A 50,236-nucleotide genomic window follows, 5' to 3' on the forward strand; every position below is an offset into this window, starting at 1 on the left:
TAACTTTTTTTATTCTTTCTTTGGGAGTTTTTTCATCAAGTATGGTGTAGAAATTTCCACTTAAAGCCACTCCAAAAAAAGAAATCAAACAATCAATACTTTTAGGTAAAATAATTAAAATAGGAAGTTGTGTGGTATGTTCGCAAGCTAATTGCCTTAAGATTTCGCTGGCAAGTTTTTCACTCATAGAATGGAATTTTTTATAGCTAATATATTTTCCATTAAATTCAACAAATAATTTTTTATTTGGATATTTATCCACGCTTTTTTGTAAAAAATCATAAATGTGGGTTATCATTTTTATCCTTTAATAAAGCATATGGATTATTTTTAAGATATTTCAAGGTATCTAAAAAATATCTTTTACTTTCAATATTGACTATATGCGATCTTGCAAAATTGATGATATTAAAATTATTATTTTCTTTTAATAAATTAATTTGCTTTTGTTCACATACTAAAGAATTTTCTTCTAAATTTCTTACATAAAAGTCTATATTTTTTTCATATTTGATTTTATCTTCATTTATTAAGATTCCACTGAAATTTTTAAAATACCTATAAGGCACTTTTACTATTTCTTCTATAAAATGAGTAAAAGTATATCCTACTAGATGAGTTCCAAAAAGAACAATTTTTCCATCATGTTTCCATAAGGTATCATATACACAATTTTCTCCAAAGCAACTTTTTGTATCTTGTAAAAATAAATCTTGTTTAGCACCTTTTATAGCAAAGGAAAATATAGGATCATTGGTGCGTTTTACTCCTTTATATTTGCGAAAATATTCTGTTAAAATTCCAACTTCACTTTTTGAATTTAATTTATCATAAATACCATTTTTACAAAATGTATAAGTGAAAGTAGGCATGATGAGTGTTCCTTCTTCTCCTATGCTTTGTAAAAAACACTCAATGATTGTTTGTAAGAATTCATTTTTTTTAAGCAAAGGGGTTCCAAATTTAAAAAGTTCACTATGAACACATATGATATCGCCTTTTTGTATGCCTAGTTTTTTTAAGGTGTTTATTAGATCAGTATTTGAGTATTTTTGATTGTCATGTTGTAAAAATTGTGTCATGTTGATTCCCAATATATATTTTAAAAATTTAAGTATAATTTAGTATAAATTTAAAAAGGCTTAATGATGTTTATAAATCAACACAGTTTATATTTCCTTATCTAGTTAAAAAACAGTATTTATTTTTAAGAAAGATAAAAATTAGTTTAAACTTGAAATTATATGATTTTGATAGAATTTAATTATAAAATATTTAAGTAAGGGAATGAAATGATAGCTTATATTAGTATAGGAACAACAAATAGCGGTAATCAGGAAAGACAGGGCTTTTTGATGCAAAATGAAGATTTACTTTTGCAAAAAGGCTATATATATCCTAAATCTCTTAGAGTAGCAAATAGGCATTGGGTTTTAGTGGATATAGTTTTAGAACTTGTTAATAAAAAAATATTAAGTTTAAATCCATTAGAAGATCTAACCAATGAACGTTTGATTAAAGCCATTGAAAATTTCAAAATAGAAGCTTCATTGCATAAAGATAAAAAATTTATTTTTTCCGCTGAAGGGATAGTTTGGGATTTCTCTACTAAAAAACATATAGAAATTTTAAAAAGTGTTTTAAATGCTTTAGGTTTTGATGAAATTTATGAAATAGTCTATTTTAGAGATACGCTTGGGTATTTAAATTCTCATTGTTCTCAAGATATAAAAAATAATATGGGTTTTTATAGTGCTGATTTTAAGCCTGATGAACACCCTAGAAAGTATATTTTTGATTATAAATGGATTTGCCAAAGCCATGTTGAAGTATTTGGTGAATCAAGTTTAATAGTAAGACTTTTAAAAGAAGAATATGTTGGTGGAACTTTGCTTAAAGATTTTGTTTATCATTTGGGTTTGGAATGGGATGATAATTTTTCTTTAAAGCAAAATAAAAATGAAAGCTTTAATCTTTTAGGTATGGAGCTTCAAGGGAGATTGATTAAAAAAGATTTGCATGGACAAAATATGAATTCTTTACTTTACATTGCAAGGAAAATTTTTGAAGGAGCTGATGAAGATAGACTTAAATTTAGAGTACAAAAAGATATAGCAAAAGCTTATGTGGATTATTATGCTTCTTCTCTTGACTGGGTAAGAAAAAAGTATTTTCCCCATAGAAAATATTTATTTGAGCCCATAGATTGGGACAATTATAAGGAAAACCCGACCTTAATTCATACCAAAGAAAGCGACTGGGATAAGGTAGCTGATTTTATAGCACAAATTATTATATCTAAAAATAAAATCATTCAATCTTTACAAGATTGAAACTAATACAATGTTAAAAGCATTGTATTATTGATAAGCTTTTGTTATCATATTTTTGATGCTTTGAAAATTTTCAAAATTTTCAGGAGTAATAAATTCTGCATTTAAAGATTTGCCATAATGTTTTTCAATTTGTGCTACTAATGCCATTATATCAATGCTATCTATAATATCTTCACTGATTAAATTTTGCATAGTTTCATCAATATCTGCTCTTTCGATATTAATAAAGAATTTTTTGATCACTTCCATATACTTTCCTTTTATAAATAAAATATTGAAATTATATCTTAATTTTATTATTATGGTAAAATTATGTATTTTTAATTAAGGAAAGTTGATGAAATATCCTGTTTTTTGGTTTACTGGGCTTGCTGGTAGTGGAAAGAGTACTATAGGAAAAGCTTTATATGAAAAATTAAAACAAAAATATAAAAATATCATTTATCTTGATGGAGACGAATTAAGAGATATAATAGGTCATTATGGATATGATAAGAAAAGTCGTATAGATATGGCTTTGAAAAGATCTAAATTTGCTAAGTTCTTAAACGATCAAGGTATGATAGTTATTGTAACTACAATTTCAATGTTTAATGAAATTTATATTTATAATAGAAAAGAATTAAAAAATTATTATGAAATTTATATAGAATGTGATATGCAAGAATTGATTAAAAGAGATCAAAAAGGACTTTATACAAAAGCTTTAAATAAAGAAATTGATAATGTTGTTGGTATAGATATAGCATTTGATCAGCCAAAGCCTCATTTAATCATTAATAATTCTTATCAAAATGATTTAGAAAAAAAAGTTGAAACTATAGTGAAGAAATTGACATTATGAAATATTATTCCACATCAAAAAAACTTATTATCAATGTCAGAAATTTTTATCAAGTAATTCTCTTTAGTGTTTTTAAAAAAATCAAAAAAGATGATATTTTTCTAGGCTGGGGAAGAAAAAAATCAGGTTTTAAGGCTATGGCTTTAGCTCAAAAATATAATGCTAAATTCATGCTTTTAGAAGATGGCTTTATCCGTTCTTTGAATTTGGGAGTAGAAAATTCTCCCAGTTTTAGTTTAATTTGTGATGATGTGGGTATTTATTATGATGGAACTTTGCCTTCAAAACTTGAAAATCTTTTAAATACTCATCAATTTAAAGATGAAGAAATTTTCCAAGCTAGAAAAGCTATAAAACTTATAAAAAAACACAAGATTACTAAATACAATAATAATTTAGATGTTCCAAGCAATTATTTTCCAAAAAACGAACAACGCATTTTAATTATCACTCAAACAGCTGAAGATGCATCACTTGAATTTGGGCTTGCTAAAGAATTTTCCACCCTTGATATGATAAAAGATGCTATAAAAGAAAATCCTAATTCTAAAATTTATGTAAAAATCCATCCTGATGTTTTAAGCGGTAAAAAACAAAGTGATTTTGATTTTTTGCCTAAAGAATGCATAATAATCAGTGAGAATTTTAATCCTTTGAATTTGCTTGAATATTTTTATAAAGTTTATACTAAAACTTCTGGAATGGGTTTTGAGGCTTTATTAATGGGATGTGAATGCGTGTGTTATGGAATGCCTTTTTATGCGGGTTGGGGTTTAACAAAGGATAAGTTAGAGTGCAAAAGAAGAAATCAAAAAAGAACTCTTGAAGAAATTTTTTGTGCTGCTTATATACTCTATACTAAATATTTTAATCCTTATTTAAACCAAAAAAGTGATATTTTTGATACGATTAATACTTTAATTAAATATAAAACTATAGAATGTGAAAATTCTCATAGGCTTTTTTTCTTTGGATTTTCAAAATGGAAAAGACAGTTTGTAAAGCCTTTTTTTAAAGCTAAAAATAATGAAATAATATTTTTAGATTCTATAGATGGTTTAAGCAATATAATATTGCAAAAAAATGACAAATTTTTTATCTGGGGAAAAAAGGTTGCTTTTGATAAACTTCAAAATACTCTTATTAAAAAAGCCCAAAATGAAAATTTAAAGCATTTTATCCCAAAAATTTCTTTAGTAGAGGATGGTTTTATCCGATCCATTGCTTTAGGATCTGATCTTACGCGTCCTTTTTCGCTTATTGTGGATGATAAAGGACTTTATGTTGATCCTAGCCAAGCTACAAAGTTAGAAGAGCTTTTACAAGATGGAGTTTTTGATGAAAAACTTTTAAGTAGGGCAAGAAATATTATAAAAATTTTGCTTGAAAATAAATTGTCAAAATACAATACTATGTCTCATAAAAATCTTAAAATCAATGCTAAAAAGGATCAAAAAGTCATTTTAATTCCTGCTCAAGTTGAAGATGATATTTCTATGATTTTAGGAGGTTTTGGTCTATCAACTTTGGATTTAATTAAAGAAGTACGCAATAAAAATCAAAATGCTTATATTATTTTTAAACCTCATCCTGATGTTTTAAGTGGAAATCGTAAGGGTTTAAAAGATAAAAAGCTTATTTTACAATACTGTGATGAAATCATTCAAGATTGTAGTATTGATAGTGCGATTAAAATTGCTGATGAAGTTCATACTATAACATCTACAAGTGGCTTTGATGCGCTTTTAAGATCTAAAGAAGTTTTTACTTATGGAATGCCTTTTTATGCGGGTTGGGGTTTAACAAAAGATAAATACAAATGTGAAAGAAGAACAAGAAAGTTAAATCTTGAAGAGCTTGTAGCTGGGGCTTTAATACTGTATCCAAGATATATTAATCCCCAAACAAAAACTTTATGCGAAATTGAAGTTTGTTTAGATATAATGTTAAATTTTCAAAAAGATTATTTTTCAAAAAAACATGTGAAATTAATAATAAATTTTAAAACTTTTGTGCTTAGAAAAATAAGAAGAATTTATGAATTTTTGGCAAAGAAATGAGATTTGGCGATAAGATTAAAAAAGAATTTAGCGGTAAGAATGTTTTGCTTTTGCAAGGGCCTGTAGGAAATTTCTTTCATATTCTTGCTATGAAAATGAAGGAAAATCAAACTAAGGTTTTTAAGCTAAATTTTAATGGGGGAGATTTTTTTTTCTATCCAAGTGGAGTAAGATGTAAATGTAATGAAAAAGAACTTGAAAATTTTTATGAAAGCTTTCTAGAAGAGAAAAAAATTAATGCTATTGTGATGTATAATGATTGTCGTATTGTGCATGCAAAGGCTATTGAAGTGGCTAAGCGTTTAGGTATTGAAATTTGGATTTTTGAAGAGGGTTATTTAAGGCCTTATTGTATTACTTTTGAAAAAGATGGGGTGAATGCGAATTCTTCTTTGCCTCGTGATAAAAATTTCTATCTTTGTCAATACATTTATAATAAAGACAGCATAAAAGAAATTCCTGGTAGTTTTAAATTTATGGCTTTTGATGCATTTTTGTATTGGTTATTTGCTTTTGTTTTAGCTCCTTTTTTTAATAATAAGCTTCATCATCGCACTTTGTATCCTTTTGAGTTTTTATTTTGGTTTCGATCTTTATATAGAAAATATCTTTATAAAATCACTGAAAAAACAATCAATAAAAAAATTTATAATTTAGAAAAAAAATATTTTTTAGCCATTTTGCAAGTTTATAGCGATACGCAAATTAAGTATCATTATAAAAAAAGTATAGAATATTTTATAGAAGAGATCATACTTTCTTTTGCAAATCATGCTAGAGCTAAGTCTTATCTTGTGTTTAAGCATCATCCTATGGATAGAGGATATAAAAATTATGCAAAACTAATTCAAAAGCTAAGTCAAAAATATCATGTAGAAGGGAGGGTTTTATATGTGCACGATACGCATTTGCCCACCCTTTTAAAAAGAGCTTTAGGTTGTATTACTATTAATTCTACAGTAGGCTTTAGTGCTATTTTAGAAGGTTGCCCGACTAAGGTTTGTGGAGATGCTTTTTATGATTTTGAAGGCTTGACTTATCCTAAGAAACTTCAGTTTTTTTGGCGAGAAGCTCATGCTTATAAGCCTAATTCTGCTTTAGTACGCAATTTTAAAAAATATCTTTTACAAAGCAATCAATTTAATGGTAATTTTTATAAAAATTCTTTTTTAAACAAATAGGAGTTAAAAGCTTCTATTAAGAGAATTTTTAAAGTAAAGCTGTTATAATTGAAAATAAAAAGAAATATTTTATGGATAGAGAAGTATTTTATATAGCAGGATATGATCCTAAAAGTTATAGATTTTATTACGATTTATTCAAAAAAAACTTAGAAGAGTATTCCTATCGATTTAATCTTAAAGCCATTATAAATAAAATTGATAAAAATGGAAATTTTCCTTTTTTTAAAATTTCTTGCGAAAATGTCCAAATTAAATATCATTTTTTAGTGTGGAATGATATTGTTAGAAAAAATTGGTCGCAAAATTATAAAGATGCTTTGATAGATTGTTATAGTTTTTTTAGAATTTATACTATTACAGGGCTTTTTATTAAATTTGGCAAAGAGTCGATTTATCAGTTGATTACAGGTTATTATCCTTTTTTTTATATACTGTTTTCTTTATTGTTTTCTTTGATTTTAGCTTTGGGAACCTTTGTTTTTTTGCAAAATTATATCCATTTTTCTTTGGCTATAGTTATAGGAATTATTTTAGGGTTTTTACTCAATCGTTTTTTGTTTAAACTTGGTAAAAAGTTTTCTGTATTTTGGATAGCAAGAATTTGTGCCTTTTGTGCTACTTGGCATGATAAAAAAAAGGGCACAATGGAAGAAAGAATCAAACTTTTTGCAGATACTATAATTGATAAGTTAAAGCAAAATAAAGACAAACAAAATTACGAACTTATCTTGGTTGCACACAGTGTTGGAACTATAGTTTGTATAGAGGTTTTAGAATGTGTTTTAAAACAAATCGATCAGTCTTTACAAAACAAACTGAAAATCCTTACTTTAGGAGAATGTATTCCTTTAGTGAGTTATCAAAAAAAATCTCATGAATTTAGAAACAAACTTGAATTTGTTTCTAAATTTGATTTAAAATGGTATGATTATACCTCTATTATTGATGGGGCGTGTTTTCCACAAGTAGATTTTTTTCGCACAAGCGGAGTAAATGCGAAATTTACCCCTCCTTTTTTAAGTGCTAAATTTCATACTTTATATGAAAAACATGAGTATAAAAAAATTAAAAGAGATAAAAATAAAGCACATTTTTTATATCTTTATTGTATTAAAATCAGAGGCAATTATGATTTTTTTTCTTTTATCATTGCGCCTAAATTTTTAGAAGAAAAGGTAAAAGTATGAGTCAATGTCCGTTTTTCCCAAAACCTTATAAAAATAAAGCTTCCATGCTTTTAACCTTTTTGTTAAAGCGTAGATCCTGGCTTGATGGGCTTTATGAACGTAGCTATAAAATGCAAACAGGTCATGTAAAAATGCCTAATTTTGATCTTTATGTTATTAACAACACCCAAGAAGTTAAAAAAATGATGGTAGATCAAGTGAAGGATTTTCCTAAAAGTGCATTTTTGCATGAGCTTTTAAGTCCGCTTTTAGGAGAGAGTATTTTTACTACAAATGGAGATGTTTGGAAAAAACAAAGAGAGCTTTTGCGTCCTAGTTTTGAAATGACAAGCATTAATAAGGTTTTCAACCTTATGAAAGAAGCAGCACATGATATGATGCAGCGTTTTGAAAAATATCCTAATGATGCTATTATTGACGTTGATGAAGCTATGACTTTTGTCACTGCAGATGTTATTTTCCGTACTATTATGTCTTCAAAACTTGATGAAGAAAAAGGCAAAAAAATTTTAAATGCTTTTGTGACTTTTCAAGAGCAAAGTGTCCATACGGCTATGCGTCGTATGTTTTATTTTCCAAAATGGCTTTCTTATATATTAGGGGATCGTAAGCGTGCTAAGGCAGGAAATGTTATAAGAGAGGTTTTAAGTGATATTATCAAGCCAAGATATGATAGGGTAAATGCTGGTAATTGGAATGAATTTAAAGATATTTTAAATTCTTTGCTTTTGGTGGTAGATGCACACACTAATAAGCGTTTTTCTTTTGAAGAAATTTTAGATCAAGTGGCTATGCTTTTTTTAGCAGGTCATGAAACAACAGCTAGTTCTTTAACCTGGACACTTTATTTATTAAGTCTTTATCCACAAGAACAACAAAGAGCTTATGAGGAAATTTCTCAAATTTTGCAAAATGGCAGCATTGAAATTCCTCATTTAAGACAATTTAAATATTTAACTAATATTTTTAAAGAATCTTTAAGATTATATCCTCCTGTAGGCTTTTTTGCTAGAGAGGCGAAAAAAGATACTCAAGTCCGAGATAAATATATAAAAAAGGGATCAGGCGTTGTTATTGCTCCTTGGCTTATACATAGGCATGAAAAGTTTTGGACTGATCCTAATGGCTTTAACCCTTCGCGTTTTGATACAGAGTATAAAAAGGATACATATTTACCTTTTGGTGTGGGTGAGAGGATTTGCATAGGTCAAGGCTTTGCTATGCAAGAAGCTATTTTGATTTTAGCAAATATTCTTAGAGTTTATAAACTTGAACTTCAAGAAGGTTTTGTTCCTGATGTAGTAGGGCGATTGACAATACGTTCGGCCAATGGAATGAAAATAAAATTTAGTAAAAGAGAAGCATGAAAAATATTAAAACAAAACCTATGAATTTTTGCACCCGTCTAAAACGTAGTTTCAAAAAGAATTTAAAAGAAAAATTAGCAGGAACTATTTTACTTTGTGCCTTAGTACCTTTAGCAGTATTTGGGTATATTTTCATAGCAATTGTAGGGATTTTTTTTAATACTGCACGTGCTAGACAAGGCGTGAGAGCTTTAGATCATTTTGTTAATGCGAGTTTGTTTAATGGTTATGCTTGGGAAAGTGTTTCCTCTCATGCGTGGCGTGAAAGGAATTCTAAAAAATGGGCTAAGGTAATTATTAAAATCACAGATTTTTTTCAAAAAGATCATTGTAAAAGAGCCAATAAAAGAGAACAACCTGTTGTAGATTTTATACTTGCAAGAAATCTAGACAAACAAACTATAGGAAATTAGTTTATACTATAGTTACTATAGCCATGGCAAAACCATTATCATGTGAAATGCTGAGTGAAGTTTGAGTGATATTAAAATTATTTATAATTTTTTGAGAATATTTTAGTTTAGGTGCATTTCTATGATCTTTTGATATTTCAATATCAAAAAAAGTGCATAACTCACAGATGCCAAGACCTAAAGCCTTGCTTGCGGCTTCTTTGGCAGCCCAAAGACCTGCTAAAGTCGCTGGGCTTTTAACAAGCATTTGTTCTTGTGCGTTTAAAAATTTATCCAAGAAATTTTTGCCATGTCTAGCATAAATCTTTTCTATCCTAGAAATGGCGATAATATCACAACCTACATGCATTAAGAAACTACAAAGTCTGTAAAATAGACGTTTTTAATAAAGCCATCGGTTAAAATTTCATTGATTTTTCCAACAAGTTCGTCTTTTAAGCGTTCTTTGCCTTTTTGGGTGCTGACTTCTTCAAAGGTTTTTGCTGTAAGTGTACGAATGATAATATCACGAATAACAGGCACTTTTTTATCGAGTTCAGGTTTTAAAAGTTCGCTGTTTTGTTCTAATTCTATGGTGCATTTTACATATCTTGAGCCACTATCACTAAGTAAATTTAAAGTAAAAGGATCAAGCGGATACATAGGCCCTATATTAGCAAAATCGCTTCCGCGTTGGGTAGGAGTAGAAGCTTTGGTCTTTTCAGATCTAAGTTCTTCTTTTGGCGCTTCTTTGATTTCGCTTTCATCACTTGAGCTGCTAGAAATAAGCCAAGCAATAACGCCCATAATACTAAGTAGTAAGACAAAAAGCAAGATTACAATAATAATGACAAGCGAGCTGCCCTTTTTGTTCTTTTCTGCTTCGTTTTTTAAATCTTCATCCATAAATTTTCCTTTATTTTAGTGAAATTAATGTAAAATTGTAGCAAAAATTTCTTTTCTATCCAAATTTAGTTTTATAAGTTATAAAATTAAGAGATTTTAAAGAAATAATTATGAAGGAATAATCATGCTTGATGTAATTTTTAGAGAATATGATATACGCGGACTTTATGGTAAAGAATTAAATGAAAAAAGCGTTAAGGCCATAGGTTTTTGTTTGGGACAAATCATGCTTGAAAGAGCTTGTAAAAATGTTAGTGTGGGATATGATGCAAGATATAGTGCAAAAGAGCTTTTTGGGTATTTGTTAAGCGGACTTAATAAAGCAGGAATTGAGGTTTATGATATAGGTTTGGTGCCTACTCCGCTTGGGTATTTTAGTCTTTATGAGGGCTTGAAGTTTGATGCAAATATCATGATAACAGGATCTCATAATCCTAAAGATTATAATGGATTTAAAATTACTATAGGCAAGCAAAGTTTTTTTGGGGCAGAATTGAAAGAGTTTTCAAAAAGAGTTTATGAGCACTTAGAAGATAATATTGAGTCTGATTTCAATGCTAAAAAATATGATATTTTAAGTGTTTATATAGAATTTATGTGTAAGCAATTTAGTTTTTTGAAAGATTTTAATTATAACTTTGTTGTTGATTGTGCTAATGGTGCAGCTGGAGTTGTGATTGAAGCTTTGGTTGAAGCTTTGAATTTAAAAGCTCATGTGATGTTTTCAAATCCTGATGGGCAGTTTCCAAATCATGATCCTGATCCTACAGAAGAAAAGAATTTATATGCTTTAAAAAATTTTCTAGATCAAAATCAAGAATATGCTTTAGCTTTTGCTTTTGATGGGGATGCTGATAGGATAGTGGTTTTAAGCCAAACTCATGTATTTTGCGGAGACGAGCTTTGCTATTTGTTTGCAAAAAATATTCCTAATCCTCGCGTTTTAGGTGAAGTAAAATGTTCTAAAAATCTTTTTGATGAAGTGGCTAAGTTAGGTACGATTTTCATGGGAAAAACAGGGCATTCTAATATTAAGAAAATGATGAAAGAAAAGAATATTGATTTAGCCGCTGAGGTGAGTGGGCATATTTTCTTTAAACACAGATATTTTGGCTATGATGATGGAATTTATGCATTTTTAAGGACCTTAGAACTTGTTTATAAAGGTTTTGATTTAGAGGCTATGATTAAAGCTTTACCAAAGCTTTATACTACCCCTGAAATTAAAATTCCTGTTAGTGAAGAAGAAAAATTTAAACTTGTAGAAGAATTTAAAAAGGCTGTTGAAAAAGGTGCTTTAAAAGGTGTTAAAAGCCTTTGTGAAATTGATGGAGCTAGGATAGATTTTGGCGATGGATGGGCTTTGCTTCGTGCTTCTAATACTAGTCCTTATTTAATAACGCGTTTTGAAGCCACCTCTTTAGAGCATGCAAAAGAGCTTGAAAATATGGTTTTTGCTTTATTTAATCAAATAAAAGCTTAGATTTTAAATTTCATAAATCAAAAAAAATCTTTTAAGCCTTATTTTTCTTAAGTCTTTCTAATAATTCTTCTATATTATAAAGTTCTCTATATTGTGGGGTTAGAAGATGGATTAAAATATCCCCTAAGTCAATAACACTCCATTCTTCACTACTTTCTATATTTAAAAACTTTTCACCTTGGGCTTTAAGTTTTGTTTTAAACTCATCAATTAAAGATAAAGCGTGTTTTTGACCTAAAGTTGCAGCAATAATGACGTATTTTACAAAGTATTCTTGTTCACTCATATCGATAGTTTTGATATTTTCAGCCTTTTTTTCATCTAAAATTTGAATGATTGTGTCTATTCTTTTTTGCATTATTGTCCTTACTTAATTTTTAAAATTGTATCAGTTTTTTTTGTAATTTTTCATAATAATTTTTAACTTCATCTTGGATTTCATAGCAAACTTCTTCAGTATTTAAGGTATTGCGTATAAAAGAAGAGGAGATTTTTATATTTATCTTTAAATTTTTAAATTTTTTTGGAATATTAATACCGTTGCGATGTGCAACCACAAATATGACTAAGGATTTTAATCTTTTAAAATCATGCCAAAGATGTAGTTTTTCTAAATGATCTGCACCTATTAAAAGATAAAATTGATCAGGATTATAAATTTTATAAAGATATTCAACGCTTTTTATACTAGGAACAGGGTTTTTTTGTTTGGTTTCAAAGTCAGAAATTTCAACTTTTGGTAAATGTCCCCAAAGTTTTTTTACCCATAAAAATCTTTGTTCTTCATCGGCAGTGAAATTCTTTTTAAAGGGATTTATGAAAGTAGGCATGATGATAAGTTTGTCTATATCTAGTTTTTCTAAAGCTTCTTTGATAATGGCTTCATGTCCTTTATGTGGCGGGTCAAAACTGCCGCCAAAAAGTGCAATTTTCATTAAATTTTTAACCTTTTTTTAGTAGAATATTAGCATAAAAAACTTCGCAAAAGGAAACAAAATGGCTGTAAAGGTTGCTATAAATGGTTTTGGACGCATAGGAAGATGTGTCGCAAGAATTATTTTAGAAAGAAATGATATCGAACTTGTAGCTATAAATGATACTACTGATATTGAGCTTACAAAATACCTTTTTAAATACGATACTGTACATGGAGAATTTAAAGGAAGTATCGATAGTGATGGCGATGATTTAGTGATTAATGGCAAAAAAATCAAAATGTTTAAGAGTCGCGATATTAAAGAACTTGATTTTGCAAAATACGGTGCACAAATTGTTTTAGAATGCACAGGAGCTAATTTAACTATGGCTAAATGCCAACAGTTTTTAGATAAAGGAGTGCAAAAAGTGATTATGAGTGCCCCTGCAAAGGATGATACTCCTACTTATGTTTTGGGTGTGAATTCGCACTTTTATAAGGGCGAAAATATCATTTCTAATGCCAGTTGTACAACTAATTGTTTAGGGCCTATTTGTCGTGTTTTGCAAGATAATTTTGGTATAGAAAAAGGACTTATGACAACTATACATGCTTATACTAATGGGCAAAGTATTATTGATGCTAAAGCTAAAGATAAGCGTCGATCGCGTGCTGCAGCTCAAAATATCATTCCTACTTCTACAGGTGCAGCAAAAGCAATGAAACTTGTTATGCCAGAATTAAACGGCAAACTTCATGGACAAAGTATACGCGTGCCAGTCATTGATGTTTCTAGTGTAGATTTAACTGCACAACTTAGTCATAAAGTAAGCAAAGAAGAGCTTAATGAAGCTTTTAGAAAGAGTGCTATTTCAAATTTAAAAGGAATTTTAACAGTTGATGATGAAGAAAGGGTTTCAAGTGATTTTGTTACCTGTTCTTATGGTGCTGTTGTAGTAAGTGATTTAACTCAAGTTATAGCTGATGATTTGATTAAAGTAATAGCATGGTATGATAATGAATGGGGATACTCAAGCCGTTTGGCTGATATGGCCGTATATATTGGGCATAAGGCTTGATAATGAATGATATTATTTCTATAAAAGATATTGATTTAGCCAAGAAGAAAGTTTTTATAAGATGTGATTTTAATGTCCCTCAGGATGATTTTTTAAATATTACTGATGATAGACGTATAAGATCAGCTATTCCTACAATAAGATATTGTTTAGATAATGGTTGTAGCGTGATTTTAGCCTCTCATTTAGGACGTCCTAAAGAAATCAGTTCTAAGTATTCTTTAGAACCTGTGGGTAAGCGTCTTAGTAGGCTTTTAGATAAAGAAATCATCATGGTGCGAGATGTTATTGGCGAAGATGCTAAATCTAGAGCTAAAGATTTAAAATTAGGTGAGATTTTATTGCTTGAAAATTTACGTTTTGAAAAGGGTGAAACTAAAAACGATGAAAATTTAGCCAAAGAATTAGCTTCCATGGCACAAATTTATATTAATGATGCTTTTGGGGTATGCCATAGAGCGCATGCAAGTGTTGAAGCTATTACACAATTTTTTGATGAAAAACATAAAGGCGCAGGATTTTTGCTTCAAAAAGAAATTAATTTTGCAAGCAATCTGATTAAACACCCCGCACGTCCTTTTGTGGCTGTTGTAGGGGGATCTAAAGTGAGTGGAAAGCTTCAAGCCCTCACTAATTTATTATCAAAAGTAGATAAATTAATCATAGGGGGAGGCATGGCTTTTACTTTTTTAAAAGCACAAGGGTATGATATAGGAAATTCGCTTTTAGAAGAAGAACTTTTAGAAGAAGCTAGTAAAATTCTTACTAAAGGAAAAAATTTAGGAGTGAAAATTTATCTTCCTGTGGATGTTGTAGCTGCACCTGCTTGTTCGCAAGATGCACCGATGAAATTTGTCCCAGCTCAAGAGATTCCAAATGGTTGGATGGGTTTAGATATAGGTCCTGCAAGTGTGAGACTTTTTAAAGAAGTTATCTCAGATGCCCAAACTATTTGGTGGAATGGACCTATGGGGGTTTTTGAAATTGATAAATTTTCAAAAGGGAGCATTAAAATGAGTCATTATATTAGCGAAGGGCATGCAACTTCTGTTGTTGGGGGTGGCGATACGGCTGATGTGGTTGCGCGTGCTGGAGATGCAGATGAGATGACTTTTATTTCTACAGGTGGTGGTGCTTCGCTTGAGCTTATAGAGGGTAAAGAACTTCCAGGTGTTAAGGCTTTAAGATCTAAGGTAAATGAATGATTTTTGCTGCGAATTTAAAATGCAATCATACAAGATCAAGCTTTAGAATTTATGCTGATGCACTAAATAAGGCTATGGGAAGAAAATGTGATGATATTATTGTTTTTCCACCTAGCGTGGCTTTTTTAGAAAATAAAGTCAATTTTGTTCAAGGAACACAAAATTTTTATCCTTGCATTAAAGGTTCTTTTACAGGAGAGCTTGGAAAAGAACAATTGGATGAATTTGGCATAGGATGTGTTTTAATAGGGCATTCTGAAAGGAGGGTTTTAGGAGATGATAGTCTTATTAAGTTTAAATTCGATTTTGCTAAAGAACATGATTATAAGATTGTTTTTTGTATAGGTGAAGATTTAAAGACTAAAAATTCAGCTAAAACTTTGGAATTTTTAGAAAAGCAACTTCAAATCATTGATTTAAAATACGAAAAATTGATTATTGCTTATGAGCCTATTTATTCTATAGGAACAGGAGTAAGTGCTGATTTTAATGATATAAGTAAAGTCCTTGAATTTCTAGCTACCTTAACAAAAGTTCCTTTGCTTTATGGAGGTAGCGTAAATGAAACCAATATTAAAGATATTTTAACTATAAAGCATTGCAAAGGTGTTTTGATAGGATCTGCAGCTTTAAAAGTAGAAAATTTTATAAAATTAATTAAAGGATAAATCATGATAATGCAAGACAAAAAAGGCTTGATTGTAGGTGTTGCAAATAATAAATCTATAGCTTATGGCATAGCAAAGGCTTGCTATGAACAAGGTGCTAAATTGGCTTTTACTTTTTTAAATGATACTTTGAAAAAACGTGTTGAACCTATAGCTAAAGAATTTGATTCTGACTTTATTTATGAACTTGATGTAAATAATGAGGAACATTTAAATACTATAGCAGATAAAATTAAAAAAAATTTAGGTGAAATTGATTTTGTGGTTCATGCAGTTGCTTTTGCTCCTAAAGAAGCCTTAGAAAATTCCTTTTTGCAAACCACAAAGGAAGCTTTTGATATAGCTATGGGGACTTCTGTGTATTCTTTGCTTGCTTTAAGTCGTGCTGTTTTGCCTGTTTTAAAAAGTGGAGGATCGATTTTAACGCTTAGTTATCTTGGTGGGGTTAAATATATCCCTCATTATAATGTTATGGGTGTTGCAAAAGCAGCACTTGAAAGTTCTGTGCGGTATTTAGCAAGGGATTTAGGAGAAAGACAAATCCGTGTCAATGCGATTTCAGCAGGGCCTATTAAAACTTTAGCAGCAAGTGGGATAGGGGATTTTAGAATGATATTAAAATATAATGAAATTAATGCCCCTCTTAAACGTAATGTGAGTATAGAAGATGTGGGAAATTCAGCCATGTATTTGCTTAGTGATTTAGCGCGAGGTGTTACAGGGGAGGTACATTATGTCGATGCAGGATATAACATTATGGGTATGGGTAATGTAGAAAAAAATAAACAAGGTCAAACAGTTCTTTGCTGGGATAATCAACAAGAATAAAATATTAAATTTATCGCTAAAGTTTAATTGATTAAAAACTTAGCGATATGAAGTCCTATAAAGGCAATGATGTAAGCACTTGTACAAGTGAAAATAAAGAGTAAAAAAGTATATTTAAGTTTCCCGCTTTCTTTTGAAAATACTATGGTTGCAGCAAAACAAGGATTATAAATCATTACAAATAAAATAAAAGCTACTGCACTTGATAAAGGGATATTTTTAGCAATGGTTGTCTTAAGATCATTGCTAGTTTCATCCACATCTTTTCCAAGTGCATAGAGTACTCCCATAGTCGAAATCATGACCTCTTTAGCTGCTAGGCCGCTTACTAAAGCAACGCTTAATTTCCAATCAAGATCAAGAGGCTTAAAAATAGGTTCCATGCTTTTACCTAAATGTCCTAAATAGCTTTGTTCTATGTTTTTTTCTTGTGTATTAAAATCGCTTAGTTTTCCTTCATTGTTAGGGAAATTGCTTGCAAACCATATAAGTAAAGAGGTTAAAAATATAAAAGTACCAGCTTTTTTAAGATACATTGCAGCTTTGTTATAAACACTAAGATAGATTAAACGCCAATTTGGCATACGGTATTTAGGCAACTCCATAACAAAAGGTTCATCAAGTCCTCTAAATGCAAGCATTCTTAATAATTTTGCAGCACAAAGCCCTAAAATAGCCCCTAGTATATAAATTCCAAAAAGATAATTTCCTGCTTCTTCTTTTGGAAAAAAAGCACCGATGAAAAGTACATATACAGGAAGTCTTGCACTACAACTCATAAAGTTAATTACAAAAAGGGTTAAGAGTCTGTCTCTTTTGTTTTTTAGAGTTCTTGTAGCCATGAAAGCAGGCACAGAACAACCAAAACCAGTGATTAAAGGGATGAAGCTTTTACCATGTAGACCAAATTTGTGTAAGATACCATCAAGTAAAAAAGCTACTCTTGACATGTAGCCTGTGGTTTCTAAAAGTGCTATACCTAAAAACAAAATAATAATATTAGGTAAAAACAATATCACAGATCCTACCCCTGCAATAACTCCATCGGCTAAAGCAGAGGCGATGAAAGCATTTTGGATGTGGTTTTTAATCAAATCGTTTAAGGCATTAAAGGATAATTCTATATAATCCATAGGGATTTTTCCCAAAGTAAAAGTGATTTGAAATAAAAACCACATTAAAAATAAAAATATAGGTAAGCCAAAAATTTTATGAATCAATAAAGCATCGATTCTTTTAGTAAGATTTCTTTCTTCTTTTTTGTACGTGATGATTTTTTTTGCAAGTTTATTGATAAAAACTAATAAATCTTCTTTTTCTAGTTTTTTTTGGCAAAACTGAGATGGAGATTTTAATTGTGTTTTGCTTTCAAATAAAATAATAATCTTATCAAGCAAGAGTCCTAAATTTTGCTTTGTTTTAGCTGAAATTTCTACGATATCAACTTGAAATTCTTGTTTAAGAATAGAGATGTTAAGTTCTATACCCTCTTTTTTTGCTTCATCACACATGTTTAAGGCCAAGAGCATTTTTTTATCAAGGCTTAAAAGTTCTGCACTCAAAATAAGATTGCGTTCAAGATTAGTAGAATCTAAGATATTAATGATCACATCATAAGTACCACGGTTTAGAAAATGGCGTGTGATTTTTTCTTCTTCGCTGTAGCCATCTAAGGAATAAGTACCTGGTAAATCAATGAGTTCAAATTCATAGTTTTTATAATAAGTTTTAGCACTTGCCTTTTCTATAGTCACTCCGCTAAAATTGCCTACTTTCATATTAGTTTTGCAAATAGCATTAATAAGTAGACTTTTACCCACATTAGGTTGGCCAACTAGGGCTATTTTAATTTTTTTCATAGGATTTGCACTTCTATGGTTTTAGCCTCTTCGGATCTTAAAATAACACAACTTGTATCAAGTTCTACCATTATAGTGGCATTTTTTAAAGAGGAGTGGAGTTTGCTTAGGGTTTTGTTTTTAATAAAACCAAAGCTTAAAAGTCTGTTTTTTAATTCTTTTTCAGCATTTAAATTGACAATAATAGCTTTTTGCGTGTCTTTTAACTCGTCTAAAGTCATTGAACTTCCTAAATTAATAAAAAGATATTATAATATAAAAAGTATAATAAATTTGTCTTTTTTGATAAATAAAAAAAGAAGATATTTTAAACATAAAAAAGACTTAAAATGTTTTTAAATCTCTTATTTATATGACTTTTATTTGCTTATTATTATAAAAACATTATTCCTTTAAAATTTTTAATCTATTGTGTGATTTTTTACTTATCCAAAGGCTAATTGTAGCCTTTGAGATAGTTTTAAAGTTTAATTAAATTAGAATAGTGATTTTTCTATTTTAAAACCGCATTATTTTTGATTTTTGTTAAAAATTCATCCACAAGTTTTGGTGCATATCCTACATAGCTTCTTGCATCGAGTAAAGAATCAATTTCTTTTTCTTTTAGCACTTTAGAGACTCTTTTATCAGTAAGTAAAATTTCTTTAAAAGTTTTTTGTTTTTCAATACCTAACATAGCGTTTTCATAAACAATTTCATGAGCATATCGCTTGCCATAATGATCGCTTAAGGCAAACATAACCCGTTCTGCCAAAATAAAACCTTTAAGAGTATTTAAATTTTCAAGCATTTTATCTTTTTTAACTTCTAGATTGCTAAGGGTAAATTTGATATTGTCTAAAACCACAGAAAGCATTAAAAACATCTCAGGTAAAATTTTCCACTCCATGTGCCAAACTTGTCCGTCTCTTTCATGTTCGTGTCTTTCAATATCGCTTAGTATGGCTAAATTGGCTTTGAAAGTATTGCTTACTGTAACAGCATTTTCGCTTATTGCTGGATTTCTTTTATGTGGCATGGTGCTAGAACCTACTTGTCCTTTGCCAAAGGGTTCGGCTATTTCATCGATTTCATTGTGTGAGAGTATGAGGAGTTGATGAGCGATTTTATTAAAAGTTGCATTGATATTGCCTAAAACAAAGCCAAGTTCTATGAAACGATCTCTTGCGGGTTGCCAAGAAATGTTAGGCACTTCAAGACCTAGACTTTCTAGAGTAAGCTTTTCTACTTCATTGCATTGATCGCTTAAGCTTGCTTTGGTTCCAACAGCGCCTACTATACTTCCTACATAAAGTCTTTTTTCAAGTTCTAGTATTCTTTCAAAATGCCGATCTACTTCACTTAGCCAAATAGCTACTTTATGCCCAAAGGTTATAGGCAGGGCTTGTAAGGCAAGTGTTCTTCCCATCATAGCAGTATTTTTATGTGTTTTAGCGAGCTTAGCTAAAGTTTTTGCGATAATTTTTAAATCGCTTTTTATAAGTTGCATAGCTTCTTTAAATTGTAAAACAACCCCTGTATCAATAACATCTTGTGTAGTGACACCAAAATGGACATATTGACCCAAGCCATTGTCGCAAATTTTTTCTAAATTTCTAACAGTAGGTACTAAAGAGTGTTTGGTTTTTTGAAACTCACTAAAGATGAAATCCATATCCATAAATTTATAATGGGCTTTTTTAGCAATTTCATCAGCTGCTTTTTTAGGAATGATTTTGAGTTTTGCTTGTGCTTTGGCTAGAGCAGCTTCGACATCTAGCCATTTTTGTATGCGGTTTTTTTCGCAAAAGACCGCACGCATACTTTCAGTACTCCAAGAATTTGCCAATAATTTTTGATCAAATACACCAATTCCTTCCATTTTTTTCTCCTTCCATTTTTTATTTTATTTTTTAATACTATCAAAAGCTTGTATTAAATCGGTAATTAAATCTTTATAATCTTCAAGTCCTATATGAAATCTTACAAAAGGACCTCTTGCACTCCAATTTGTCACTGTTCTTGGAGGAGTAGTTACTGTGGCTAAGCTTTCATACCCACCCCAACTATCGCCTATACAAAAGTATTGTAAAGCGTCTACAAATTTAATCGCATCCTCTTCATCATAAGCATCATTAAATTCAATGGTAATCATACCATTAGCACCTTTATAATCACGCATAAAAATTTCATGGTTTGGATGGGTTTTTAATTTAGGATAAAAAAGAGTTTTGATTTCTTTTCTAGTTTGTAAAAATTTTATTATTTCATCGGCATTTTTTTCATGGGCTTTCATCCTTACATCTAAGGTTCTCATTCCGCGAAGTACTAAATAAGCATCATCAGGACTTGTTGTAAAGCCTAAGACTTCTGGAAGTTGGTCAAAATTTTTCCATTCTTTTTCATTGATGATAACAATACCCATAGTCACATCTGAGTGTCCACTAAGGTATTTTGTCGCAGCAATGACTGAAATATCAGCACCAAGTTCTAAAGGATTAAAATAATACCCACTACCATAAGTATTATCAATTGCTACTGGTATATTATGAGAATGAGCAATTTTGCATAATTTAGGTAAGTCTATGATTTCATAGAGTATAGATCCTGGGCTTTCGCATAAAATAAGCTTAGTGTTGGGTTTGATTTTTTCTTCTATATCACTTGCATCAGCCTTTAAAAAATCAATTTCAATTCCTATTTTTTCTAAAAACAACTCGCAAATAGTTCTAACAGGCCCATAGATTGCATCAGTGATTAAAAAATGTGCATTTTTGCTTGCATAGTTTAAAAGTACCATCGCAAGTGCAGCAAGACCTGTAGGGAATAGTTGAGCTCTGTGGCCATTTTCAAGAGAACAGATTAGTTTTTCAAGTTCAAAATTTGTTGAGGTTCCTCTAGCGCCATAGCTTAAAACGCGTTCTGTTTTTCTTAATGTTTTGTATTTTTGCCAAGTCGCATGATCTTTAAAGGCTATGGTAGATGCACGCATAAGTGTGGGATTAACAGATCTTACTTCAGTATTTTGATCGCCTCTACCATAATGAATAAGTTTGGTTTTTGGATTCATTTTTTCTCCTTTTTTAAACATAGATATAAGTTATAATTGTTACAAAAGCTATTATAAGTATACAAAAGCTGTTTTTTATAAATAGCTAAAAGGGTTAAATTCCCTAGTTTAACACAAGCAACGCATTGGTTAAAATTCGTCATGATTTGAGTAAATATTATTCTAATCCTAGCTTCAATGTTTAAAGATTTTCTTATATCAGGCACGATAGGATAAAATCTTAGATTTTTTATAGCTATTGTAAAGAAAAGTATAGCTAAATGAAGCATTTTCATCGTATTTTTATAGCATATTATTTTAACAATCATTGTAACAAAAGTTAAAATTGTCTTTTTTATATGAATGCTTGTTTTGATTGCTTTAGAGTTTTTTATGATTTTTTTGAGATTAAAAACAAAAGGAACTTTTTTATTTAAGACTTTAAGATTAAGATACATGCTTTTTAAAGCTAGTGTTTTTAAAGCTTTTTTAGTGCCTTTAAAAAATATATAATTTTGAAAGCCCAAAGGCTTCTTATAAATGATGAAATGACGATTATAATGGGTTTTTGATATCATTTGAACTTTTAAAGTGCTAAGAAAAATAAATGAATTCTTGTGAAAAATGCATAAAAAGAATTCAATAATATTTAAAGGCAAAGAAAAAGCGAGTTTTAACATCGATTAGCCTTTTTGAGCAATGATTTCTATCTCCACTTTAGCACCTTTTGGAAGGTCTTTTACAGCAAAAGCACTTCTTGCTGGATAGGGACTTGTAAAAAATTCTGCATAAATTTCATTAAATTGTGCAAAATCATCTATATCAGATAAAAAACAAGTAGTTTTGAGTACTTTATCATAATTAATGCCATTTTCTTCTAAAATAGCTCCGATATTTTTTAGAGCTTGCCTAGTTTGTCCTTTGATATCAGAACTTTCAATTTCACCTGAGTTAGGATTAATAGGAAGTTGTCCTGATACAAATAAAAATCCATTTGCCTCTTTATAAACTGAATATGGGCCAATAGCTTTTGGGTAATTTGACATGATTTCTCCTTTTTTTAAGTATAGATTAAAAAGAATGTATTTTATCATTAGAATAACAACTTGTCAATAGTTTATTATTATAATAATAAAATTTTATTTTTTAAGAAATGTTTTAAACTATAAAGAGTAGAATTCGGCTTATAAAAAGATTTCTTTAATTAAAGGAAGTTTGATGGATGAGATGCAAAAACAGCAATTTATCAAGTTGACGCATTTTTTAGGAGAGGTTTTGGGCGAGCAATATGAAGTAGTCTTTCATGTCGTTACAAAAGAGGGTGCATATCTTGCAGCCATAGCTAATAATCATATCAGTGGAAGGAATTTAAATTCACCTTTGACTGCTTTTGCAAGCGAGCTTGTCCAAAATAAAAAGTATTTAGAAAAAGATTTTTTATGTGATTATAAAGCTCTTGCTAAAAAGTCAAAATTAATTAGGGGTTCGACCTTTTTTATTAAAAATCATGATAAATTGGTAGGCATTTTATGTATCAATCATGACACTAGTATGATGAGAGATTTAATATGCAAAATGATTGATTTGGAGAAAATAGGAGATATGAATGAAATTCTAGGTAATATAAATCTTTCTCAAAGTGATTCTCATGACATAGAAACATTAAGCCATTCTATAGAAGATATCTTAATGCAGAGTGTTGATTCTAGTTATTTAAATTCAGATTATCAATTAAGCATTGGACAAAAAGAAGAAATTGCTGAAAAATTATACCATAAAGGTATTTTTAATATCAAAGGATCGGTGCCTATAGTAGCAAAATTTTTAAAAATTTCAGAACCTAGTGTGTATAGGTATCTGAAAAAATTCAAAAAATAATTTAAGATTTTTTTATGAGTTTGAGTATTTTTAAACTTATGGCTTTTAAAAAATTGTTTTTAGAGTTTTTGCTTAAAAACTCAGCAATATCTTTGCGTCCAAACATGATAGCAAAAGTATAAGGCGTCATTCCTAAGCCATTATTTTCATCAATATTTGCACCATGTTTAACTAAAAGTTCACACATAGGTAAATAGCCCTTAAAACAAACTCCAGCTAATGGGGTTTGACCGCGGTCGTTTTTTTCGTCTACTTTAGCACCTTTTTTTAGAAGCATTTTAGCCGTTTCATAAGAATTATTATAGGTTGCAAGCATGAGTAAAGTATCGCCTTTATGAGTTTTTAAATTCACATTTAAACCGGCTTCTATCATAATTTTAAGATTTTCATATTCATTATTTCTTGCGAAATTAAAAGCCATTTTGCAAAGTTGTTCAAATCTTTTTTCTTCTTCTAAGCTAAGAGTCATCATTGTGTTTCCTTGATTAATAATCTTTAGTTTGCCACTTTGAAGTGGCAAGTAAAAATTATTTTCCTAAAGCTTTTTTTACCCCTGATGCATAAGTAGGACAAATTTTTTCAAAATGTGCTAAAGCTCTGTCGATAATTTTAGCATCTACGCCTTCCATTGAAGCGGCAATATTTTCAAAAAGTTGATTTTTTTGACTTTTATTCATAAGGTTAAATAAAGCTCTTGGCTGAGTGTAAAAATCATCATCAAGTGGAGCATATCTTTTAGCAACACCATCTAAAGCTAAATCAGGTTCAAGGTAGTTTTGATCTTCTTTTGGACTTTCATCATAGCTATTTGGTTCATAATAAGCAGGACCGTTTTTGTAAGTATCAGAATTCATAGCACCTGCTACATTGTAAGTATTTACTTCGCTTCTAGCACGATTTACTGGTAAAAGATGATAATTTGTTCCTATTCTGTATCTGTGAGCATCAGGATAAGAGAAAATTCTAGCTTGTAGCATTTTATCAGGGCTAAAGCCTATTCCAGGAACGATATTGCTAGGACTAAAGGCTGCTTGTTCTACTTCGTTAAAATAGTTTTCTGGATTTTTATTTAAAACCATTTCACCTATATCCATCAAAGGAACAATTGAGTGAGGCCAAACTTTAGTTAAATCAAAAGGATTAAATCCGAGTTTTTCTGCGTCTTTTTCAGGGAGAATTTGAACTTGAACTTTCCATTTTGGGAAATCTTTATTTTCTATGGCATTATAGAGATCTCTTTGGTGGCTTTCTCTATCTTTAGCAATAATATCAGCAGCTTCTTGGTTGGTAAGATTTTTAATACCTTGTTGGGTTTTAAAGTGGAATTTTACCCAAAATCTTTCGTTTTTATTATTGATAAAACTATAAGTATGGCTTCCAAAACCATGCATATGACGATAACTTGCAGGGATTCCTCTATCACTCATTAAGATAGTTACTTGGTGTAAACTTTCAGGGCATAAAGTCCAAAAATCCCAAGCAGCATTGTTGCTTCTTAAATGATTTCTTGGATCTCTTTTTTGAGTATGGATAAAATCAGGGAATTTATACGCATCGCGGATGAAAAAAGTTGGAGTATTGTTACCTACTAGATCCCAGTTGCCTTCTTTAGTATAGAATTTGATAGCAAATCCACGAACATCGCGTTCAGCATCTGCTGCTCCTGCTTCACCAGCAACGGTTGAGAAACGTAATAAAAGAGGGGTGATTTCTCCTTTTTGGAATACTTTTGCTTTAGTATAAGCGGATAAATCAGCTGTGATTTTTAACTCACCATATGCCGCACTTCCTTTAGCATGAACAGTACGTTCTGGGATTCTTTCTCTGTTTTGATGAGCAAGTTTTTCAAGCAAAAGATAATCTTGCAAAAGCAAAGGCCCTTTAGCACCAGCACTTAAAGAATTTTGATTATCGGCTATAATATTTCCGAAGTCATTAGTTAATTTTTTCATTATTATATTTCTCCTATAATTAATAATTTTTCTTATATAAGAAATTATATCTATAAAAAATTAAAATTAACTGAATAATAAGTCAACATTAATACCAAAAATTTAAAATAAATTTAGTTTTTTTATATTATAATAATAATTATCAAAATATATTTTAAAATTATGAGAAGGAGAATTTATGTCAGTTTTGGTTATTGGTGCGGATGAAATAACTCCCATTAAAACGCTTTTGCATGATTTAGGTGCTAAAAAAATAGAACATTGGGATGCACGTAATGAAAATAGGGTCAATCGTAAGCCAATTCCTTGTGATACAGAATGCATAGTGATGTTAACGAGTTTTTTAAATCATAATACTATGAAAAAAATTAAACATGAGGCTAAAAAACGTAAAATTCCCTTAGTTTGTGCTAAAAGAAGCGTTAATTGTGTGTATTGTGAGTATTGCAAAATTTTTAATCTTAATAAGGAATTTTCTTGTGATAAAACTTAAAAAACGGTTTTATTTTGATAAAGAACAACTTATTTTAGGAAAATAAAATTTGTATTATATGGCATAATGGATTTACATAATAGATTTAAAATTCATTATGTTTTTAACAAAATTTTATAAAGATTTATAAATATAACTTTCCTAAGACTATTTAATCTATAAAATGTATCAGTAATATTGCATGTGTTAATTTTATTTGTTAGGTTCATTGTAAAACCAGCTATGAAAAATCTTAATTTTACTTTCTATATGAAATAAATAAAATATAATTTATAAATTAAAAATAAATATCATTAATATTTTATGAAAAACGCTTTTTTAGAATATATCAGTGTTTTTGATAAAATTTTAAAGACATTTTATTGAAATAAAACATTTTTTGTATGATTTAAACAAAACTATGTTAAAATTAATTACGGTATAAAATATCAAATCAATTTATAAGGAGAAAATAATGTCAGTAGCAGTAGTGTATGGTAGTGCTATGGGAAATACAGAAGGAGCGGCTAATACAATCGCTTCGAAACTCGGGATCAATGATGTTCTTAACATTGCAGATATTGATGCGGATAAAATCAATTCTTATGATAAATTAATTTGTGGAACTTCGACTTGGGGAAGTGGAGATTTGCAAGATGATTGGGATGGTTTTGATTTTTCAGGACTTAGTCTTGGAGGTAAAACTGTAGCTGTTTTTGGTATGGGTGATAGTGAGAGTTATTCTGATACTTTTTGCGGTGGCATGGGTAAATTAGCTCAAAATTTAAAAAATGCAGGCGCGAATTTAGTAGGTGAAGTTTCAGTTGATGGATATACTTTTGAATCAAGTGATGCAGTTGTAGATGGGAAATTCTTAGGACTAGCACTTGATAATGACAATCAAGAAGATCAAACCGAAGCAAGAATTGATGCTTGGGTAGAACAAATCAAACCTTATTTTGCTTAATTTTTTAGATTCAAGGGCTTATTGTCCTTGGATTTATTTATAAAATCTTCTTAATTTAAGAAAAATTTCATTTTGTTTCATCTATGAAGCTTGAGTATTTGTTTTGTGAAGATTTTTAAGTAGTTTTATAAACAGATTAAAAATTTTATGAAAAATATTGTTAGTAATCATATACTAACAATAAATTCCAATCAAATAAAATTTATTTGATGATGGTTGGAGTGGCATTTAGCCCTAACGAACGATACTTTTCGTATAAAGAAAAAACTTCTTTTAATTCTGCATCACTTACTTTAGGATAGTTTTTAATGTTTGCATCGTAGTATTTATTTAAAATAGCAATTTTTTCTTTATCGTTTTTTGCTTTTTTTGTTTCTTTGTAAATTAAAGCTGATTTTTCAAAAGCGGATTTGCCATGTATAGGGGTTAAAATATAATTAACTTGATAATCTTTTAGTTCTTTTTCAATTTGAGTTAAATGTTCTCTACAATATGGGCATTCAGGATCTGTAAAAACATAAATAGCAGGCTTTTTTTTATCTCCTAAAGAAACAACCATAGTTTCTTTTTCGACTACGGCTTTGGCATTTTTTGTGAAATTTTCACGTGCTTCTTGGAATTTTTTCATTTCATATTCTTGGGCATAAGAAATTCCAGTTTTTAAATCAATAAGTTCAGGAGTGATAATGCTGTCTTTTGTAAAAAGAATATTTTCTTGTTTTTGACCATTTAATTCTATGGTTATAATAACACTTTCAAAACCTGTATTGCCGACTTTTTGACGGTTGCCTACACTAATAGTAGCATTGGGGAATTGTGCTTTGATATTTTTTGAGTAAAAATCGCTAATTTGTGCATTGCTAGCAGCAAATAAAGAGGTAGAGCAAGCTAAGATTAAACTTAATTTTTTCATATCTTGTAATCCTTAAAAATAAATTATGTTTATATTTTATAATGATTTTCTAAATGTTTGTTAAAATCCTTTTTTCACATTCTTTGATAATTTGAGGAAAATTATCTAAATATTCTAAATACGCAATGGCATATTTTCTTGAAAGATTGAAATGTTTTTTCATGCTTTGCACATCAAGGTTTTGATTTTTTAATAAATTTAAGCATTCTTGCACAAGTTTTTCAAGGGCTTGTTTTTCTATGAAAAGATTGTGTGAAAGTCTTATAATTAAACCTTTTTGCGTGAGTTTTTTAAGCATATTATCTCCGCTTTTCCTATCAAGTTCTAAAAAATCATAAATATTATAAGGTGCTTGGGGTTTTATACCTTGTTCTTTTAAAATTTCGTATATTTGATTGTTATTTTTTTCTTGAAGTTTTTCAAAATCTATACCTTTTTTAAAATAAATCCCATTTAAAAGATCAAGTTCAGGCATTTGTTTTAAAGCGAGTTCGCAAAAATCTTCGCTTGCCCAAGCTATCCTTAAGGCTAAAGAATGAGCTGAAAGCATGGCATAGGGATTTTTATCAAGTATAAAATGGATTAGTTTTTTTACTTCATCAAGACTTTGTAAATGATAAACATTAAGGTTTTTTGTATCTACGAAGACTTGATCTAATTTTTTTGCTAATTCTAAGGCTTTTTGATGAGAAAGTTTAAATCTTTGATAGCTTGAAAGCAAACCAAATCCGTGCTTATGCACATCTTTTAAAAAAGAAAAAGCAAGCTTGAAGTCTTGGTTTTTTAAAAACATTAAAAAACGATTTTTTTGTTCTTTTTTAAGGGGTTCGCTTAAAGGATTTAAAACCCTCCCACCTCCTATAACGCGATTATTTTGTAATAAAATAAAATATTCATTAAAACTTAAAAAAACATTTTTATCAAAACTAAAATGCACAAAAAATTCATCATTATCAAGTTCTTTTAAAATATTAAGTTTGCATTCAAGCTGTTTTGAGCCTACGCAAAAAATCATTTTACTGTTTTGAAGTTTTTTTGCATTCACTAAAGCATCGCATTCTTTAAAGGCTTTAAAATAGCCTTTTTTGCTAAGTAAATAGCCTTTTTTTAATTCTTTATAATCGCAATTTAAGCTTAAAGCTACACGGTTGCAAGCTTTGATTGCTTTTACATTAGTATCATGGTTTTGTATGCTTTTAATGAGGAATTCTTTTTGAATGTCAAGGCAAATGATTTTTTCATTAAGTTCGATCTTGCCTTCGTTTAAGCTTCCTGTAACCACAGTGCCTATGCCTTTTAAAGAAAATACCCTATCAATATAATAATGAAAAATGAGTTCTTCATCACTGTCTTTATGTTCTATAGTATAAAGATAGTTTTTTAATGCTTTGATACCAAGATTGTTTTTTATGCTTGTATGAAATGTTTTTAAAATAGGATGTTTAAGTGTTTTTAATTGCTTTAGAATTAATTCGCTTCTTTGGGATATATTTTCACAAAGATCGCATTTACTTAGCACTAAAATGATATTTTTAATATTTAAAATTTTTAAAATTTCTAAATGTTCTAGGCTTTGTTCTTTTAAACCCTCATTAATATCTACAACCAATAAGCAAACACTAAAGCCAAAAGCCCCACTAACCATAGTTTTAACTAGATCTTTATGTCCTGGAACATCAATAAAAGAGAGATTTTTATCTTTAATCTTAAGATTTGAAAAGCTTAAATTAATAGTAATTTGTCTTTTTTGTTCTTCTTTTAAGCTATCACCTTCAAAACCATTTAAGGCTTTAATAAGAGAGGTTTTTCCATGATCAATATGCCCTGCTGTTCCTATGATAAGGGATTTCATAGACTTTCCATTTGGTTGATTGTGTGGATGAGTTTTTCAAGGTCATTTTCTTTTATGGTTCTAAAATCAAGCACAAATTCATCATTTTGGATGCGTCCTATGATATTTTTAGCTCTAAATTGCTCTTGTAATTTTAAGGCATTGCCTTTAAAAGATAAAATAAAAGTATCTAGGCTTTTATCAGGCATAGATCCGCCTCCTACTAGGCTTTTGCTAGTTTTTAATGTGCTTTGGAATTTCAGTTTTTTTTGGGTGTTTAAAGCCTTTTCTTTGATAGTGGCTAAATCTTGGTTTAAAAGCTTAAGGGTTGTAATTTTGTCATAATTTTTTTCTAAATAAGCCTTAAGGCTTTCATTTAAAAAGCATAAAGTGAGTTTATCCACTCTTAACATTCTTAAAAGTTGGTTTTGTTTAAGTTTTTCTATGAGTTCTTTTTTTCCAAGTATGATGCCAGCTTGCACGCTTCCAAAAAGTTTATCTGCACTAAAACTTAAAATATCACATTGTTGTATTATTGTTTTGATTTTGGGTTCATTTTTGATCAATTTTTTGTTGAGGTTTTCACACCAGCCTGAACCTAGATCGTAATAGCTTAAAATTCCTTTTTCTTGTGCTAAAAGGTGCAAATCTTTTATGCTGACTTCACTGTGAAAGCCTTTAAGGGCAAAATTGGATTTATGTGTTTTTAAAATTAAGGCTGTGTTTTCATTAATAGCTTGTGCATAGTCTTTTAAATGCGTTTTATTGCTAGTGCCTACTTCGCAAAGTTTCACTCCTGCAGCCTTAATGACTTCTGGCATGCGAAAATTGCCCCCAATTTCTACAAGTTCACCTCTTGAGCTTATGATTTGTTTGTTAAAACAAAGAGAATGAAGCACTAAAAAAACCGCAGCAGCGTTATTATTAACCACTAAAGCATCTTCACACCCAAAAAGCATTTTAAGTTTTTCAAGCACTAAAGCGTATCGTGATCCTCTTTTTCCAGTTTGTAGATCAAATTCTATATTAGAATAATTACAAAGGGTTTCTTTGCATGCTTCATAGATTGTTTTATCAATCACACTTCTGCCAAGATTTGTATGAATTACTACCCCGCTTGCATTGATCACACTTTGGAAATCTTTACGATAAAAAGTATCTATTTCATGTTTGATTTGCAAAAGCAATGTTTCTTTAGAAAATTCTTTGTGTATTAAGCTAGTTTTATACTGATTAACTACTTTTTTGCAAAAAAATGCCTTAATATAAAAAGGATAGGCTTTTAAGTTTTCATCCTTAATAAGAGTGTTAATTTGAGGGAAAGATCTTAATTTGTTCATCTTAAGCCTTAAGAAAATATTTGGGTATTTTAACATAGAATTTATAAAACAATGTTTTAAGAAGTTAAGGAAAATAATGCAGGATTTTGTTTATATAAAAAATGATGTTTTAATCCCTTTGCCAGATGCTATTGAGATTTTGGATAAGGCAAATGATAAAGGAGTATTAATTTGTAATGATAAAGAACAAAAAGCACAAATTTATGCCCCTGAGATTAATTTTTATCTTAAAAATTCTCAAGATACAATTTTAGAAAAAAGTAAAAATGTCTTAAAGCTTTATGAAGCTAGAGCACATGTTTATGACCTAGGGCTTGATTTACAACAGAGTAAAAAGGTACAAAATCGCATTATTTTAGTTGATCTTAATAAAGACTTAGCAGAGTTTTTAAAAAAGCATAATTTTAAGGTTGTTGCTTTAAAAAGTGAGGAGATTTTAGCTGTTTTTGGAAGTGTGGGTGAGCTTTGTGCTATAGTGAAAAATCAAGATCAAGAAATAGAACTTGATTTTGATTTTTTATTTTTTCAAACCCAAGATCTAAGTGTCTTGCGTAAGGACTTTATAAGACAAAGTGGATGTTATAATTTTGCTAACTTTAAAAATTATGAAGAATGTTTGCAATTTTTGCAAAGTCAAAGCCCTAATTATCATTATAAAACCTATATTACTTATGATTTTAATGTGTGTCAGTACCATCAAAGGCGTAGTGAACATTGTGCAAAGTGCGTTGAACTTTGTCCTACGGTGGCGATTTTAAAAGATGATGAAAAAAAGCATTTGGAGTTTTCTCAAGTTGATTGTTTGGGCTGTGGAGGATGTGTTAGTGTTTGTCCTAGTGGATCACTTGATTATGCTCCCTTGCCAAAGGAGAGTTTTTTTGGACTTTGTGAATTTTATAAGGATAAAAAAGTTTTAATCATTCCTAAAAAAATGTCTTTAGAACATTTAAATCTTCTTTTACCTAAAGATATTTTGCCTTTTATGATAGAGGGAGAAAAATGGCTTAGCGCTATGCATTTTTTAACACTTTTGCAAAATAGCGGAGCTAATGTGATTTTTTATACAGATTTTGTATCATCAGGAAGCAAAGAAGCTATAGATCTTTTAAATACCTTTTTTGAAAGGAAATTTCAAAAAAAGGCTGTTTTTGTGGCTAAAGATAAAAAAGAATTAGAACAAGCTTTTAAAGAACAAGAATTTATAAAAGCTTTAAAATTTGATTTTCATAATAATACTTTAACTACTAGAGAAAATTTTGCCAAGAGAATGCAACATATGATCTTAGATGAGGATTTTGGCAGTATGCTAAGTGGAGAATGGTTAAGATATGGGAAAATACAAATTAATCCTTATACATGTACGCTTTGCCTTTCTTGCGTGGGTGCTTGTAATGTGGGTGCTTTGATTGCTGATGCTAAAGAAAATGCTTTGAAATTTAATGCTTCATTGTGTACAACTTGTGGTTATTGTGAGACAAGTTGTGCTGAAAAAGATACTTTAAAACTTGTGCGTTCTGGAATGGAGTTTAATCGTGCTTATTTTGAATATCAAGTAATAGCAAAGGATGAACTTTTTGCTTGTATAGAATGTGGTAAAGAATTTGCAACCCAAAAAGCAATAGAAAAAATAGCAACTTTAATGAAGCCTAAATTTGGCAATGATCAAAATAAGATTAAAACGCTTTATTGTTGTGCAGATTGTAAAGCAAAAGTAATGATCCAAGCCATGGCTTTAAGATAGAAGATTTAGATATTTTTTTGCAATTGATTTTGCAATACTTCTTTGTTGGTAAGTTTACTATCAAATTTAATGACAAGATTTTTAGAATTTTTATAAATATCTATAATGCCTAAATTTTGGCTAAAAGTTGTGAAATTTAAAGGTGTTTCTAAAGGCAAATAGAGATTTTTAAATTCAGAGGGATTTTTTAAGAAAAACAAAGCTATGAACCAAAATATAGCCAAAACAACCAAAACAATAGCTAAAATATTTAAAGCATCTAAGTGTAAAAAGATCCCACCAACCATGCCTCCTACAAAACTCCCGCCATATCCAAAGGCATTAAAAAGTCCTAAGGCTGCACCTTTTTCATGAACCTTGCAAAATTTAGAAGCACAGCTTTGCATGATGGGTTCGTGTAGATTAAACCCTATGAAAAAGATGATAATAGCTATAATAAAAAGTTCTATAGAATTATAAAATGCAAATAAAATATAAGAAAGTATAAAAAACCCAATGCCTAAGAGTAAAATTTGTTTTGCTAAGCCTTTTTTTTCACCCAAGTTTCCAGCAAAACCCATTGCAATAAAACCTGCAATCATAGAAATAGTATAAATAATCCAAAGTTTATTTGCATCAAAGCCCAAATGTGTGACCAAAAGAATAGGAATGCTTAAAAACGCTATACTCATAAGCATTTTTTGCATAAAATTAGTAAGATTCATTAAGATTAAATTTTTCTCTTTAATAAAATGAAAAAAAGGCGTTTTTTTGTTTTCATGGGTGATTTTATTTTCTTTAGGCACGACAGTATAAAGTAAGATAATGCACAAAAAAGACAAAGCCGCACTGAGATCAAAAAGGCTAGATAAACCCCATTTTGCACTCATTAAAGGTGAAATCACCATAGAAGCTGCAAAGCTAAGCCCTATAAAAGAACCCATTATAGCCATGGCTTTGCCGCGATTTTCTTCTGTAATAAAATCGCTTATCATTGCTGTAGCTACAGCACCTATGGCTCCTGCACCTTGAAGCATTCTTCCTAAAAGCATGGTATAAATATTATTAGCAAAAGAACATACTAAAGATCCTATTATAAAAATAATAAGTCCTATAAGCATGGTTTTTTTGCGTCCGATTTTATCACTTAAAATTCCAAAAGGCATTTGTAAAATCATTTGAGTTAAAGCATAAATACCCACTAAAAATCCTACTAAAAAATCGTTAGCATCTTTAAGTTGCAAAGCATAAAGGCTTAAAACAGGCAAAACAATAAAAAGTCCAAAGAATCTTGTTCCAACTATGAAAGATAAGGGTAATACTTGATTTAGCATTATCAATTTCCTATTAAATTTGAAATTATAAAGTTAAGATAATTTTACTATGAAATGCATTAAGTGTTGATTAATGTAAAAACTCCTTTAAGGATCTAAAAGCTAGGTGCAAGCATAAATTTTATAAAATTATATTTTATTCTAAAATAGGATTTTGAGGTTTTATCAATGAAAATCATTTTAGCTACGAGCAATAAGCATAAGGTTGAAGAAATAAAAAGCATTTTAAAAGATTTTGAAATTTATGCTTTTGATGAGGTTTTAAGGCCTTTTGAAATCGAAGAGAAGGGCAATAGTTTTAAAGAAAATGCTTTGATTAAGGCAAGAGCTGTTTTTAACGCTTTAAGTCAAGATCAAAAAAAAGATTTCATTGTATTAAGTGATGATAGTGGTATTTGCGTGGATGTTTTAGGATTAAAGCCAGGGATTTATTCGGCACGCTTTAGTATTAAAGGCGATGATCAAAGTAATCGTAATAAGCTTATTGAAGAAATGGCAAAAAAAGGCTATAAGCAAAGCAAAGCACATTATGTAGCAGCCATAGCTTTAGTGGGTTTGATGGGAGAATTAAGTATGCATGGCACTATGCATGGACATGTAATTAATACCCAAAGAGGTCAAAACGGTTTTGGCTATGATGCAATTTTTATCCCAAAGGGTTTTAATGAAACTTTAGCGCAGTTAAGCACAGAGCAGAAAAATAATATTTCTCATCGTTTTAAGGCTTTAAAGCTTGCAAAAATTCTTTTAAAAGTTTTAAAAAAGCAAAATAATACAAGATTTTAAAGCGTGTTGTTTTTCAGGTATTTTTTGTGCATTGCTTTTGTTTAGAATAAATAGTAATTAAAAAGCTTGGGAGTAAAAATAAACTTCCGCCTAAAAGCAAAACCATCACAAAAACAGTTAAAATCCCAAAATAAATCGTAGGGATAAAATTGCTACTCATCATCACACTAAAACCTAAAACTATGCTTATTGTTGTGTAATAAAGTGCTGATCCTATGCTAAGGTGAGAATTGATAATGGCTTGTTGTATGCTTTTGCTTTTAATTTCTTCTTTAAAGCGATAGATATAATGTATAGCATCATCTACTCCTATGCCTATGGCTATAGCAGCTATTGTAATACTCATCATATCAAGAGGAATGTCGCAAAGCCCCATAAGAGCAAAAACTACGCTTAAAGGAATAACATTAACCAAAATGGCAGCAATTGAAAATTTTAAATCTTTAAAAACAATGATAAAAAGTATAAAAATGGCTAAAATCACAAAAGCAAGAGTATCAAATTGCGATGCAAAAAGACTTTGAAGCATATTATTATAAAGTACCATGATGCCTGTAACTTGGGTTTGAACCCCATCATTTTTCACAAGTTCTTGGAGTCCTTTTTTTAGTTTTATAAGAAAATCATTGCGCTTTAAATTAGGATCTGAGTCAATAATACGCATGCTAAATCGTAACTCATTGTTTTGTATATTGACAAAAGGCGAAAGTAAATCTTGTTTGAATTTAGCAGGTAAATTTTCATTAAGAAAAGCAAGGGTAAAATCATCTAAATCCTTGCCATTATTGATATTTTTCCCTAAAGCTAAAAGACTATTTAAGCTTAAAACCGATCCTACAAATTCTTGATTTTCTAAAAATTCATGAACTTTTTTAGCTATGCGTATTTTTTTAGAATCAAACCAATAAGTATCTTGTTGGGCTAAATTATCAAATTCGCTTTCAAAGCTTTCTAATGCATCTTTTGTGTTTTGATTGTTTTTATTATTGCTAAAGCGTATGATAACTTCTAAAGGCAAAGTTCCTCCTAGGTTTTTATCAATAACTAAAAGTCCTTTTTTAATCTCGCTTCCTTCTTTGAAATAATTAACAAAAGAATTTTCCACCCTAAGTTTTGAAATCCCTAATAAAGCTAAAAAGATTGCAAGAACGCAAATGCCATAAATAATGCGGCGTTTTTTAGGATTAAGACTGGTTTTAGCACAAAACATTAAAAAATTGAATTTAAATTCTTTTTTTTGGAACTTTCTAGTTTTTAAAAGAACTAAGGTGCTAGCTAAAAACAAATAACTTAAAACAAGCGCTAAAACTATGCCTATACTCATCATAATGCCAAGCTTGATGATAGGTTCGATATTTGAAAGTATTAAAGATAAAAATCCTATCATAGTAGTAACAATGGCATAAAGACTAGGCTTAGCTTTTGCAAGTAAGCTTGCAAGCACTATGCGTCCAATAGCAGCTTTAGGATAGCGTTGGCTTGTTTCTATAAAATGTGTGATTAAATGTACAACGATGCTTAAAGCAATAATTAAAACCAAAGCAACATAATTAGATGAGATTACAGTGATTTGGAAATTTAAAAGTGCGAAAATTCCACTTGCTGCACTTAAACTGATAAAGCAAATAAAAAGGGGTAAAAAAACCAAAAGCCACGATCGGAAAAAATAATAAAGAGCAAGTCCTAGTAAAAATACAAGCAAAACCCCATAAAGCTTAAGATCAGATTTTATATAAGCTATCATATCATCAGCTATCATCATCACTCCGCCAAGAGAAAGCGAATCGCCATTTTTTTCGTATTTTTTCATGATACTTTTAATGGTATCTAGGCTTTGTTTTGCAATGATTTTTTGTTGATTTTGATGTTCTTTTATAGCAAGGCGGATTTGATTTTTTTCTTTTTCATCCTTGCTAAGATCGCGTTTTTCTATGAGTTCATTATAAATTTCATCGGGTTTTAAATAAATAATAAATCCAATGACTTTGCCATCTTTAGAGATGATATTGTTTTTATAAAAAGGACTGTTTAAGATTTCATTTTTAGCTTTAGTGTGATTGATATCTTTACTGTTTATATCAGGAATATTTTTTAAAAGTTCTTTTAAATCTGTGTTTTGTGAGCTTTGAAGCAAGGGAGCGTTAATAATGCTAAAAACGCGTTCTACCAAAGGAGCTTTTTCTAATTCTTCATGAAGCTTTGTAAGTTTAGCAAGGTTTTGATTTGAAAAAGGTTTTCCATCATGGGGTTTAAAAGACAAAAGCAAAAAATTATCGCTTTTATAATGTTTTGAAATTTCTCTAAAAGTTTTTAAATCCGTATCATCTTCTAAGAGTAGACTTTCAGCACTTGCATCAACATTGAGTTTAAAAGCGAAAAAGCTTAAAAATAAGCAAATAAACAAAGTTCCAAAAAAAGTACTTTTTGGATGATAAATAAAAAATTTTAAAAATCTTGCAAACATTATTCTATAACTATATTTTCAAGTTTTTCAAGCAAAGAGTCAAAGCCTTGATTTGCTAAAATATCTCCAAATTGTGATCTGTAAGTTTGCACTATGCTAACCCCTAAAACATCTACATCATAAATAAGCCAGTTGTTATTATTGTTATAAAATTTAAAGATAATATTTTTTTCTTCTCCTTGTACTATCATAGAAGTTGTTAAAAAATAGCGTTTTTCATTTTTTAATTCACCGTTTTTAACTTTTAAAATCTGATCTTTATATAAATTGAGTTTATCAGTGAAGCTTTTTTTAAGACTTGACTCAAAAGCTAAGGTGAATTTTTCTTGTTCTTCTGGGCTTAATTTAGAATAATTTTGAGAAAGGCTAAGTTGTGCCATTAGTTTATAATCAATAATATTATTAAAAAGTTTAAAAATTTCATCAGCGGCTTGTTTTTTGTCTTCTTTATTATTTTGTAAAAGTTTTAAACTTTTATCAATATTTGTTTGCATGGTAGTAGCGATCTCATTTAAGGGTAGGGCTAAAGCATTTAAAAATAAAGTCAAGATTAAAAATATTTTTTTCATTTTATTTCCTTATTTGCTAAGTTCATTGCGTCTTTGTTCATAAGCATCACGCAAAAATGGATATAAATTTGGTGTGTTGTGATAAACTTCATCGATTTCATTTAGCTTAAAGCTAAATTCATTTCCAAAACCATAAGTGTTTATAGCTATATTTTTCCAAGTAGGATTGATATATGCAGCAGGATTAGCATACCAAGTAGTAGGTAAGGTAAGAGCATCTCTTAAATTGCTAGGCCCAAGCACGGGTAAAACAATATGAAAGCCACTTCCTACGCCCCAATGAGCCAAAACAGTGCCTAAATCTGCAGGATGTTTTTTAAGCCCCATTTTTGATGCTAAATCCATCAATCCTCCAAAACCCATGATGGTATTAGCACTAAATCTTTTAAATTCTTCTCCTGCTTCTTGAAATTTAAATTGCAAAACATTGCTTAAAAAACGCAAAGGTGAAAATAAATTATCAAAGAAATTCCTCACTCCTATGCGGATGAATTCAGGGGTGATAGCATTGTAGCCTTTGAGTATAGGGCGCAAACCATAATCATATAAAGCTACATTGAAATTAGTCATGGCTTTGTTGTAATTTAAAAGGGGATCATTGACTTCATAGCTTTTATACTCTTGTTCAAAATCATTTAAACTTGGTTCTTTAGCAAAAGAAAAAACCATAGAAAAAAGCAAGATAAAAGATATAAAATTTAATTTCAAACAAAAACTCCTAACAATTAAAAATATTATTATAGCATATTCTAATCAATACTTATATCCCAGTAAAAATCCACCCATGCTGTGGCTTCTCTAAGCTTAAATTCTGGCTGCAAAAGAGCGTTTTTTTTGTAAAAAAGGGTTGCAATCTTTAATTCTATATGAGGGAATTTTTCAAGCAAAACTTTTTTAATCTCAGCCAAACTTTCTCCACTATCTACAATATCGTCAATAAGTAAGATTTTTTTATATTTGCTTAGATCAGGGATGTTGAAAATCTCTACTGTATCGCGTTTTTGAGTGTGATCATAATGGATAGAATTAAGACTGAAAAGTTGGCGTATTTTTAAAGTAACAGCTAAAGAATGCCCTAGACTCATTCCTCCCCTTGCTATAGCTAAGAGTACTTCTGGCTTGAAGTCTTTATTGATTTGTTTAGCTAGGATTTTAACATCTTCTTTAAATTCATCATAAGAATAAAAAATCATTGTTTTTCCTTAGAATTCATTGTAGTGCAATAAGCAAAAAATTGCCTAAAGAAATGAAACTTAAAACTATAATTCCAATATTGATTTTATCCCACTTGCGCTTAAAAATTCTTACTAATAAATAAGAAAGAAAACCAAATGCAAAGCCTGTGGTAATAGAATAAGTAAAAGGCATCATGATAATAGTAAAAAAGCTAGCTACTGCTATAGCATAGTCTTTAAAATCTATATTTTTTACTTCCATAAACATTAAAATTCCTACCATTGTAAGCACAGGATAAATGGCATTTGCTGGGATAGCTTTAAAAAGAGGTAATAAAAAAAGTGTAAAAGCAAAGCAAACAGCAACAACTAGAGCTGTAAGCCCCCGTTCTTCCCCCGCTTTCAACTCCTGTGGTGCTTTCCAACAAAGGCTGTTACTGTAGAGGTTCCTGTTAAGGCACCTAAGGCTGTTCCTGTTGCATCTGCCATTAGGGTTTTGCCTAGTTTTTTTTCATCATTTTTAGGATCATCAAAAATCTTTCCCCTTTCGCCTACTTCTGTAATGATTCCTATGCTATCAAAAAGTTGAGTGATGAAAAAGGTTAAAATAATAGGAATCATGCTAATTTCTAAAGCACTTTGAATATCAAGTTTTAAAAAAATCACTCCTAAACCCTTTTGGGTATCAAAATTGGGCAAAGAAAAGATCTGTGTAGGAAAGCTTGCATTATCTAAATGAAAAATCCAAGCCACAATAGAGCTTGCTAATACCCATAAAATAGAAGCCCCGCGTAATTTTATAGCCCAAAAAAAGATAATTAAAGCCAGGGTAAAAATCCCAAAAAGTACAGAAGGGCTTTTAAAATTCCCTATACTAACTAAGGTATCTTTATTATAGGCTATCACACCCATTTGACTTAGGCCTAAAAAGGCGATAAAACAGCCTATGCCCGCACAGATTGCAAGACGCAAGTCTTTGGGTATGCTTTGAATGATCCAAAGACGAAATCGGGTAAAAGAAAGAACAAAAAATATTATACTTGAGATAAAAACAGCCCCTAAAGCATTTTGCCAAGGGATATTTTGTCTTAGACAAACTGTGAAAGTAAAATAAGCATTAAGCCCCATCCCTACACTCATAGCCACTGGAGTATTGGTAAAAAAGGCATTAAAAGCACTTGCAATGATGGTGATTAAAGCTGTTGCGGTGATTAAGGCTTCTATAGGCATGCCTGTATTGCTTACTATGCTAGAATTTACAGGAATGATGTAAACCATAGCCAAAAAAGTAGTAAGTCCTGCTATAATTTCGGTTTTAAAATTTGTTTTATTTTCTTTAAGTTTAAAAATATCCATTTATTCTCCTTAATAGGTTTTAAGTTCATTATAAAGACTATCGCGTTCTATAGGAATGAAATTTGAACTTTTTATCATATCAACAAAAGTTTTTAAATGAGTCCCTTGAGAGGATTTTGCCCCACCAGCACTTTGTATGCTTTCTTTTTCTATAGTGCCATCAAGATCATTAGCACCAAATTCTTGTGCTACCATAGCTAAATTCAAAGTCATAGTAGCCCAGTAGGCTTTAATATTTTTGATATTATCTAAAACCAAACGCGCAATAGCAATAGTTTTTAGAATTTCTTCGCTATCTGTGATTTGATCAGTTTGTATGAAGCTATTATCTTTTTGCCAAACTAAAGGGATAAAGGCATTAAAACCCCCTGTTTGATCTTGTAAATCGCGCAGTCTTAGCATGTGATCAATTCTATGAGATCTTTGTTCTATATGGCCAAAAAGCATGGTGGCATTACTTTGTTTGCCCTTTTCATGCCAAAGCTTATGGATTTTAAGCCAATTTTGGCTGCTTACTTTTCCATGGCAAATTTTTTTACGTATTTGTTCATCAAAGATTTCAGCACCTCCACCAGGCATGGAATCAACCCCATATTCAAGCATTTTTTCTATCACTTCTTCATAACTCATGTTAAAACGACGGTGTAAGAAGTCAATTTCTGCAGCTGTCAAGGCCTTAACATGCATATGAGGATATTTGTCTTTTATCATTTTAAAGATTTCTAAATACCATTGCCAACTTGTGTCTTTATTATGAGCAGAGACTATATGCACTTCTTTAGTTCCACGCTTTACAGTTTCATCAACAATTTCCATAATTTGTTCATGACTCATGAAGTAAGGATTAGGGTTTTTGCGGTGGGCTGAAAAAGCACAGAATTTACAAGTATCAGCACAAATATTAGTAGGATTAATGTGACGATTGATATTAAAATAAACCTTTTTTCCATGAAGTTTTGTACGTTTTTTATGAGCGTATTTACCTAAGGTGAAAAGATCTAAATCCCAAAGAGCATGAGCTTCTTCTTGACTTAATCTTTCTTCATTTTCAAGTTTGATAAGTAAAGTTTTCATTTGCTTCGCTTTTGTTATTTTTAAATAAAGCATTATAATTTTTGCTTACTGAAAAAGAGTTTATAGACAAAGCCAAAATAAAAGATATTTTTGTTAAGATTATGAGTAAATATTAAAAAAAGAGAGTTAAGATTTTGTCAAATAAAGAATTAGAACTTTTTAAAAAAAACCTTCATTCTTATAACCAAGCTTGTAGGAAATTATTTCTTAAGCAGCGATCTTTTAGTTCGTATTATTCTAGAGATATGGATAATTTTATAAAAAAAGCTTATGAGATAGTTCTTAATGAGTATTTTGAGGATTTTTTACCTCTAAGTGAGCACATTCCTTTTTGCATTCTAGCAAGTGATGCTTATGCAAATCATACCCTTTGTTTTAATGAAACTATTTCTTTGATTTTTGTTTATAAAGACATTAAAGCTTATCATTTAAAGCCTATTATTAAAGTTTTTATTGAAATCTTAAATGACGTTCATTTAAATATAGACTCTGTGATTTTAGAATTCAATGGACTTTATCATGCTAGTAATAAACTCAAAACTTCCATAATACAAACGCGTTTTATATGTGGATCAAGGCCTTTTTTTAAAAACATTAAAGCCAAATTTCAAACCATCATGAAAGAAAACAAAAATGAATTTGCCAAGCTTTTGTTTGACAATTTTAAAGAATTTGACCTTCCTTTTATAAGACAAGAATTTAATATCAAAAAAGATTTTGGAGGGTTAAATCATTTAAGAGCTTTAGAGGCTTTGCTTAGTCTTTTTAAAAACTCGCCTAAAAATTATGCTTTAAATTTTCTAGATGAGAAAAATTTAAGTCAATTGCGTTTAGCGGGGGATTTTTTACTCTCTTTAAAATCAGCCATGAATTTACAAAGTGCTAAAGACGAAGATGAGTTTTTGCTTGTGCATATTAATGAGCTTAGCGAGTTGATGTATAAAAAATCTAAAAAACATTTCAAAGCCAAAGAACTCTTAGTGCAAAAAGCCTTGCAAAGCATGCATACTATAGGTTTTTACACCCATTTTTTAGTAAAACAAATCCAAAATCAAATCCATGCCATTACCCCGCAAGAATATCAATTTAAAAGCCTTTTTGAGTTTTTTCAAGCTTGGTTAGATGATGAAGAGGGTAAGATATCATGCGATCTTTATTTGGTTTTTTTCCTTAAAAATTTAAAATGCAATAAAAAAGACGTAGAAAAATCACTTGCACTTTTTGGGAAAATTTTTTATCAACGTCATAGTTTTAGTATTTTGAAAGTTTTGCTTGATAGTGGGGTTTTAAAACAATTGTGCAAGCCTTTTTGGACGGTGCGTTTTTTAAGTGATGAGGAGGGAAATTATAGCTTTGATGAGCAAGTTTTTTTAATGCTAAAGGAGTTTGAAAAATATGAAGATAAATTAGCCTCTCTTAAAAAACTCCATGCTGATCAAAAAATGATTTTAAAATTAATCATACTTTTAAGTGCTATAGAAAATGAAAATGATATTTCTTTAGCTAGTATATATAGGGCGTATTGTTCTAAATTCCATTTGAAAAACGAAATTTTAGAATTTGGGCTTAAAATCTTTAAAAACAACAATGCCTTAAAAGATCTTGTAGAAAAAGAAGACATTTATAATCCTGTTATTATAAGCGCTTTAGTTTCTAAATTAGAAAATTTAGAAAATTTAGAGCTTTTATACACTTTAACTTGGCTAAAAGCTAAGGCTTTAAATTTCAATACTTTTTATTTTAGAACCTTAGATAAACTTTTAGAAAATGCAAAGCAAGGTTTTAAGGATGAAAACGTGCTTGAAGAAAGTGCAAGAAGGGTGAAAAAAGAATTAACCCTTAAAAGAAGCAAGGCTTTCTTAGAGCAAGATGCTATTTTACAAGATAAAATTCTACATATAAAATCCAATCTTTTTATCATAAAAAATTCTTTTGAAGATATCATTAAGATTTCAAAACTAGCTAAAGAAAATGATTTAAAATTTTGGTTTAGCAATGAAACAAATCTTAGTTTAGAACTCATTGCCCCTCTTAATTTTAATGTCTCTATTGTTTTGAGTTCTTTGGCTAATTTAAATCTTATTTTTATGAATTTTTTTGAACTTTTTGATAATAAAATTTATTTAAAATTTGAGTATGATAATATCATTAGCAATGAGCAAAAATTAAAGCTTTGCGAGCTTTTAAATTCCAATCTTTCGCATTTTGATGTGAAAAAAATCAAAAAGCCCATCATTAAAAAAGATGAGTTAAAATTAGACTTAAATTATTCTAAAATGTATGCTAAATTAGGCCTTAATGCCAAAGACCAGCAAGGTTTAATGGCGTATTTGATGAATGTTTTTAATGAGCTTCAACTTGTATTGTGTGAGGCAAAAATCCAAACCATAAGGCAAAGAACGCGAAATATTTTCATTTTCCAAAAGAATGAAAATTTAGAGCAAAAAGAACAAAGCTTAATCAATTTATTAATAAGTGAGTGAAAAATGTGTGGAATTGTAGGTTATATAGGAAACAATGAAAAAAAACAAATCATTTTAAGCGGGCTTAAAGAATTAGAATATCGCGGTTATGATAGTGCAGGATTGGCTGTGATGAAACAAGGAGATTTGAGTTTTTTTAAGGCTGTGGGCAAGCTTGAAAATCTAGCTAATAAATGCACTGATTTTACAAGTGAAGGCTATGGTTTTGCTATAGGACACACCAGATGGGCAACCCATGGAAAACCCACAGAGATCAATGCCCATCCTCATTTAGGAGAGTATTCTTGCGTCATACACAATGGAATTATAGAAAATTATAAAGAGCTTAAAGACAAGCTTGAAAAACAAGGCATTAGTTTTTTAAGCCAGACTGATACAGAGGTGCTTGTTAAGCTTTTTGAATTTTATGCCGGACAAATGGAAGTTTTTCAGGCTTGGAAAGAGACTATTAAGCACTTGCGTGGAGCTTTCTCAACCCTTTTGCTTACGAAAAAAGATCCTAATCGTGTTTATTTTTCAAAAAATTCTGCCCCTTTGATTATAGGAAAAAATGCTAAAAAAGAATGGTATGTATCTTCAGGCGATGCACCTCTAATAGGCAATTGCGATGAGGTAGCATATCTTGAAGATTTAAGCTTAGGGTATATTGGTAAAGATGAATTAGTCCTTTATGAAAATGATATTTTAAAACCTCTTAGTTTTTCTAAACTTTCAGGCGATAAAGCCTATGCACAAAAAGACGGTTTTCGCTTTTTCATGGAAAAAGAAATTTATGAGCAAAGCCGCGTTATGAGTGAGGTTTTAATGGGACGTATTCAAGGTGAAGAAGTGGTTTTTGATGAGCTTGAAAACGAAGATTTAAGCCTTGTTGATGAGATCACTTTGTGCGCTTGTGGAACAAGCTATCATGCTGCTATGGCTAGTGCTTATTTGTTTGAAAGGGTTGCAAAAATCAAAGCCAAGGTAGAAATTGCAAGCGAGTTTCGCTATAAACAAGCCATTATCAAGCCCCATTCTTTATTTATAGTTATTTCTCAAAGCGGAGAAACAGCAGATACCCTAGAGGCTTTAAAAATCGCAAAAGAGCAGGGTGCTAGGACTTTTGCGCTTTGTAATGTGGATAATTCTAGCATAGTGCGTTTAGCACATTTAAGCCTTTTAACGCGTGCAGGGATTGAAAAGGGCGTTGCTTCAACTAAAGCTTTTGCCACCCAGGTTTTAACGCTATGGATGCTTGCTATTTTCATAGCGCAAAAAAGAGCTTTTAATGTCAGTGCTGAAATCAAAGCCCTTTTACATACCCCAAATTGCGTTAGAGTCGAGCAGGCCTTACATGAAAAAATCCACCGTTTATCCAAACGCTATTTAGACGGCCATGGTTTTTTCTTCATAGGCAGGGATGTGTTTTACCCTCTAGCTTTAGAAGGGGCTTTAAAACTCAAAGAATTATCCTATTTACATGCTGAAGGCTATCCCGCAGGAGAGATGAAGCATGGGCCTATAGCCTTAGCAGATTCTAAGCTTTACACTATAGCTTTGATGCCAAAACACATGCTTTATGAAAAAACTAAATCCAATGTCGAAGAGCTTATCGCTAGAGATTCTACTGTGCTTAGCATTTCGCCTTTGGAATTTGATTTAAGTGATGATTTGCTTTTAACCCACGATCAAGAGCATTATATGTGCGAGTTTTTTGAAATGATGGTGATCACTCAACTTTTGGCCATGGAAATTTCCATAAGATTGGGCAATGATGTGGACATGCCAAGAAATCTAGCCAAAAGCGTAACAGTAGAATGATTTAAAATCAATCATTTATAAATTTATAAGCTAACTTTATGCTAGTTTTTGTTTAAATGCTTATTCTTAAATTTTTCTAGAAAGGAAATGCTTATGCAATACAGAATTGAACACGACACTATGGGTGAAGTTAGGGTTCCAAACGACAAATACTGGGGAGCGCAGACTCAAAGAAGTTTTGAAAATTTCAAAATCTCTTGTGAAAAAATGCCACAAGTTTTAATCTATGCTTTTGCAAATCTTAAAAAATCCCTAGCTTTGGTAAATAACAAACTAGGCAAGCTTGATGATGCCAAAACAGATGCTATCGTTCGTGCCTGTGATGAGATTATCGCGGGCAAATTAGATGATAATTTCCCCCTTGTGGTTTGGCAAACAGGTTCAGGCACACAAAGCAATATGAATGTCAATGAAGTTATAGCTAATCGTGCCACTGAAATCATGGGCGGAGATTTTCGTAAAGAAAAATTAGTCCATCCTAATGATCATGTAAACATGAGTCAAAGTTCTAATGACACTTTCCCAACCGTTATGAGCATTGTCGCAGTAGAACAAGTAGAAAAAAAGCTTCTTCCATGTCTTGATGAGCTTATTGCTACTTTTGAAAGCAAAGTCAAAGCATTCCAAGGTATTATCAAAATAGGCCGCACTCATTTACAAGACGCTACGCCTCTTACTTTAGCCCAAGAATTTAGTGGCTATCTTTCCATGCTTTTACACTCAAAAGAGCAAATCATAGCCTCTTTGCCAGGCCTAAGAGAATTAGCCATCGGGGGTACAGCTGTAGGAACAGGGCTTAATGCGCATCCTGAGCTTAGCCAAAAAGTAAGCGAAGAATTAACTCGTCTTCTAGGCACGCAATTTTTTTCAAGCCCAAATAAATTCCATGCTTTAACCAGCCATGATGCGATCAATTTCACCCATGGAGCTATGAAAGGCTTAGCAGCTAATTTAATGAAAATTGCCAATGATATAAGATGGCTTGCTTCAGGGCCTAGATGCGGACTAGGAGAGCTTATCATCCCTGAAAATGAACCTGGAAGTTCCATTATGCCAGGTAAGGTAAACCCTACTCAATGTGAAGCCATCACTATGGTAGCTGTGCAGGTTATGGGCAATGACGCTACTATCGGTTTTGCCGCTAGTCAGGGTAATTTTGAACTCAATGTCTTTAAACCTGTGATTATTTATAATTTCTTACAAAGCCTTGATTTGCTAGCTGATTGTATGCATTCTTTTAATATCCACTGTGCTTTAGGAATAGAGCCAAACCGCGAAAAAATAGAATACAATCTTCATAATTCTTTAATGCTAGTAACAGCCCTAAACCCGCATATAGGTTATGAAAATGCTGCAAAAGTGGCCAAAAATGCACATAAAAAAGGCATTTCCTTAAAACAAAGTGCTATGGAGCTTGGCTTAGTCAAAGAAGAAGATTTTGATAATTTTGTCGATCCTAGCAAAATGATAGGCCCAAAAGCTTAAATTTATCAAGCTTGCCTTCGGGCAAGCTTAGATTAAATTCTTTTCTTTTAATATCATATACATTTTTAAAGTCGACACAAAAAAAGTCAAAATCGCAGGCCCTAATATAATCCCCCAAAAACCAAAGCTTGAAATCCCCGCTATCATAGCCAAGAAAATCAACAATTCATTGATTTTAGTCGGACTTTTAACCAGCTTTTTATTGATCCATTTGATGATTAAAGGTTTGATTAAAGTATCTGCGATAAATGAAATCACAACAACACAATAAATAAAAATCACAATTGCACCATTAAAATTATTCGAAGCAAATTCATAAAGACTCACAGGCACGTACACCAAAGCCCCTCCTATAGCAGGTATGAGTGAGCTTAGTGAGAAAATCACTCCCATTAAAATCCCATCATACCCATAAAACATAGTAATCAAAGCAAACAAAGTCCCTTGAAAAATAGCAATGATCACCATAGAGTAGAGCACCACAGCCATTACATTTCCTACTTCGCTAAATACATCATCAAGTTCTTTTTTCTCAATGGGAATGATTGATTTAAGATAGACAATGAGTTCAGTCCCATATAAATTCGCAAAAAAATAAAATATACAAATTAAAACCATATCTACGAGGAATTTAGCCCCTGATTTAGTGAAACTTGAAGCATAACTTAAAATTTGCTTAGAAATGCTATTTAAGTCTATAGAAGCTAGGATTTCTTTGATTTTAGGTTGCAAAAAGCTTAAGCTTTCAGGCAAGATAAATTGATAGTTTTTCACATAATCAAGAGTTTGCGTGATGAGATTAATATCAAAATTCTTAAGAGCTTTAGCAAGTTCTATCATAGCATAAACAAAGGGTGCAAAAAAAAGCAAAACCATACAAGAGGTTGTAAGCATGCAAGCGAGGAATTGATGATTTTGTGTGAGTTTTAAAAATTTAGCATGGATGTTTGAAGTAGCCACTGCCATCAAGCTTGCAATGATAATAACGAGTAAAAAACCCTTAAAAAGATAAAGCAAAAGAAACAAAACAACTAAAATAAAGCTAATGATAAAAAATTTCCCATTTCGCAAAATTCACTCCTCAAATAAAGTTTTTTCATAATTTAGCTTTAGCACCTTATAGCTTTTCTCACTTGCTATACGCCCTTTTGCTGTACGTTTGATATAGCCATTAGCTAGCAAATAGGGTTCTATAACATCTTCTATAGTATTTTCATCTTCACTTAGTGCTGCAGCTATGCTTGAAAGCCCTATAGGCCTTTGCTTAGCAGCGGTTAAAAGTTCAAGATATCTTAAATCCATAGCATCAAAGCCAAGTTCATTAACACCCAAAGAATTTAAAGCCTCATGCGCTCTTTGCACTGTAATTAGTGCTTCATCATTCACATCAGCAAAATCCCTTACTCTTTTTAAAAGCCTTAGCGCGATTCTAGGCGTAGATCGCGATCTTTTAGCAATTTCTAGTGCAGCTTTTTCTTCACAGTTTTTATGAAGTTTTAAAGCCGCTTTTTGAAGTATGAGTGCAAGTTCTTCATCCTTATAAAATTCAAGGCGAAATTGCATCCCAAACCTATCTCGCAAAGGATTGCTTAGCATACCAGTGCGTGTTGTAGCCCCAATGAGAGTGAATTTTGGCAAATCAATTTTTATAGTTTGTGCCGCAGGTCCGCTTCCTATGATGATATCAAGCCTATAATCTTCCATCGCAGGATAGAGCACTTCTTCTATAGTCGGGCTTAAACGGTGGATTTCATCTATGAAAAGCACATCCCCTTCGGTAAGATTGGTCAAAATAGCGGCCAAATCCCCGCTTTTTTCTATCATGGGTGCAGCAGTGGTTTTGATATTAGATCCCATTTCATAAGAAATAATATTTGCTAGCGTAGTTTTTCCAAGCCCTGCAGGCCCACTAAAAAGTATATGATCTAAACACTCTTTGCGTTTTTTAGCCGCTTTTATGAAGATATTTAAATTTTTTTTGATATTTTCTTGTCCTATATAATCATCGAAATTTAAAGGCCTTAGGGAATTTTCATAGCTTTCATCAAAGGCGTATTTTTCTATTTCTACTATTCTATCCATATCTTTACTTGTTTTTAGAAAATTAAAATAAGATTTTAGCTAAAATTTGCTAGAATTTAAATTAAACTTTAAATGATTAGGGTTTAAAAGTGGGAATTTTAACAAAACTAGAATCAGATTATGAAGCAGACGATATAGAGAAATTTTTGCAATTTTTCAGGACTATGTGCGATAGGTTTGAACCTTTAATCATCAAGCTTGCAAGCGATAGTTCACGCTATAAACAAGCCATAAAAGAACTACAAACTCTAGCACACAATACCGCTTGGGCTGCAAGACGTTTAAATCTAGAGGAAGTTACGGACTTTTGCGTATTTTGTGAGGAGATGATGATACAAGCAGATCGTTTCAAAGGCCCTGCAAGTGAGGAATTTACAGACTGGATGCTTTTAATGAGTGATCAGTTTGAAAAGTATTGTTCTTCTTATGAAAATGATGATACTGTTTTAGCTGTTTTTAATCCTTTAATTGTTAATGTTCCTAATATCATTTCTAAATAAGGGAGCGACTTGGTTTCGACAAGAATAAGTCAGCTTAGATGGCATGCCGCTTTAGGCAAAGCGTAAAAAGCCTAAATAAAATTAAACGCAAACAACGTTAAATTCGCTCCTGCTTACGCTAAAGCTGCGTAAGTTCAGTTGAGCCCGAGTTTAAGCCATACTATCTAGCTTAATTTTCGGTCATTTTGATAGTGTAGCCTTCATGCTTGACAAGCCTTAGGGTGAAATTAAAGTCTTAGCCTTGCTTATAAGCTTTCAAAGATGAGTAAAGCAAGGTGAAAAATCTCATCTTTGTAAGCATGTAGAGGTCTTTGTGGGCTTATTTTTGGACAGGGGTTCAATTCCCCTCGCTTCCACCATTGCTTAGCTTAAGCATTTTTTTAATCAATCCAGTTTTTGGTTTTATCTTAGAACTTAACCTCCTTTTAAAACAATATATTTTATCATTACATAATTATTTTTTATATTTTATCTTACTTTAAAGGAACACTTATGAAAGCTTGCAATACTCTCTGGGGGGGGGTATTTAAAATCTAAATACTCTGATTTAAAAAAACAAATAATTTAAGATCAAAGAATTTAACTTCAAAGAATTTAAAATCAAAAAAACCAAATTCTAAAAAACTAGCCCTATCCTTAGCTACCATATCCTTACTAAGTTCTTGTGCTATGGCACAAATTAGTGGACCACAATATGCTTTTTACTCCTTTAG

47 protein-coding genes, 1 other RNA gene and 2 pseudogenes are annotated in these 50,236 nt (G+C 30.6%); 23 read left to right on the forward strand and 27 right to left on the reverse strand.

The genetic code is table 11. The features are described from left to right. Window positions 1-298 (reverse strand): AMP-binding protein (locus GRQ01_RS06260; RefSeq protein WP_158333968.1); only part of this gene is annotated, 298 nt, incomplete at its 3' end. After that, a complete protein-coding gene (locus GRQ01_RS06265; protein ID WP_158334925.1) occupies window positions 279-1,082 on the reverse strand; it encodes an AAC(3) family N-acetyltransferase in 804 nt (267 codons plus the stop codon). The genes GRQ01_RS06265 and GRQ01_RS06260, both read right to left, overlap by 20 nt. Before the next feature lie 210 nt (window positions 1,083-1,292). On the opposite strand from GRQ01_RS06265, the gene GRQ01_RS06270 reads away from it, so the two are divergent. After that, the gene (locus tag GRQ01_RS06270) at window positions 1,293-2,333 is read left to right on the forward strand and encodes an acyl carrier protein (protein ID WP_158334926.1); all 1,041 of its coding nucleotides are present in this window, start codon (window positions 1,293-1,295) and stop codon (window positions 2,331-2,333) included. A gap of 27 nt (window positions 2,334-2,360) precedes the next feature. Here the strand turns inward: GRQ01_RS06270 and GRQ01_RS06275 are convergent, their stop codons facing one another. Next, window positions 2,361-2,585, reverse strand: coding sequence for a phosphopantetheine-binding protein (locus GRQ01_RS06275; RefSeq protein WP_158334927.1), 225 nt, complete (start codon window positions 2,583-2,585; stop codon window positions 2,361-2,363). A gap of 88 nt (window positions 2,586-2,673) precedes the next feature. Here GRQ01_RS06275 and GRQ01_RS06280 point away from each other — a divergent pair, with 88 nt between their 5' ends. From GRQ01_RS06280 to GRQ01_RS06305, 6 genes are all read left to right on the forward strand, one after another. Further along, entirely contained in the window at window positions 2,674-3,180 is a 507-nt protein-coding gene (locus GRQ01_RS06280; protein ID WP_158334928.1) for an adenylyl-sulfate kinase, read from the forward strand. After that, a complete protein-coding gene (locus GRQ01_RS06285; protein WP_158334929.1) occupies window positions 3,177-5,240 on the forward strand; it encodes a capsular polysaccharide biosynthesis protein in 2,064 nt (687 codons plus the stop codon). Before GRQ01_RS06280 ends, GRQ01_RS06285 begins: the two co-directional genes overlap by 4 nt. Beyond that, entirely contained in the window at window positions 5,237-6,421 is a 1,185-nt protein-coding gene (gene kpsS / locus GRQ01_RS06290; protein WP_158334930.1) for a capsule polysaccharide modification protein KpsS, read from the forward strand. Before GRQ01_RS06285 ends, kpsS begins: the two co-directional genes overlap by 4 nt. 71 nt (window positions 6,422-6,492) lie before the next feature. After that, window positions 6,493-7,611: a DUF829 domain-containing protein gene (locus GRQ01_RS06295; RefSeq protein WP_158334931.1), complete on the forward strand. Its 1,119-nt coding sequence runs from the start codon at window positions 6,493-6,495 to the stop codon at window positions 7,609-7,611. Continuing rightward, a complete protein-coding gene (locus tag GRQ01_RS06300; protein ID WP_158334932.1) occupies window positions 7,608-8,978 on the forward strand; it encodes a cytochrome P450 in 1,371 nt (456 codons plus the stop codon). Before GRQ01_RS06295 ends, GRQ01_RS06300 begins: the two co-directional genes overlap by 4 nt. Beyond that, window positions 8,975-9,391: a hypothetical protein gene (locus GRQ01_RS06305; protein ID WP_158334933.1), complete on the forward strand. Its 417-nt coding sequence runs from the start codon at window positions 8,975-8,977 to the stop codon at window positions 9,389-9,391. Before GRQ01_RS06300 ends, GRQ01_RS06305 begins: the two co-directional genes overlap by 4 nt. Before the next feature lies 1 nt (window position 9,392). Here GRQ01_RS06305 and acpS read toward each other — a convergent pair whose 3' ends face one another. Both acpS and fliL read right to left on the reverse strand, forming a co-directional pair. Beyond that, window positions 9,393-9,740: a holo-ACP synthase gene (gene acpS / locus GRQ01_RS06310; RefSeq protein WP_158334934.1), complete on the reverse strand. Its 348-nt coding sequence runs from the start codon at window positions 9,738-9,740 to the stop codon at window positions 9,393-9,395. Then, entirely contained in the window at window positions 9,740-10,276 is a 537-nt protein-coding gene (gene fliL, locus GRQ01_RS06315) for a flagellar basal body-associated protein FliL (RefSeq protein ID WP_158334935.1), read from the reverse strand. Before fliL ends, acpS begins: the two co-directional genes overlap by 1 nt. Before the next feature lie 124 nt (window positions 10,277-10,400). Here fliL and GRQ01_RS06320 point away from each other — a divergent pair, with 124 nt between their 5' ends. Beyond that, window positions 10,401-11,759, forward strand: a complete 1,359-nt coding sequence (locus GRQ01_RS06320) for a phosphomannomutase/phosphoglucomutase (RefSeq protein ID WP_158334936.1) — start codon at window positions 10,401-10,403, stop codon at window positions 11,757-11,759. A gap of 31 nt (window positions 11,760-11,790) precedes the next feature. Here GRQ01_RS06320 and rsfS read toward each other — a convergent pair whose 3' ends face one another. Both rsfS and nadD read right to left on the reverse strand, forming a co-directional pair. Further along, window positions 11,791-12,117 (reverse strand): ribosome silencing factor, encoded by a 327-nt coding sequence (gene rsfS / locus GRQ01_RS06325; protein ID WP_158334937.1) that lies wholly within the window; start codon window positions 12,115-12,117, stop codon window positions 11,791-11,793. A gap of 19 nt (window positions 12,118-12,136) precedes the next feature. Then, window positions 12,137-12,694, reverse strand: a complete 558-nt coding sequence (gene nadD, locus GRQ01_RS06330) for a nicotinate (nicotinamide) nucleotide adenylyltransferase (RefSeq protein WP_158334938.1) — start codon at window positions 12,692-12,694, stop codon at window positions 12,137-12,139. A 61-nt stretch (window positions 12,695-12,755) separates the two neighbouring features. Here nadD and gap point away from each other — a divergent pair, with 61 nt between their 5' ends. The 4 genes from gap to fabI are packed head-to-tail and all read left to right on the forward strand — an operon-like array spanning window position 12,756 to window position 16,455. Further along, complete coding sequence (gene gap / locus GRQ01_RS06335) at window positions 12,756-13,754, forward strand: type I glyceraldehyde-3-phosphate dehydrogenase (RefSeq protein WP_158334939.1); 999 nt, start codon at window positions 12,756-12,758, stop codon at window positions 13,752-13,754. Window positions 13,755-13,756: 2 nt separating this feature from the next. After that, window positions 13,757-14,959: a phosphoglycerate kinase gene (locus tag GRQ01_RS06340; RefSeq protein ID WP_158334940.1), complete on the forward strand. Its 1,203-nt coding sequence runs from the start codon at window positions 13,757-13,759 to the stop codon at window positions 14,957-14,959. Beyond that, window positions 14,956-15,627 carry a triose-phosphate isomerase gene (locus tag GRQ01_RS06345; RefSeq protein ID WP_158334941.1) on the forward strand — a complete coding sequence of 224 codons (672 nt, stop codon included), beginning with the start codon at window positions 14,956-14,958 and terminating at the stop codon, window positions 15,625-15,627. Before GRQ01_RS06340 ends, GRQ01_RS06345 begins: the two co-directional genes overlap by 4 nt. Window positions 15,628-15,630: 3 nt before the next feature. Beyond that, the gene (gene fabI / locus GRQ01_RS06350) at window positions 15,631-16,455 is read left to right on the forward strand and encodes an enoyl-ACP reductase FabI (protein ID WP_158334942.1); all 825 of its coding nucleotides are present in this window, start codon (window positions 15,631-15,633) and stop codon (window positions 16,453-16,455) included. Between the two features lie 23 nt (window positions 16,456-16,478). On the opposite strand, the gene feoB is transcribed toward fabI, so the two are convergent. From feoB to GRQ01_RS06380, 6 genes are all read right to left on the reverse strand, one after another. Beyond that, window positions 16,479-18,314: a ferrous iron transport protein B gene (gene feoB / locus GRQ01_RS06355; protein WP_158334943.1), complete on the reverse strand. Its 1,836-nt coding sequence runs from the start codon at window positions 18,312-18,314 to the stop codon at window positions 16,479-16,481. Next, entirely contained in the window at window positions 18,311-18,535 is a 225-nt protein-coding gene (locus GRQ01_RS06360) for a FeoA family protein (protein WP_158334944.1), read from the reverse strand. Before GRQ01_RS06360 ends, feoB begins: the two co-directional genes overlap by 4 nt. Window positions 18,536-18,807: 272 nt before the next feature. Then, complete coding sequence (gene purB, locus GRQ01_RS06365; protein ID WP_158334945.1) at window positions 18,808-20,175, reverse strand: adenylosuccinate lyase; 1,368 nt, start codon at window positions 20,173-20,175, stop codon at window positions 18,808-18,810. Window positions 20,176-20,199: 24 nt separating this feature from the next. After that, a complete protein-coding gene (locus GRQ01_RS06370) occupies window positions 20,200-21,363 on the reverse strand; it encodes a trans-sulfuration enzyme family protein (RefSeq protein WP_158334946.1) in 1,164 nt (387 codons plus the stop codon). After that, window positions 21,360-22,022, reverse strand: coding sequence for a hypothetical protein (locus tag GRQ01_RS06375; RefSeq protein ID WP_158334947.1), 663 nt, complete (start codon window positions 22,020-22,022; stop codon window positions 21,360-21,362). Before GRQ01_RS06375 ends, GRQ01_RS06370 begins: the two co-directional genes overlap by 4 nt. A gap of 3 nt (window positions 22,023-22,025) precedes the next feature. After that, a complete protein-coding gene (locus GRQ01_RS06380) occupies window positions 22,026-22,388 on the reverse strand; it encodes a RidA family protein (protein ID WP_158334948.1) in 363 nt (120 codons plus the stop codon). Between the two features lie 172 nt (window positions 22,389-22,560). On the opposite strand from GRQ01_RS06380, the gene GRQ01_RS06385 reads away from it, so the two are divergent. Then, entirely contained in the window at window positions 22,561-23,220 is a 660-nt protein-coding gene (locus tag GRQ01_RS06385) for a helix-turn-helix transcriptional regulator (protein ID WP_158334949.1), read from the forward strand. A 1-nt stretch (window position 23,221) separates the two neighbouring features. On the opposite strand, the gene GRQ01_RS06390 is transcribed toward GRQ01_RS06385, so the two are convergent. Both GRQ01_RS06390 and GRQ01_RS06395 read right to left on the reverse strand, forming a co-directional pair. Further along, entirely contained in the window at window positions 23,222-23,692 is a 471-nt protein-coding gene (locus GRQ01_RS06390) for a Cj1386 family hemin-binding protein (RefSeq protein WP_158334950.1), read from the reverse strand. A gap of 55 nt (window positions 23,693-23,747) precedes the next feature. Then, window positions 23,748-25,172, reverse strand: coding sequence for a catalase (locus tag GRQ01_RS06395; protein WP_158334951.1), 1,425 nt, complete (start codon window positions 25,170-25,172; stop codon window positions 23,748-23,750). A 178-nt stretch (window positions 25,173-25,350) separates the two neighbouring features. Between GRQ01_RS06395 and GRQ01_RS06400 the strand changes: the two genes are divergently transcribed. The 3 genes and pseudogenes from GRQ01_RS06400 (at window position 25,351) to fldA (ending at window position 26,611) form a co-directional block, all read left to right on the forward strand. Then, entirely contained in the window at window positions 25,351-25,665 is a 315-nt protein-coding gene (locus tag GRQ01_RS06400; RefSeq protein WP_158334952.1) for a DUF2325 domain-containing protein, read from the forward strand. 355 nt (window positions 25,666-26,020) lie between these two features. Next, window positions 26,021-26,120: pseudogene (locus GRQ01_RS07765) on the forward strand (hypothetical protein); the annotation flags it as partial. Further along, window positions 26,120-26,611: a flavodoxin FldA gene (fldA, locus tag GRQ01_RS06405; protein WP_158334953.1), complete on the forward strand. Its 492-nt coding sequence runs from the start codon at window positions 26,120-26,122 to the stop codon at window positions 26,609-26,611. The pseudogene GRQ01_RS07765 and the gene fldA, both read left to right, overlap by 1 nt. Window positions 26,612-26,813: 202 nt before the next feature. On the opposite strand, the gene GRQ01_RS06410 is transcribed toward fldA, so the two are convergent. Genes GRQ01_RS06410 through selA form a run of 3 tightly spaced genes read right to left on the reverse strand, consistent with a single transcriptional unit; the run spans window position 26,814 to window position 30,695 of the window. Next, complete coding sequence (locus tag GRQ01_RS06410) at window positions 26,814-27,524, reverse strand: bifunctional thiol oxidoreductase (RefSeq protein ID WP_158334954.1); 711 nt, start codon at window positions 27,522-27,524, stop codon at window positions 26,814-26,816. A gap of 49 nt (window positions 27,525-27,573) precedes the next feature. After that, window positions 27,574-29,376 (reverse strand): selenocysteine-specific translation elongation factor, encoded by a 1,803-nt coding sequence (selB, locus tag GRQ01_RS06415; RefSeq protein ID WP_158334955.1) that lies wholly within the window; start codon window positions 29,374-29,376, stop codon window positions 27,574-27,576. Then, on the reverse strand, window positions 29,373-30,695 hold the full coding sequence (gene selA / locus GRQ01_RS06420) for an L-seryl-tRNA(Sec) selenium transferase (protein WP_158334956.1): 1,323 nt from the start codon (window positions 30,693-30,695) through the stop codon (window positions 29,373-29,375). The genes selB and selA overlap by 4 nt, the downstream gene beginning before the upstream one ends. A 76-nt stretch (window positions 30,696-30,771) precedes the next feature. On the opposite strand from selA, the gene GRQ01_RS06425 reads away from it, so the two are divergent. After that, window positions 30,772-32,436: a 4Fe-4S dicluster domain-containing protein gene (locus tag GRQ01_RS06425; RefSeq protein WP_158334957.1), complete on the forward strand. Its 1,665-nt coding sequence runs from the start codon at window positions 30,772-30,774 to the stop codon at window positions 32,434-32,436. Window positions 32,437-32,441: 5 nt separating this feature from the next. Here GRQ01_RS06425 and GRQ01_RS06430 read toward each other — a convergent pair whose 3' ends face one another. Then, on the reverse strand, window positions 32,442-33,749 hold the full coding sequence (locus GRQ01_RS06430; protein WP_158334958.1) for an MFS transporter: 1,308 nt from the start codon (window positions 33,747-33,749) through the stop codon (window positions 32,442-32,444). Window positions 33,750-33,917: 168 nt separating this feature from the next. Here GRQ01_RS06430 and rdgB point away from each other — a divergent pair, with 168 nt between their 5' ends. After that, on the forward strand, window positions 33,918-34,535 hold the full coding sequence (gene rdgB / locus GRQ01_RS06435) for an RdgB/HAM1 family non-canonical purine NTP pyrophosphatase (RefSeq protein ID WP_158334959.1): 618 nt from the start codon (window positions 33,918-33,920) through the stop codon (window positions 34,533-34,535). Window positions 34,536-34,548: 13 nt separating this feature from the next. Here the strand turns inward: rdgB and GRQ01_RS06440 are convergent, their stop codons facing one another. From GRQ01_RS06440 to mqnE, 6 genes and pseudogenes are all read right to left on the reverse strand, one after another. Next, complete coding sequence (locus tag GRQ01_RS06440; protein WP_158334960.1) at window positions 34,549-36,999, reverse strand: efflux RND transporter permease subunit; 2,451 nt, start codon at window positions 36,997-36,999, stop codon at window positions 34,549-34,551. After that, window positions 36,999-37,568: a Tgt2/MlaC family protein gene (locus tag GRQ01_RS06445; protein WP_158334961.1), complete on the reverse strand. Its 570-nt coding sequence runs from the start codon at window positions 37,566-37,568 to the stop codon at window positions 36,999-37,001. The genes GRQ01_RS06440 and GRQ01_RS06445 overlap by 1 nt, the downstream gene beginning before the upstream one ends. 9 nt (window positions 37,569-37,577) lie before the next feature. Beyond that, window positions 37,578-38,276, reverse strand: coding sequence for an MlaA family lipoprotein (locus GRQ01_RS06450; protein WP_158334962.1), 699 nt, complete (start codon window positions 38,274-38,276; stop codon window positions 37,578-37,580). 41 nt (window positions 38,277-38,317) lie between these two features. Beyond that, window positions 38,318-38,761 (reverse strand): phosphoribosyltransferase, encoded by a 444-nt coding sequence (locus GRQ01_RS06455; RefSeq protein ID WP_158334963.1) that lies wholly within the window; start codon window positions 38,759-38,761, stop codon window positions 38,318-38,320. A 16-nt stretch (window positions 38,762-38,777) separates the two neighbouring features. Beyond that, window positions 38,778-40,099, reverse strand: a pseudogene (locus GRQ01_RS06460) (NCS2 family permease). A gap of 9 nt (window positions 40,100-40,108) precedes the next feature. Continuing rightward, window positions 40,109-41,173, reverse strand: coding sequence for an aminofutalosine synthase MqnE (gene mqnE / locus GRQ01_RS06465; RefSeq protein ID WP_158334964.1), 1,065 nt, complete (start codon window positions 41,171-41,173; stop codon window positions 40,109-40,111). Between the two features lie 134 nt (window positions 41,174-41,307). Between mqnE and GRQ01_RS06470 the strand changes: the two genes are divergently transcribed. The 3 genes from GRQ01_RS06470 (at window position 41,308) to fumC (ending at window position 46,941) form a co-directional block, all read left to right on the forward strand. Then, window positions 41,308-43,656, forward strand: a complete 2,349-nt coding sequence (locus GRQ01_RS06470; protein WP_158334965.1) for a nucleotidyltransferase — start codon at window positions 41,308-41,310, stop codon at window positions 43,654-43,656. 3 nt (window positions 43,657-43,659) lie between these two features. Then, a complete protein-coding gene (gene glmS / locus GRQ01_RS06475) occupies window positions 43,660-45,456 on the forward strand; it encodes a glutamine--fructose-6-phosphate transaminase (isomerizing) (RefSeq protein WP_158334966.1) in 1,797 nt (598 codons plus the stop codon). Window positions 45,457-45,549: 93 nt separating this feature from the next. Beyond that, entirely contained in the window at window positions 45,550-46,941 is a 1,392-nt protein-coding gene (fumC, locus tag GRQ01_RS06480; RefSeq protein ID WP_158334967.1) for a class II fumarate hydratase, read from the forward strand. Window positions 46,942-46,968: 27 nt separating this feature from the next. On the opposite strand, the gene GRQ01_RS06485 is transcribed toward fumC, so the two are convergent. Next, complete coding sequence (locus GRQ01_RS06485) at window positions 46,969-48,012, reverse strand: AI-2E family transporter (RefSeq protein ID WP_158334968.1); 1,044 nt, start codon at window positions 48,010-48,012, stop codon at window positions 46,969-46,971. Window positions 48,013-48,015: 3 nt separating this feature from the next. After that, a complete protein-coding gene (gene ruvB, locus GRQ01_RS06490) occupies window positions 48,016-49,023 on the reverse strand; it encodes a Holliday junction branch migration DNA helicase RuvB (RefSeq protein ID WP_158334969.1) in 1,008 nt (335 codons plus the stop codon). Between the two features lie 89 nt (window positions 49,024-49,112). Here ruvB and GRQ01_RS06495 point away from each other — a divergent pair, with 89 nt between their 5' ends. Together GRQ01_RS06495 and ssrA are read left to right on the forward strand one after the other, a co-directional pair. Beyond that, on the forward strand, window positions 49,113-49,523 hold the full coding sequence (locus tag GRQ01_RS06495; RefSeq protein ID WP_203121279.1) for a histidine phosphotransferase: 411 nt from the start codon (window positions 49,113-49,115) through the stop codon (window positions 49,521-49,523). Beyond that, window positions 49,524-49,882: a transfer-messenger RNA gene (gene ssrA, locus GRQ01_RS06500) on the forward strand. Window positions 49,883-50,236 lie beyond the last annotated feature (354 nt).

This window comes from Campylobacter bilis (assembly GCF_016806695.1).
GTDB lineage: Bacteria > Campylobacterota > Campylobacteria > Campylobacterales > Campylobacteraceae > Campylobacter_D > Campylobacter_D bilis.

Coding starts and splice junctions, on each gene's coding strand:
- selA (WP_158334956.1), bottom strand. CDS start 30,695: ATGAACAAATTAAGATCTTTCCCTCAAATTAACACTCTTATTAAGGAT.
- rsfS (WP_158334937.1), bottom strand. CDS start 12,117: ATGCAAAAAAGAATAGACACAATCATTCAAATTTTAGATGAAAAAAAG.
- GRQ01_RS06320 (WP_158334936.1), top strand. CDS start 10,401: ATGCTTGATGTAATTTTTAGAGAATATGATATACGCGGACTTTATGGT.
- fumC (WP_158334967.1), top strand. CDS start 45,550: ATGCAATACAGAATTGAACACGACACTATGGGTGAAGTTAGGGTTCCA.
- GRQ01_RS06275 (WP_158334927.1), bottom strand. CDS start 2,585: ATGGAAGTGATCAAAAAATTCTTTATTAATATCGAAAGAGCAGATATT.
- mqnE (WP_158334964.1), bottom strand. CDS start 41,173: ATGAAAACTTTACTTATCAAACTTGAAAATGAAGAAAGATTAAGTCAA.
- nadD (WP_158334938.1), bottom strand. CDS start 12,694: ATGAAAATTGCACTTTTTGGCGGCAGTTTTGACCCGCCACATAAAGGA.
- glmS (WP_158334966.1), top strand. CDS start 43,660: ATGTGTGGAATTGTAGGTTATATAGGAAACAATGAAAAAAAACAAATC.
- ruvB (WP_158334969.1), bottom strand. CDS start 49,023: ATGGATAGAATAGTAGAAATAGAAAAATACGCCTTTGATGAAAGCTAT.
- GRQ01_RS06410 (WP_158334954.1), bottom strand. CDS start 27,524: ATGAAAAAATTAAGTTTAATCTTAGCTTGCTCTACCTCTTTATTTGCT.
- GRQ01_RS06295 (WP_158334931.1), top strand. CDS start 6,493: ATGGATAGAGAAGTATTTTATATAGCAGGATATGATCCTAAAAGTTAT.
- GRQ01_RS06440 (WP_158334960.1), bottom strand. CDS start 36,999: ATGTTTGCAAGATTTTTAAAATTTTTTATTTATCATCCAAAAAGTACT.
- GRQ01_RS06305 (WP_158334933.1), top strand. CDS start 8,975: ATGAAAAATATTAAAACAAAACCTATGAATTTTTGCACCCGTCTAAAA.
- GRQ01_RS06385 (WP_158334949.1), top strand. CDS start 22,561: ATGGATGAGATGCAAAAACAGCAATTTATCAAGTTGACGCATTTTTTA.
- GRQ01_RS06380 (WP_158334948.1), bottom strand. CDS start 22,388: ATGTCAAATTACCCAAAAGCTATTGGCCCATATTCAGTTTATAAAGAG.
- GRQ01_RS06375 (WP_158334947.1), bottom strand. CDS start 22,022: ATGTTAAAACTCGCTTTTTCTTTGCCTTTAAATATTATTGAATTCTTT.
- kpsS (WP_158334930.1), top strand. CDS start 5,237: ATGAGATTTGGCGATAAGATTAAAAAAGAATTTAGCGGTAAGAATGTT.
- rdgB (WP_158334959.1), top strand. CDS start 33,918: ATGAAAATCATTTTAGCTACGAGCAATAAGCATAAGGTTGAAGAAATA.
- feoB (WP_158334943.1), bottom strand. CDS start 18,314: ATGAAAAAAATTAAAATAGCCCTAGTTGGCCAACCTAATGTGGGTAAA.
- GRQ01_RS06345 (WP_158334941.1), top strand. CDS start 14,956: ATGATTTTTGCTGCGAATTTAAAATGCAATCATACAAGATCAAGCTTT.
- GRQ01_RS06285 (WP_158334929.1), top strand. CDS start 3,177: ATGAAATATTATTCCACATCAAAAAAACTTATTATCAATGTCAGAAAT.
- GRQ01_RS06455 (WP_158334963.1), bottom strand. CDS start 38,761: ATGATTTTTTATTCTTATGATGAATTTAAAGAAGATGTTAAAATCCTA.
- GRQ01_RS06370 (WP_158334946.1), bottom strand. CDS start 21,363: ATGAATCCAAAAACCAAACTTATTCATTATGGTAGAGGCGATCAAAAT.
- GRQ01_RS06395 (WP_158334951.1), bottom strand. CDS start 25,172: ATGAAAAAATTAACTAATGACTTCGGAAATATTATAGCCGATAATCAA.
- GRQ01_RS06390 (WP_158334950.1), bottom strand. CDS start 23,692: ATGATGACTCTTAGCTTAGAAGAAGAAAAAAGATTTGAACAACTTTGC.
- acpS (WP_158334934.1), bottom strand. CDS start 9,740: ATGCATGTAGGTTGTGATATTATCGCCATTTCTAGGATAGAAAAGATT.
- gap (WP_158334939.1), top strand. CDS start 12,756: ATGGCTGTAAAGGTTGCTATAAATGGTTTTGGACGCATAGGAAGATGT.
- GRQ01_RS06430 (WP_158334958.1), bottom strand. CDS start 33,749: ATGCTAAATCAAGTATTACCCTTATCTTTCATAGTTGGAACAAGATTC.
- GRQ01_RS06425 (WP_158334957.1), top strand. CDS start 30,772: ATGCAGGATTTTGTTTATATAAAAAATGATGTTTTAATCCCTTTGCCA.
- GRQ01_RS06280 (WP_158334928.1), top strand. CDS start 2,674: ATGAAATATCCTGTTTTTTGGTTTACTGGGCTTGCTGGTAGTGGAAAG.
- GRQ01_RS06270 (WP_158334926.1), top strand. CDS start 1,293: ATGATAGCTTATATTAGTATAGGAACAACAAATAGCGGTAATCAGGAA.
- purB (WP_158334945.1), bottom strand. CDS start 20,175: ATGGAAGGAATTGGTGTATTTGATCAAAAATTATTGGCAAATTCTTGG.
- GRQ01_RS06360 (WP_158334944.1), bottom strand. CDS start 18,535: ATGACTTTAGACGAGTTAAAAGACACGCAAAAAGCTATTATTGTCAAT.
- fldA (WP_158334953.1), top strand. CDS start 26,120: ATGTCAGTAGCAGTAGTGTATGGTAGTGCTATGGGAAATACAGAAGGA.
- GRQ01_RS06340 (WP_158334940.1), top strand. CDS start 13,757: ATGAATGATATTATTTCTATAAAAGATATTGATTTAGCCAAGAAGAAA.
- GRQ01_RS06300 (WP_158334932.1), top strand. CDS start 7,608: ATGAGTCAATGTCCGTTTTTCCCAAAACCTTATAAAAATAAAGCTTCC.
- GRQ01_RS06400 (WP_158334952.1), top strand. CDS start 25,351: ATGTCAGTTTTGGTTATTGGTGCGGATGAAATAACTCCCATTAAAACG.
- fliL (WP_158334935.1), bottom strand. CDS start 10,276: ATGGATGAAGATTTAAAAAACGAAGCAGAAAAGAACAAAAAGGGCAGC.
- fabI (WP_158334942.1), top strand. CDS start 15,631: ATGATAATGCAAGACAAAAAAGGCTTGATTGTAGGTGTTGCAAATAAT.
- GRQ01_RS06445 (WP_158334961.1), bottom strand. CDS start 37,568: ATGAAAAAAATATTTTTAATCTTGACTTTATTTTTAAATGCTTTAGCC.
- GRQ01_RS06265 (WP_158334925.1), bottom strand. CDS start 1,082: ATGACACAATTTTTACAACATGACAATCAAAAATACTCAAATACTGAT.
- selB (WP_158334955.1), bottom strand. CDS start 29,376: ATGAAATCCCTTATCATAGGAACAGCAGGGCATATTGATCATGGAAAA.